The sequence below is a fragment of the Kineococcus gypseus genome (assembly GCF_050871305.1).
In the GTDB taxonomy this organism is placed as follows: Bacteria; Actinomycetota; Actinomycetes; order Actinomycetales; family Kineococcaceae; genus Kineococcus; species Kineococcus gypseus.
This window is the reverse complement of record NZ_JBJLRD010000032.1, coordinates 1-49,682: the sequence shown is the minus strand read 5'-3', so window position 1 is coordinate 49,682 and position 49,682 is coordinate 1. Positions and strand designations below refer to the sequence as shown.

47 protein-coding genes, 2 tRNA genes and 1 riboswitch are annotated in these 49,682 nt (G+C 76.8%); of the genes, 31 read left to right on the top strand and 18 right to left on the bottom strand.

The window, feature by feature from the left end; genetic code table 11:
• The first annotated feature begins 109 nt into the window (after window positions 1-109).
• Window positions 110-700, top strand: a complete 591-nt coding sequence (locus tag ACRYMN_RS13315) for a hypothetical protein (RefSeq protein ID WP_432495848.1) — start codon at window positions 110-112, stop codon at window positions 698-700.
• Here ACRYMN_RS13315 and ACRYMN_RS13310 read toward each other — a convergent pair.
• From ACRYMN_RS13310 to ACRYMN_RS13295, 4 genes are all read right to left on the bottom strand, one after another.
• A complete protein-coding gene (locus ACRYMN_RS13310; RefSeq protein ID WP_432495846.1) occupies window positions 673-1,185 on the bottom strand; it encodes a Rieske (2Fe-2S) protein in 513 nt (170 codons plus the stop codon). The two genes, ACRYMN_RS13315 and ACRYMN_RS13310, sit on opposite strands and share 28 nt — an antisense overlap.
• A 100-nt stretch (window positions 1,186-1,285) precedes the next feature.
• Window positions 1,286-2,263, bottom strand: coding sequence for a 3-hydroxyacyl-CoA dehydrogenase family protein (locus tag ACRYMN_RS13305; RefSeq protein ID WP_432495843.1), 978 nt, complete (start codon window positions 2,261-2,263; stop codon window positions 1,286-1,288).
• 43 nt (window positions 2,264-2,306) lie between these two features.
• Window positions 2,307-3,101 (bottom strand): triose-phosphate isomerase family protein, encoded by a 795-nt coding sequence (locus tag ACRYMN_RS13300; protein WP_432495841.1) that lies wholly within the window; start codon window positions 3,099-3,101, stop codon window positions 2,307-2,309.
• Between the two features lie 40 nt (window positions 3,102-3,141).
• On the bottom strand, window positions 3,142-3,645 hold the full coding sequence (locus tag ACRYMN_RS13295; protein WP_432495839.1) for a ribose-5-phosphate isomerase: 504 nt from the start codon (window positions 3,643-3,645) through the stop codon (window positions 3,142-3,144).
• Between the two features lie 166 nt (window positions 3,646-3,811).
• On the opposite strand from ACRYMN_RS13295, the gene ACRYMN_RS13290 reads away from it, so the two are divergent.
• From ACRYMN_RS13290 to ACRYMN_RS13265, 6 genes are all read left to right on the top strand, one after another.
• Window positions 3,812-4,903: a magnesium and cobalt transport protein CorA gene (locus tag ACRYMN_RS13290; protein WP_432495837.1), complete on the top strand. Its 1,092-nt coding sequence runs from the start codon at window positions 3,812-3,814 to the stop codon at window positions 4,901-4,903.
• Window positions 4,904-5,022: 119 nt separating this feature from the next.
• Window positions 5,023-6,021 (top strand): iron-siderophore ABC transporter substrate-binding protein, encoded by a 999-nt coding sequence (locus ACRYMN_RS13285; protein WP_432495858.1) that lies wholly within the window; start codon window positions 5,023-5,025, stop codon window positions 6,019-6,021.
• Between the two features lie 130 nt (window positions 6,022-6,151).
• Window positions 6,152-7,813 (top strand): sodium:solute symporter family protein, encoded by a 1,662-nt coding sequence (locus ACRYMN_RS13280; protein WP_432495835.1) that lies wholly within the window; start codon window positions 6,152-6,154, stop codon window positions 7,811-7,813.
• Between the two features lie 52 nt (window positions 7,814-7,865).
• Window positions 7,866-8,162, top strand: a complete 297-nt coding sequence (locus ACRYMN_RS13275) for a hypothetical protein (protein ID WP_432495833.1) — start codon at window positions 7,866-7,868, stop codon at window positions 8,160-8,162.
• Between the two features lie 133 nt (window positions 8,163-8,295).
• Window positions 8,296-9,879, top strand: coding sequence for a histidine kinase N-terminal 7TM domain-containing diguanylate cyclase (locus tag ACRYMN_RS13270; RefSeq protein WP_432495831.1), 1,584 nt, complete (start codon window positions 8,296-8,298; stop codon window positions 9,877-9,879).
• 103 nt (window positions 9,880-9,982) lie between these two features.
• Window positions 9,983-11,614 (top strand): histidine kinase N-terminal 7TM domain-containing diguanylate cyclase, encoded by a 1,632-nt coding sequence (locus ACRYMN_RS13265; RefSeq protein ID WP_432495828.1) that lies wholly within the window; start codon window positions 9,983-9,985, stop codon window positions 11,612-11,614.
• On the opposite strand, the gene ACRYMN_RS13260 is transcribed toward ACRYMN_RS13265, so the two are convergent.
• The 4 genes from ACRYMN_RS13260 to dnaK form a co-directional block, all read right to left on the bottom strand.
• Complete coding sequence (locus ACRYMN_RS13260; RefSeq protein ID WP_432495856.1) at window positions 11,594-11,983, bottom strand: heat shock protein transcriptional repressor HspR; 390 nt, start codon at window positions 11,981-11,983, stop codon at window positions 11,594-11,596. The genes ACRYMN_RS13265 and ACRYMN_RS13260 overlap by 21 nt on opposite strands.
• Window positions 11,984-12,198: 215 nt before the next feature.
• Complete coding sequence (locus ACRYMN_RS13255) at window positions 12,199-13,260, bottom strand: DnaJ C-terminal domain-containing protein (protein WP_432495825.1); 1,062 nt, start codon at window positions 13,258-13,260, stop codon at window positions 12,199-12,201.
• Window positions 13,261-13,381: 121 nt separating this feature from the next.
• Entirely contained in the window at window positions 13,382-13,996 is a 615-nt protein-coding gene (gene grpE, locus ACRYMN_RS13250) for a nucleotide exchange factor GrpE (RefSeq protein WP_432495823.1), read from the bottom strand.
• Complete coding sequence (gene dnaK / locus ACRYMN_RS13245; protein ID WP_432495820.1) at window positions 13,996-15,867, bottom strand: molecular chaperone DnaK; 1,872 nt, start codon at window positions 15,865-15,867, stop codon at window positions 13,996-13,998. Before dnaK ends, grpE begins: the two co-directional genes overlap by 1 nt.
• A gap of 219 nt (window positions 15,868-16,086) precedes the next feature.
• On the opposite strand from dnaK, the gene ACRYMN_RS13240 reads away from it, so the two are divergent.
• The 3 genes from ACRYMN_RS13240 to ACRYMN_RS13230 all read left to right on the top strand — a co-directional run bounded on the left by ACRYMN_RS13240 (window position 16,087) and on the right by ACRYMN_RS13230 (window position 17,365).
• Window positions 16,087-16,159, top strand: a tRNA-Gly gene (locus tag ACRYMN_RS13240).
• Between the two features lie 97 nt (window positions 16,160-16,256).
• The gene (locus ACRYMN_RS13235; protein WP_432495817.1) at window positions 16,257-17,093 is read left to right on the top strand and encodes a DUF3616 domain-containing protein; all 837 of its coding nucleotides are present in this window, start codon (window positions 16,257-16,259) and stop codon (window positions 17,091-17,093) included.
• Complete coding sequence (locus ACRYMN_RS13230) at window positions 17,036-17,365, top strand: DUF3616 domain-containing protein (RefSeq protein ID WP_432495815.1); 330 nt, start codon at window positions 17,036-17,038, stop codon at window positions 17,363-17,365. The genes ACRYMN_RS13235 and ACRYMN_RS13230 overlap by 58 nt, the downstream gene beginning before the upstream one ends.
• Before the next feature lie 76 nt (window positions 17,366-17,441).
• Here the strand turns inward: ACRYMN_RS13230 and ACRYMN_RS13225 are convergent, their stop codons facing one another.
• The 3 genes from ACRYMN_RS13225 to ACRYMN_RS13215 all read right to left on the bottom strand — a co-directional run bounded on the left by ACRYMN_RS13225 (window position 17,442) and on the right by ACRYMN_RS13215 (window position 20,537).
• The gene (locus ACRYMN_RS13225; RefSeq protein WP_432495813.1) at window positions 17,442-18,197 is read right to left on the bottom strand and encodes a CbiQ family ECF transporter T component; all 756 of its coding nucleotides are present in this window, start codon (window positions 18,195-18,197) and stop codon (window positions 17,442-17,444) included.
• A gap of 152 nt (window positions 18,198-18,349) precedes the next feature.
• Window positions 18,350-19,927, bottom strand: a complete 1,578-nt coding sequence (locus ACRYMN_RS13220; protein WP_432495810.1) for an ATP-binding cassette domain-containing protein — start codon at window positions 19,925-19,927, stop codon at window positions 18,350-18,352.
• Window positions 19,920-20,537 carry an ECF transporter S component gene (locus ACRYMN_RS13215; RefSeq protein ID WP_432495807.1) on the bottom strand — a complete coding sequence of 206 codons (618 nt, stop codon included), beginning with the start codon at window positions 20,535-20,537 and terminating at the stop codon, window positions 19,920-19,922. The genes ACRYMN_RS13220 and ACRYMN_RS13215 overlap by 8 nt, the downstream gene beginning before the upstream one ends.
• A 51-nt stretch (window positions 20,538-20,588) precedes the next feature.
• Window positions 20,589-20,692, bottom strand: a riboswitch (TPP riboswitch).
• 70 nt (window positions 20,693-20,762) lie between these two features.
• On the opposite strand from ACRYMN_RS13215, the gene ACRYMN_RS13210 reads away from it, so the two are divergent.
• Window positions 20,763-20,903, top strand: a complete 141-nt coding sequence (locus ACRYMN_RS13210) for a hypothetical protein (RefSeq protein ID WP_432495805.1) — start codon at window positions 20,763-20,765, stop codon at window positions 20,901-20,903.
• Window positions 20,904-20,918: 15 nt separating this feature from the next.
• Window positions 20,919-21,212, top strand: a complete 294-nt coding sequence (locus ACRYMN_RS13205) for a DUF4235 domain-containing protein (protein ID WP_432495802.1) — start codon at window positions 20,919-20,921, stop codon at window positions 21,210-21,212.
• Between the two features lie 70 nt (window positions 21,213-21,282).
• On the opposite strand, the gene ACRYMN_RS13200 is transcribed toward ACRYMN_RS13205, so the two are convergent.
• Window positions 21,283-22,272, bottom strand: coding sequence for an NAD-dependent epimerase/dehydratase family protein (locus tag ACRYMN_RS13200; protein ID WP_432495799.1), 990 nt, complete (start codon window positions 22,270-22,272; stop codon window positions 21,283-21,285).
• A gap of 244 nt (window positions 22,273-22,516) precedes the next feature.
• Here ACRYMN_RS13200 and ACRYMN_RS13195 point away from each other — a divergent pair, with 244 nt between their 5' ends.
• The 10 genes from ACRYMN_RS13195 to ACRYMN_RS13150 all read left to right on the top strand — a co-directional run bounded on the left by ACRYMN_RS13195 (window position 22,517) and on the right by ACRYMN_RS13150 (window position 35,168).
• The gene (locus ACRYMN_RS13195; protein WP_432495797.1) at window positions 22,517-24,112 is read left to right on the top strand and encodes an APC family permease; all 1,596 of its coding nucleotides are present in this window, start codon (window positions 22,517-22,519) and stop codon (window positions 24,110-24,112) included.
• Complete coding sequence (locus tag ACRYMN_RS13190; RefSeq protein WP_432495794.1) at window positions 24,109-24,942, top strand: urea amidolyase associated protein UAAP1; 834 nt, start codon at window positions 24,109-24,111, stop codon at window positions 24,940-24,942. Before ACRYMN_RS13195 ends, ACRYMN_RS13190 begins: the two co-directional genes overlap by 4 nt.
• A gap of 116 nt (window positions 24,943-25,058) precedes the next feature.
• Window positions 25,059-25,679 (top strand): urea amidolyase associated protein UAAP2, encoded by a 621-nt coding sequence (locus ACRYMN_RS13185; protein WP_432495853.1) that lies wholly within the window; start codon window positions 25,059-25,061, stop codon window positions 25,677-25,679.
• Between the two features lies 1 nt (window position 25,680).
• Complete coding sequence (uca, locus tag ACRYMN_RS13180; protein WP_432495792.1) at window positions 25,681-29,301, top strand: urea carboxylase; 3,621 nt, start codon at window positions 25,681-25,683, stop codon at window positions 29,299-29,301.
• A complete protein-coding gene (gene atzF, locus ACRYMN_RS13175; RefSeq protein WP_432495789.1) occupies window positions 29,298-31,001 on the top strand; it encodes an allophanate hydrolase in 1,704 nt (567 codons plus the stop codon). The genes uca and atzF overlap by 4 nt, the downstream gene beginning before the upstream one ends.
• The gene (locus ACRYMN_RS13170) at window positions 30,998-31,681 is read left to right on the top strand and encodes a TetR/AcrR family transcriptional regulator (protein ID WP_432495786.1); all 684 of its coding nucleotides are present in this window, start codon (window positions 30,998-31,000) and stop codon (window positions 31,679-31,681) included. Before atzF ends, ACRYMN_RS13170 begins: the two co-directional genes overlap by 4 nt.
• A gap of 62 nt (window positions 31,682-31,743) precedes the next feature.
• Window positions 31,744-33,444 carry a putative bifunctional diguanylate cyclase/phosphodiesterase gene (locus ACRYMN_RS13165; protein WP_432495784.1) on the top strand — a complete coding sequence of 567 codons (1,701 nt, stop codon included), beginning with the start codon at window positions 31,744-31,746 and terminating at the stop codon, window positions 33,442-33,444.
• A 58-nt stretch (window positions 33,445-33,502) separates the two neighbouring features.
• A complete protein-coding gene (locus ACRYMN_RS13160; protein ID WP_432495782.1) occupies window positions 33,503-34,102 on the top strand; it encodes a flavoprotein in 600 nt (199 codons plus the stop codon).
• A gap of 16 nt (window positions 34,103-34,118) precedes the next feature.
• Window positions 34,119-34,748 (top strand): nucleotidyltransferase domain-containing protein, encoded by a 630-nt coding sequence (locus ACRYMN_RS13155; protein WP_432495780.1) that lies wholly within the window; start codon window positions 34,119-34,121, stop codon window positions 34,746-34,748.
• A gap of 3 nt (window positions 34,749-34,751) precedes the next feature.
• Complete coding sequence (locus tag ACRYMN_RS13150) at window positions 34,752-35,168, top strand: hypothetical protein (RefSeq protein ID WP_432495778.1); 417 nt, start codon at window positions 34,752-34,754, stop codon at window positions 35,166-35,168.
• A 56-nt stretch (window positions 35,169-35,224) separates the two neighbouring features.
• On the opposite strand, the gene ACRYMN_RS13145 is transcribed toward ACRYMN_RS13150, so the two are convergent.
• Window positions 35,225-35,295, bottom strand: a tRNA-Gly gene (locus ACRYMN_RS13145).
• Window positions 35,296-35,408: 113 nt separating this feature from the next.
• Between ACRYMN_RS13145 and dcd the strand changes: the two genes are divergently transcribed.
• The 5 genes from dcd to ACRYMN_RS13120 all read left to right on the top strand — a co-directional run bounded on the left by dcd (window position 35,409) and on the right by ACRYMN_RS13120 (window position 40,221).
• The gene (gene dcd / locus ACRYMN_RS13140) at window positions 35,409-35,984 is read left to right on the top strand and encodes a dCTP deaminase (protein ID WP_432495776.1); all 576 of its coding nucleotides are present in this window, start codon (window positions 35,409-35,411) and stop codon (window positions 35,982-35,984) included.
• A gap of 104 nt (window positions 35,985-36,088) precedes the next feature.
• Window positions 36,089-37,408: an EAL and HDOD domain-containing protein gene (locus tag ACRYMN_RS13135; RefSeq protein WP_432495773.1), complete on the top strand. Its 1,320-nt coding sequence runs from the start codon at window positions 36,089-36,091 to the stop codon at window positions 37,406-37,408.
• Window positions 37,409-37,502: 94 nt separating this feature from the next.
• The gene (locus ACRYMN_RS13130) at window positions 37,503-38,087 is read left to right on the top strand and encodes an ankyrin repeat domain-containing protein (RefSeq protein ID WP_432495771.1); all 585 of its coding nucleotides are present in this window, start codon (window positions 37,503-37,505) and stop codon (window positions 38,085-38,087) included.
• Between the two features lie 99 nt (window positions 38,088-38,186).
• Window positions 38,187-39,551, top strand: coding sequence for a TrkH family potassium uptake protein (locus tag ACRYMN_RS13125; protein WP_432495769.1), 1,365 nt, complete (start codon window positions 38,187-38,189; stop codon window positions 39,549-39,551).
• Window positions 39,544-40,221 (top strand): potassium channel family protein, encoded by a 678-nt coding sequence (locus ACRYMN_RS13120; protein ID WP_432495767.1) that lies wholly within the window; start codon window positions 39,544-39,546, stop codon window positions 40,219-40,221. The genes ACRYMN_RS13125 and ACRYMN_RS13120 overlap by 8 nt, the downstream gene beginning before the upstream one ends.
• 18 nt (window positions 40,222-40,239) lie before the next feature.
• On the opposite strand, the gene ACRYMN_RS13115 is transcribed toward ACRYMN_RS13120, so the two are convergent.
• Both ACRYMN_RS13115 and ACRYMN_RS13110 read right to left on the bottom strand, forming a co-directional pair.
• Window positions 40,240-40,467: a hypothetical protein gene (locus tag ACRYMN_RS13115; protein ID WP_432495764.1), complete on the bottom strand. Its 228-nt coding sequence runs from the start codon at window positions 40,465-40,467 to the stop codon at window positions 40,240-40,242.
• A 574-nt stretch (window positions 40,468-41,041) separates the two neighbouring features.
• Window positions 41,042-42,058 (bottom strand): SDR family oxidoreductase, encoded by a 1,017-nt coding sequence (locus ACRYMN_RS13110; protein ID WP_432495850.1) that lies wholly within the window; start codon window positions 42,056-42,058, stop codon window positions 41,042-41,044.
• A gap of 196 nt (window positions 42,059-42,254) precedes the next feature.
• On the opposite strand from ACRYMN_RS13110, the gene ACRYMN_RS13105 reads away from it, so the two are divergent.
• Window positions 42,255-42,500, top strand: coding sequence for a DUF2630 family protein (locus ACRYMN_RS13105; protein ID WP_432495762.1), 246 nt, complete (start codon window positions 42,255-42,257; stop codon window positions 42,498-42,500).
• On the opposite strand, the gene ACRYMN_RS13100 is transcribed toward ACRYMN_RS13105, so the two are convergent.
• Entirely contained in the window at window positions 42,472-44,442 is a 1,971-nt protein-coding gene (locus tag ACRYMN_RS13100) for a thioredoxin-like domain-containing protein (RefSeq protein WP_432495759.1), read from the bottom strand. The genes ACRYMN_RS13105 and ACRYMN_RS13100 overlap by 29 nt on opposite strands.
• Before the next feature lie 249 nt (window positions 44,443-44,691).
• Between ACRYMN_RS13100 and ACRYMN_RS13095 the strand changes: the two genes are divergently transcribed.
• Both ACRYMN_RS13095 and ACRYMN_RS13090 read left to right on the top strand, forming a co-directional pair.
• Window positions 44,692-45,297, top strand: coding sequence for a ClpP family protease (locus ACRYMN_RS13095; RefSeq protein WP_432495757.1), 606 nt, complete (start codon window positions 44,692-44,694; stop codon window positions 45,295-45,297).
• Window positions 45,294-45,896 (top strand): ClpP family protease, encoded by a 603-nt coding sequence (locus tag ACRYMN_RS13090; protein ID WP_432495754.1) that lies wholly within the window; start codon window positions 45,294-45,296, stop codon window positions 45,894-45,896. The genes ACRYMN_RS13095 and ACRYMN_RS13090 overlap by 4 nt, the downstream gene beginning before the upstream one ends.
• An 88-nt stretch (window positions 45,897-45,984) precedes the next feature.
• Here the strand turns inward: ACRYMN_RS13090 and ACRYMN_RS13085 are convergent, their stop codons facing one another.
• Window positions 45,985-46,350, bottom strand: a complete 366-nt coding sequence (locus tag ACRYMN_RS13085; protein ID WP_432495752.1) for a helix-turn-helix domain-containing protein — start codon at window positions 46,348-46,350, stop codon at window positions 45,985-45,987.
• 121 nt (window positions 46,351-46,471) lie between these two features.
• Window positions 46,472-48,016, bottom strand: a complete 1,545-nt coding sequence (locus tag ACRYMN_RS13080) for a methyl-accepting chemotaxis protein (RefSeq protein ID WP_432495749.1) — start codon at window positions 48,014-48,016, stop codon at window positions 46,472-46,474.
• A 175-nt stretch (window positions 48,017-48,191) separates the two neighbouring features.
• On the opposite strand from ACRYMN_RS13080, the gene ACRYMN_RS13075 reads away from it, so the two are divergent.
• Window positions 48,192-49,682, top strand: a 1,491-nt coding sequence (locus ACRYMN_RS13075; protein ID WP_432495747.1) for a TPM domain-containing protein, incomplete at its 3' end; no start/stop codon positions are given.

Here is a 49,682-nt window from a genome sequence, read left to right as displayed (position 1 = left end):
CCCCCCCCCCCCCCCCCCCCCCCCCCCCCCCCCCCCCCCCCCCCCCCCCCCCCCCCCCCCCCCCCCCCCCCCCCCCCCCCCCCCCCCCCCCCCCCCCCCCCCCCGCCCGGTGGCCTCGGGCACCGCGTGGGCGCCCGGCAAGGGCGTGATCGGCCGGTGCGTGGCCGAGGGGCGGGTCGTGGCCGAGGACCTCGCCGCCGCCGACGCGGCCCTCGGCGACGTCGACGCCGCCGGCTGGCAGCGCCTGCCCGCCGACGTCCGCCAGGGGCTGACGCACGAGGAGCACCGGCGCCTGCGCGGCCGGTACGGCGTCGTGGTGGCCGTGCCCCTCGTCGACGACTCCGGTCCCGTCTCCGCGGTCACCGGCTGCCTGGCCCTGGACGGGCCGGCCGGTGCGCTGGCGCAGCTGGGCGGCCCGGCGGTCCTCGGCGTGCTGGAGGCCACCGGCCGGGCCGTGGCCCGCCTGGAGGCGCCGGCGACCGCGGCCGCGCGGGCCGCCGCCGCACCGCCGCCGGCGCCGCCCGAGCCGCCCGCGCCGCCCGCCTCCGCCCGCGGCGCCGCGCCCCGGGACGGCCGCGCCGTGCTGCACGCGCAGCTGCTGCGCCTGGGGGTGGCGCCGGCGCGCGCCGCGGCGCTGGTGGACGGGCGGACGCCCGGCGGCGGGCGCTGCGCTCAGGCGTCGGAGGCCAGCACGTCCTGACCGGAGACGACGACGGGGTAGGGGGTCAGCCCCTCGGTGGCCGGGCCCTCCAGCAGCGCGCCGGTGGCGCTCTCGAAGCGCGAGTAGTGGCACGGGCAGCTGAGCTCGGCGCCCTCGACGACCACGGCGCAGCCCTGGTGCGGGCAGCGCGCGCCGAAGGCCACGACCCGCCCGGCCTCCGGCTGGGCGACGACCACGGGCACGCCCGAGCCGTCCTCGAGCACCACGGCCGAGCCGACCGGCACGGCCGACAGCGTCGTCAGGGCCGTGCCCGTGCCCGACTCCCACGTGCCCGCGGCCGGGTCGGCGCCGTCGGCCGGTGCGGGCGCCGGGGCGCTGGGGGTGCCGGTGCCCGTCGGCGAGGGGGCCGCCGGCTGCTCCTCCTGCCCGGGGGCGCACCCGGCCAGCAGCGCACCGCCGGCCAGGCCCGCGCCCAGGGCGCCGCGCCGGCTGAGCGGGGTGCGGGGTCGGCGGGTGCGGTCCACGGTGGTCTCCCGTCCTCGGCGGTGGCGCGCGCAGCGGCGCCTGCCCCGTGGAACGGGGCAGGCGCCGCGCGGGTTCAGCGCCGGGTGGCGGCAGGGCGGCTCACTCGGCCAGCGGCGACGGCCCCAGCTCGGCGAGCAGCTCGCCCATCTTCTGGTACGCCTTGTTGCGGTAGTCGATGAGCGCGGCCAGCTTCTCCGGCTCCAGCTCCAGGAACCCGGAGCCGGTCTTGGTGCCGAACTTGCCCTGCTCGACCAGGTCGAGCAGGTTCTGCGGCGCGGACAGGCGCTCGCCGAAGTGGCCCTCGAGGACCTTGAAGCCCTTGGCGTACACGTCCAGGCCGGCCATGTCGGCGATGGCGAACGGGCCGAAGAACGGCAGGCGGAAGCCGAAGGTGGTCGAGACGATGGTGTCGACGTCCGCGGCGGTGGCCACGCCCTCCTCGACGACGGTCATGGCCTCCTTCAGCAGCACGTACTGCAGGCGGTTGAGCACGAAGCCGGGCACGTCCTTGACCTGCGCGCCCTTGCGGCCGGCGCGGGTGAGCAGCTCGTCGATCAGCGGCAGCACGGCGGGGTCGGTGGCCTCGCCGGTCACCAGCTCCACGCCCGGGATGAACGGGGCGGGGTTGGAGAAGTGCACGGTCAGGAACAGGGAGGCGTCCTGGAAGGCCTCGGCGAGCACCTTCACCGGGATGGTGGAGGTGTTGGTGCCCACGATGGTGCCCGGGGTCACGGCGCGCTCGACGCGCGAGAGCACGTCCTTCTTGACGGTCGGGTCCTCGAAGACGGCCTCCTCGACGAAGTGCACGTCGGCGACGGCCTCCTCGATGGAGGCGGCCGGGTGGAACTTCTCCTTGAGGACCTCGGTGCTGCCCGGGGCGAAGAGGCCCTGCGCCTCGAAGAGCTCGGACTCCTTCAGCAGGCGCTCGTAGTTGCGGTCGGTCGACTCCTTGTCGGCGTCGGCCAGCCACACGTCGTTGCCGGCCAGCGCCAGCGACTGGGCGATGCCGCCGCCCATGTAGCCGGTGCCGATCTGGGCGACGCGGGTGATCTTGTCGGTGCGGGGTGCGGTGGGCACGGGGGTCCTCCGGTGTCTGGGGTCGGTGTCGGCGCGGGCGGGCTCAGGCGAGCTCGTCGCCGGGCGCGCCGGGGAGGGGGTCCGCGGTGCCGCGGAGGTCGGCGATCTCCTGCACCACGGCGCGGAAGTTGGCCACGTCGTGCGCGAAGCGGCCCAGGAACAGGCCGTCCACGCCGTCGGCGACCTGCGTGAACAGCCCGGGCCCGGCGCTGCCGCCGTACAGGACCCGGGTCGTGCCCGAGCGGTGCGACAGGGCGTCGCGCAGGCGCGTGGTGACGCCCACGACGTGCTCGGGCGGGGCGGGCTCGGTCTGCCCGATCGCCCAGTTCGGCTCGTAGCCGACGGCGACCTCCGCGTCGGAGGGCACGTCCTCCAGCGCGGCGAGCACCTGCGTGATCGTGGTGCGCGCGGCGTCCTCGACGTCGATGCGCACGTTCTCGCCGATGCACACCAGGGGCACGAGCCCGTTGCGGGCCGCCGCGGCGGCCTTGCGGGCGGTGACGATGTCGTCCTCGGCGAACATGCGGCGGCGCTCGGCGTGGCCGATCTCGACGATGCGCACCCCCGCCTCGCGCAGCGCGGCGGGGGAGACCTCGCCCGTCAGGGCCCCGAAGTCCTCCCAGGAGGCGTCCTGGGCGCCGACCGCCACGGGCGTGCCGCGCAGCAGGTCCACGGCGGTGGTGATGCTCAGGAAGTCGGGGATGACGAACGCGTCCACGCCGCTCGCCGCGACCTCGGGGCCCAGGGCCGCGACGTCGGCGAGGTAGCTGCGCGTGCGGGCCAGCGAGAAGTACATCTTCAGGCTGACCCCGACGAGCGGGCGTGGACGGCTGGTCATGGGGCGTGGTCTCCGGGGGTAGCGGTGGAGCGGGTGACCGTCAGCTCAGGGCGCTGGCGTCCGCGTCGGCGTCGGTCTCGTACCCGCAGATCGCGTCCACCTTCGCCTTCGAGGCGCTGGCCGGGTCGAAGACGTAGCCGAGGAACTCCTTGGCCAGGCGCCGGGCCAGCTCCCGCCCGATCACGCGCTCACCCAGGGTGAGCACCTGCGCGTCGTTGCTGAGCACCAGGCGCTCGACCGAGAAGGAGTCGTGCGCGGTCGAGGCGCGGATGCCCTTGACCTTGTTCGCCGCGATGGCCACCCCCATGCCGGTGCCGCACACGAAGATGCCCCGGTCCGCCTCCCCGGCGGCGATCTTGCGCGCCCCGGCCACGGCCACGTGCGGGTAGGCGGTGTCCTCATCGGCCTTCACGCCGACGTCGATGACCTCCTTCACGCGCGGGTCCTTCAGTAGGTCCGCCTTGATGGCCTCCTTGTAGGACAAGCCGGCCTCGTCGGCGGCGACGACGACGCGCCACTGCGGGCTCGCGGTGCTCTCGCTCACGGTGCTCTCCTCAGGTGGGGGGATCGACGTTCACCGGGTTCAACACCGGTCCGGGCCGGGTGTTCCCGCAGCGCGCCCACCCGCCGGCCGCGCCGCACCCGTCGGCGCCCACCGCGCGCACGGGTGGTGCACTGGAGGCTCGCCACGTCGTCGCAGGAGGTCGCCCGTGCCGTCCCAGCCGCACGCCCAGCACCGCGCGAGCACCCCGGGTGCGCGCGCCGCCACCGGCTCGAGCGACGTGTCGGACCTGTCGGGGCTGCCGGTGGTGCGCTGCGAGCTGTACGTGCCCGGGGGCCCGCCGCAGCCGGTGGAGGAGCCCGCCGCCGCGCTGGCGGCGGCGCGCGCCGGCGGCGGCTTCCTGTGGATCGGGCTGCAGGGCACCGACGCGGGCCACGTGGCCCGCCTGCAGCGCCTCTTCGACCTGCCGGAGCTGGCCGTGGAGGACGCCGTCGACGCCCACCAGCGCCCCAAGCTGGAGCAGTACCCCGGGCTGACCTTCGCCGTGCTCAAGCCGGTGCGCTACGTCGACCACGAGGAGGTCGTCGACGTCAGCGAGGTCGCCGTCTTCCTCGGCGAGGACTTCCTGATCACCGTGCGCCACGGCGAGTCCCGCGCGGTCGCCGACGTGCGCGCCGAGGTCGACGACCTCGCGGGCGGGCCGGGCGCGGCCCGGACCCCCGGGCACGTGCTGCACCTGCTGCTCGACCGCGTCGTGGACGGTTACACCGAGGTGGTGCGCTCCATCGCCGTGGACGTGGAGGAGATCGAGGAGAAGGTCTTCGGCGGCGGCGAGCAGGACCACTCCGAGCGCATCTACAAGCTCAAGCGCGAGGTGCTGGAGTTCCGCCGGGCCGTGCTGCCGCTCATCGCGCCCGTGCAGGAGCTCGTGGAGGGGCGGCCCGCCCACGCCGCGCAGGACCGGCGCGAGCACTACCGCGACGTGCTCGACCACCTGCTGCGCGCCGCCGACGCGATCGACCGCGACGACCAGCTGCTCACGGCCGTGCTGCAGGCGCACCTGACCCAGGTCGGGGTGCGGCAGAACCGCGTCAGCACCCAGCAGAACGAGGACATGCGCCGCATCTCGGCCTGGGCGGCGATCGCGCTGGTGCCCACCGCGATCGCCGGCATCTACGGCATGAACTTCGACAACATGCCCGAGCTGCACACCCGCTACGGCTACTTCGTGGTGCTGGCCGTCATCGTGACGACGTGCACGGCGCTGTACCTGACGCTGCGCGCCAAGAAGTGGCTGTGAGCGACGGGCGGGCGCGCCCCCGGCGCCGCGCCCGGGACCGGTGCGCGGCACCGCCCCGCTCCGGTACGGTCCACCCGGTACGGTGAGCCTTCCCTCACCAGATCGGAGCACCCGTGTCCCTGCCGTCCCGCCGCTCGCTGCTCACCGGCGCCTCGCTCGCCGGGCTGTCGGCGCTCGCCGCGTGCTCCTCCGGCTCGGAGGGGGGCACCGGCGCCGCCACCGCGACCGGGACCGCCGGCGGCGCCGGCCCGCGCACGGTGGAGACGCTCTTCGGGGCGGTCGAGGTGCCCGCGGACGCCGAGCGCGTCGTGGCGCTGGGCTGGGGCGACGCCGAGACGTGCCTGGCGCTGGGCACCCAGGTCGTCGGCACCTCCGACTGGCTGGCCTTCGGCGGCGACGGCGTGGGCCCGTGGGCCGCGGACCTCGTCACGCAGAGCCCCGAGCAGCTCGGCACGCTGGAGCTGAGCTACGAGGCGGTCGCCGCCCTGCGGCCGGACCTGGTGCTCAACACCCGCAGCGACAACGACGCGGCGAAGAACGAGGACCTCTCGGCCATCGCCGCCACCGTCGGCCCCCCGCCGGGCACGACCATCCCCTACGGCACCTCCTGGCAGGACCAGGTGGCGCTCGTGGCCGCCGCGCTGGGCAAGGAGGCCGACGGCGAGCGGCTCGTCGCCGACCTGCGGGCCCGCTTCGAGGAGGTCGCCGCGGCCAACCCCGCCTTCGCCGGCAGGACGGTCACCGTGGGCACCTACTACGCCGGCGGCTGGGGCGCCTACGTCGAGGGCGACGGCCGGGTGGACTTCATGACCGCGCTGGGCTTCACGCAGAACCCGGCCGTGCAGGAGCTGGCCTCCGGCAGCTTCTCGGTCTCGCTCTCGGCCGAGCAGCTCGCCCTGCTCGACGCCGACCTCGTGGTCCTCTTCCCCATCGGCGCCTCAGCCGCGGAGATCACCGCCGACCCGGTGGTGCAGTCCCTGCCGGCCGCGCGCGAGGGGCGCGTGGTCGTCCTGGACGACCAGACGCTGGTGTCGGCCTTCTCCAGCGGCACCACCCTCGGCTTCGGCTACGCCCTGGACAACGCGGTGCCGCTCTTCGCGCAGGCCCTGGGCGCCTGAGCCGGGCGGCCCCCGTCCCCGCCCGTCGCGCGGGTGGGGACGGGGGGCCGCGCCGACGCGGGTAATGTGTTCGGGTAACTTCCGGCCCGCGCCATCCGCGGGCCGTCCCGAACCCCGCGGAAGGCCCCGCATGCGCACCGCAGCCGATCTCCGGCTCGACATGGGGGCGGTCGACTACGCCCTGCTCCTGTTCTACTTCGCCGTCGTCCTGGGCATCGGGCTCATCGCCCGGCGCCAGGTGCGCACCAGCCTGGACTTCCTGCTCTCCGGGCGCTCCATGCCCGCCTGGATGACCGGCCTGGCGTTCGTCTCCGCCAACCTCGGCGCCACCGAGATCCTCGGCATGGCCGCCAACGGCGCCCAGTACGGCATCGCCACGATGCACTACTACTGGATCGGCGCCGTGCCGGCCATGGTGTTCCTGGGCCTGGTGATGATGCCGTTCTACTACGGCTCGAAGGTCCGCAGCGTCCCGGAGTACATGCGCCGCCGCTTCGGCCCGGGCGCGCACGTGGCCAACGCCCTGGCGTTCTCCGTCTCCAGCTTGCTCATCGCCGGCATCAACCTGTACGCGATGTCGCTGGTCATCGAGGCCCTGCTCGGCTGGCCCTCGTGGTTCGCCATCCTCGTCTCGGCCGTGTTCGTCCTGGCGTACATCACCCTCGGCGGCCTCTCCAGCGCCATCTACACCGAGGTGCTGCAGTTCTTCGTCATCGCCGCGGGCCTGATCCCGCTGACCGTGGTGGGCCTGAGGGCCGTCGGCGGCTGGGACGGGCTCAAGGAGCGCATCGGCGCCGGCCCCGGCGAGGGCCACCTGCACACCTGGGTGGGCACCGGCATCGGCGACGTCACCAACCCCATCGGCGCCGACTGGCTCGGCCTGGTGCTCGGCCTGGGCTTCGTCGTCAGCTTCGGCTACTGGACGACCAACTTCGCCGAGGTGCAGCGCGCGCTGTCCGCGCGCAACATGTCCGCCGCCCGGCGCACCCCGCTCATCGCGGCGTTCCCGAAGCTGTTCATCCCGTTCGTCATCATCGTCCCCGGCATGATCGCCGTGGTGACCGTGCAGGGCCTGGGCTCCGCGGGCGGGCCCACGTACAACGACGCCATCCCCGCGCTCATCAACGAGTACCTGCCCTCGGGCGTGCTCGGCGTGGCCGTCACCGGCCTGCTGGCCGCCTTCATGGCCGGCATGGCCGCCAACGTCTCCAGCTTCAACACGGTCTTCACCTACGACCTGTGGCAGGACTACGTGAAGCCCGGCATGCCGGACGGGTACTACCTCAAGGTCGGGCGCATCGTCACCGTCGCGGGCGTGCTCATCGGCGTCTCCACCGCCTTCATCGCCGCCGGGTTCAGCAACATCATGAACTACATGCAGGCTCTCTTCTCGTTCTTCAACGCGCCCGTCTTCGCGGTCTTCCTCATGGGCCTGCTCTTCAAGCGCATCACGCCCGCAGCCGGCCTGTGGTCCTACCTGGTGGGCCTGGTGGTGCCCGTGACGATCTACGTGCTGTACACGGCCGGTGTCCTGGAGTTCAACTCCGACCTCGCCGAGACCATGTGGGGCTCGATCTGGAGCTTCGTCTCGGTCGTCGTGGTCGCCGTCCTCGTCTCCTCCTTCACCCGGGCCAAGCCCGAGGGGGAGCTGCGCGGCCTCGTGCAGGGCGTGGGCACCATCGACGTGCGCGGCGACCACGTGGCCGGCGACGCCGCCTGGTACCGCTCCCCCGCCCTGCTCGGCGCGGTCGCGCTGGTGCTGTGCGTCGTGCTCTACCTGCCGTTCCTGTGACCCCCGGCCCCCGCGGCCCCCGCACCCCCCGCACCACCCCCGAGGAGACGTCGTGAGCGAGGACCTGTCCGGCCTGAGCGAGGCCGACCGCCGCGCGGTGCGCTTCGCGCGCCGCTTCGACCTGCGCAACATCATCGGCACCGTGTTCGTCGTCTACGGCGCCGTGCTGCTCGTGCTCGGCGCCCTCAACGGCGAGCAGGACCGCGCGCAGGCGGCGGGCATCAGCATCAACCTGTGGACCGGCGGCCCCATGCTCGTCGTCGGTGCGCTCTTCTTCGCCTGGGCGCGGCGCGCGCCGCGGCCGGTGTCCGAGCTGGTGCCCGAGGAGGACCCGGCGCGCCCCGAGTGAGCGGGCGGCGGGCTGCGGCGGGCGGGCGGTACGGTCCCACCCGGACGGCGCAGCCCGCCTCCAGCGCCGGTGCCGGGACGCCGATGCCGTCCACGGCGGGGCACCGGGCCCCGCGTCGAGCGGGGAGGTGGCGGTGCAAGGCCTGCTCGTCGTCGCCTTCTGCGTCTCGGCCGCCCTGAGCGCCGTCACCGCCCTCATCGCCTGGCGCCACCGCCGCGCCACCCCGGCGGCCACCGCCCTGGCCGGCACCTGCGCCGCGCTGACCCTGTGGTCGGCCGGCAACGGCCCGGTGCACCTGGTCCTGCCGCAGGAGCTGCGCCACGCCGCCACCGTGCTGACCATCGCCGGCGTGCTGGGCAGCGTCGTGGGCCTGCACCTGCTGGCCCGCACCGTGGCCGACCCGCACCACCGCCCCGCGCGCCGTCGGGTCGCGGCGCTGGTGGTGCCCCCGGTGCTGGTGCTCGCCGCGGTGGCCACCGACCCCTGGCACCACCTGTTCTTCACCTCCACGAGCTTCGGCGGGGACCCGCCGCACTTCTCCGTGGTCTACGGGCCGCTGTTCTGGGCGCACACCGCCTGGTGCTACGCGGTGCTCCTGGTCTCCGCCGGCCACCTGGTGCGCGCGTGGTGGCGCGCCCACCCCGTGGTGCGCAGCCAGATCACCAGCCTGCTGCTGGCCGCCGCGGTCCCGCTGGTGGGCAACGTCATCAGCATCGCCAACCCGCAGCTGTTCGCCGGGCAGGACATCACACCGCTGTTCTTCACCGTCACCGCCCTGGTGGACGCGCACGCCGTGCTGCACAAGGGGTTCCTGCGGGTCGTGCCCGTGGCGCGCGAGGTCGTGCTCGACACCGTCTCCGACGCCGTCGTCGTCGTCGACGCCGGGGGCACGGTGGTCGACGTCAACCCCGCCGGCCGCGAGCTGCTGCGCCGGGCCGTGCCCGGGCTGACCGGCGACCCGGTCGGGCTGCCGGCCTCCTCGCTGCACGCGCGCGCCCTGGCCGACCCGCCCGGCGGGCACGGTCAGCACACCGTGGAGGTCCGCCCCGGGCTGCACCTCGACGTGCGCGTGACCCTCCTGCGCGACGAGCGAGGCCGCGACCTGGGCCGCGTCGTCGTCTGCCGCGACACCACCGAGGAGGTCGAGACCCGCCGGCACCTGGAGGACCAGCTCGCCCTCGTGGAGCGGCTGCGCGCGCAGCTGGCCGAGGACTCCGTGCGCGACCCGCTCACCGGCCTGCACAACCGCCGCTTCCTCGACGCCGCGCTGGCCGCCGAGCTGGGGGCGCAGCCGCCCGCGGGGCGCGCCCCGGGCGCCGGGCTGCTCCTGCTCGACGTGGACCGGTTCAAGGTGGTCAACGACACCCACGGGCACGCCGCCGGCGACGAGGTCCTCGTGGCCGTCGCCGGTGCGCTGGCCGACGGCGCGCGCCCCGGCGACGTGGTCGCCCGCAGCGGCGGGGAGGAGTTCGTCGTGCTGCTGCCCGGCGCGGGCGCGGAGGCGACCGCCGCGCGCGCGGAGGAGCTGCGCGCGGCCTGCGCCCGGCTGTGCGTGCCCGTCCCCCGCGGGGCGGGCGTGCGCCCCACCGTCTCCATCGGCACCGCGGTCCACCCCGCCGACGGCACCGACGCGCCCTCCTTGCTGGCCGCCGCCGACCGCGCCCTGTACGCGGCCAAGGCCGCCGGGCGCGACCGGGTGGTTGCGGCCGGCGGCTGAGCAGCGCGCCCACCCGCCCGGCGCAGCCCGGGCTCCAGCCGGCGCCCGCGCGCGCCGATGCGTGCGGGGACGGGGCGACGGGCGCCGCGGGGCGGAGGGGGCGGTGGTGCAGGACCTGCTGGCCGTGGCGTTCTGCCTGTCCGCCGCGCTGAACGCCGCCGCGGCCGCCATCGCCTGGCGCCACCGGCGCGGCACGCCCGCCGCCACCGCGCTGGCCGCGGTGTGCGCCGCCCTGGCGCTGTGGTCGGCCGGCAGCGCGCCCGTGCAGCTGCCCCTGCCGCTGGGCGTGCAGCGCGGGGCCACGTACGCCACGTTCGTCGGCGTCCTGGGCTGCGTGGTCGCCACCTACCTGCTGGCGCGCACCATCGCCGACCCGCACCACCGGCCCGCGCGCCCGCAGGTCGCCGGCCTCGTCGTCCCGCCGGTGCTCGTGCTGGCCGCGGTGGCCACCGACCCGTGGCACCACCTGTTCTTCACGTACACCGGTCAGGTGGGCGACCCGCCGCGCTTCACGTTCGTCTACGGGCCGCTGTTCTGGGCGCACACCACCTGGTGCTACGGGCTGCTGGCCGTCTCCGCCGGCCACCTGGTGCGGGCGTGGTGGCGCGCGCACGCCCTCGTGCGCGACCAGATCACCAGCGTGCTCGTGGCCGCCGCCGCCCCGCTGGTGGGCAACGTCGTCAACGTGAGCAGCTCCGACCTGTTCGCCGGTCAGGACACCACCCCGCTGTGCTTCACGGTCACCGCCCTGGTCGCCGCGCACGCGGTGCTGCGCCGCGGGCTGCTGCAGGTGGTGCCGGTGGCCCGCGAGGCGGTGCTGGACACCGTCACCGACGCCGTCGTCGTCGTCGACGCGGGGGGCACCGTGGTCGACCTCAACCCCGCGGCCCGGGCCATGCTGCGCCGCGGCCTGCCGCACCTGCCCGGGGACCCGGTCGGCCTGCCGGCGACGGACGTGCTGCACCCGAGCGCCCTGGCCGACCTGCCCGGCGGGCGCGCGCGGTACACCGCCGAGGTCCTGCCCGGGGTGCACCTCGACGTGCGGGTCGACGTCATGACCGACGAGCGCGGGCGCGCCCTGGGGCGCGTGGTCGTCAGCCGCGACATCACCGAGCAGGTCCGCACCCGCCGGCACCTGGAGGACCAGCTCGCCCTCGTCGAGCGGCTGCGCGCGCGCCTGGCCGAGGACTCCGTGCGCGACCCGCTCACCGGCCTGCACAACCGCCGCTTCCTCGACGCGCAGATGGCCACCGCGCTGGGGGCGTGCGCGCGCGAGGGCGCGAGCGCGGGCGTCCTGGTGGTGGACGTCGACCGGTTCAAGGCGGTCAACGACACCCACGGGCACGCCGCCGGCGACGAGGTCCTCGTGGCCGTCGCGGCGGCGCTGTCCTCCGCGGTGCGCCCCGGCGACGTGGTCGCCCGCAGCGGCGGGGAGGAGTTCGTCGTGCTGCTGCCCGGCGCGGGCGCGGAGGCGACCGCCGCGCGCGCGGAGGAGCTGCGCGCGGCCTGCTCGCGGCTGGAGGTGCGGGTCGCCGGCGCCCGCGTGCGCCCCACCGTCTCGATCGGCACCGCGGTGCACCCCGCCGACGGCGCCGACGCGCCCTCCTTGCTGGCCGCGGCCGACCGCGCCCTGTACGCGGCCAAGGCCGCCGGGCGCGACCGGGTGGTCGCGGCCGGCGGCCCGGTCGTGCGCTCGCGGGCGGCCCGAGGGGCCTCAGCGCGCGGCGCGCTCTGAGCGGTCGGGGCGCTCCGGGCGCCACACCACCAGGGCGGTGGAGCGCTGCGGGGACGGCGGGCGCTTGCCCACCGGGGTGGCGACGATGTCGCCGGCCACGCCCGCGGCGAAGATGCGCCGCGCCTGCTGGCGCACCAGCGCCACCTCCGCCTCCAGCTCCTCGATCCGCCGGCCCATCGCGGTCACCTGGTTCTCCAGGTCGAGGATGCGCTTGATGCCGGCGAGGTTCACGCCGTCCTCCTGCGAGAGGCGCTGCACCTCCCGCAGCTGCGCGATGTCGCGCGCGGAGTACCGCCGCCCGCGGCCGCGGGCCCGGCTGGGCGAGACGAGGCCCAGCCGGTCGTACTGGCGCAGCGTCTGCGGGTGCATGCCCGCCAGCTCCGCCGCCACCGAGATGACGAACACCGCCGCGTCGTCGTCGTACACGCCCCTCCTCCTCCCGGCTGCGGGCCACCGCCCGGTGACCACCCCCTGTGAGCACCGCTGCGACCACCCGCGGCGAGCGCCGCCCCGGCCCGCCGCCGGTCCCCGCGGGGACCGGCCGGGCCGGTGGCGCCGTCCCGCCGCCGGTGCCGCCGCTCGTGCTAGCTGCGCGCCCGCTCGGCCAGGCCCGCGCGCGGGTCCTCGCCGGCCGTGGCCCCCGCGAACGCCTCCACGGCCTCGCGCACCGCGCCGTCGACGCGCTGGGGCACCACGACCTCCACGGAGACCAGCAGGTCGCCCGCCTCGTCCTCGGTGCGCGAGCGCTTCACGCCGCGGCCCTTCAGCCGCAGGGTGCGCCCCGAGGGCGTGCCGGGGGCCACCTTCACCCGGACGGTGGAGCCGTCCAGGGTCGGCACCTCCACCGTCGCGCCCAGCACCGCCTCGTCGAAGGAGACCGGCAGCGTCATGCGCAGGTCGTCGCCCTCGCGCCGGAAGACCGGGTGCGGCTCGACGTGCACGGTGACGAGCAGGTCGCCGGCCGTGCCGCCGGGGCCGGGCATGCCCTGACCGCGCAGCCGCACCTTCTGCCCGTCGCGCACGCCCCGCGGCAGGCGGGCGTTGACGGTGCGCACCGGTCCGCCGCGCGGGTCGGGGACCCGCAGCGCGACCGTCGCGCCCTCCAGGGCGGCGCGGAAGGAGACCCGGGCCGAGGCCTCGAGGTCCTGCCCGCGCGCCGGCGGCGGCGGGCCGCCGAACGGGCCGCCGAAGGGCCCGCCGGCGCCACCGGCACCGGCCCCGGCACCGCCCTGGCCGAACAACCCGCCGAGCAGGTCCTCGAAACCCGCCCCGCCGCCCGCGCCGCCGGGGGTGCCGAAGCGCACCCCGCCGGGCGCGCGGCCCTGGCCGAACAACCCGCCGAGCAGGTCCTCGAAACCCGCCCCGGTGCCGGGGCCCCCGGCGCCGTGGGCCGAGAACCGCGCACCGCCCCCGACCATCGCGCGCACGCCGTCGTACTGCCGGCGCTGCTCGGGGTCGGACAGGACGGCGTACGCCTCCCCGACCTCCTTGAAGCGCTGCTCGGCGGTCGGGTCACCCGGGTTGGCGTCCGGGTGCAGCGTCCGCGCCAGCTTGCGGTAGGCCTTCTTGACCTCCGCGGCGTCGGCGTCGTGGGAGACGCCGAGGACCGCGTAGAAGTCCTTCTCCGCCCAGTCCTGCATGCTCACCGGCGCCCCCTCCTCCCTGTGCTCGTGGTCGTGGTGCTCGTGGTCGTGGTGCTCGTGGTCGTGCTCGTCGTGCTCGTGGTCGTGCTCGTGGTGCTCGCGCTCGCCGGGACCGCCGCCGGGGTCATCCCTGCGGGTCGGCCACCGCGACGCGGGCCGGGCGCAGCACCCGCTCGCCGAAGCGGTAGCCCGGCTGCAGCACCTGCACGCAGGTGGCCACCTCGTACTCGTCGGAGTGGCTGTGCATGAGCGCCTCGTGCACCGCCGGGTCGAACGGCTCGCCGTTCTCGCCGTAGCGCTCCAGGCCGAACCTGCCCAGCGTCGCCTCGAGCTTGTCGGCGATCGCCGCGAACGGCCCGGTGAGGTCGCCGTGCTGGCGGGCCAGGTGCACGTCGTCCAGCACCGGCAGCAGCGCCTCGGCGACGCTGGACAGCGCCGCGGCCCGCGCGACGTCGCGGTCGCGGTCGACGCGCTTGCGGTAGTTGACGTACTCCGCGTTCAGCCGCTGCAGCTCCTCCAGGCGCTCGGCCGCCAGCGCCTGCGCGGCCTCCAGCTCCGCGTCGGCGGCGCCGTCGTCCGGCCCGCCCACGCTCGGGGCGGCCGGCTGCGCCGGGGCGTCGCCGCCCGCGGCGGGCGCCGGCTGCGCCGGCGCCTGCTCGCGGGGCTGACCCGTCTGCGGGTCGATGCGACGGCGGTCGCGGACGACCGGGCCCTGCGCGGTCTCGGTCTCCTCCGACATCACTTGTCCTTCTCGTCGTCGACGACCTCGGCGTCCACGACGTCGTCGTCGGCGGCGGGCTTGGTGAAGTCCGGGCCGGTGGAGGCGCCGGCGTCACCGGCGGAGGAGGCGTCGCCCTGGGCCTGGGCGTACATCGCCGAGCCCAGCTTCTGGCTGGCCTGCGCCACGGCCTCCGTCTTGGCCTTGATCTCGGCCGCGTCGGTGCCGCCCAGGGCGCTCTTCAGCTCCGCGACGGCCTTCTCGGTCTCCTCGCGGCCCTCGGCGGGCAGCTTGTCCGCGTTGTCGGCGAGGAACTTCTCCGTCTGGTAGACGAGGCTCTCCGCCTGGTTGCGGGCCTCGGCCTCCTCGCGGCGCTGCTTGTCCTCGTTCGCGTGCGCCTCGGCGTCCTTGACCATGCGCTCGATGTCCTCCTTCGACAGCGCGCTGCCGCCGGAGATGGTCATCGACTGCTCCTTGCCGGTGCCGCGGTCCTTCGCCGAGACGTGCACGATGCCGTTGGCGTCGATGTCGAAGGTGACCTCGACCTGCGGCACGCCGCGCGGGGCGGGCGCGATGCCGGTGAGCTCGAACGTGCCCAGCGGCTTGTTGTCGCGGGCCAGCTCGCGCTCGCCCTGGAACACCTGGATGAGCACCGAGGGCTGGTTGTCGTCGGCGGTGGTGAACACCTCCGAGCGCTTGGTCGGGATGGCCGTGTTGCGCTCGATGAGCTTGGTCATGATCCCGCCCTTGGTCTCGATGCCCAGGGACAGCGGGGTGACGTCGATGAGCAGGACGTCCTTGCGCTCGCCCTTGAGGACGCCGGCCTGCAGGGCGGCGCCGATGGCGACGACCTCGTCGGGGTTCACGCCCTTGTTGGGCTCCTTGCCGCCGGTCAGCTCCTTGACGACGTTCGTCACGGCCGGCATGCGGGTGGAACCGCCCACGAGCACGACGTGGTCGATGTCGGCGAGCTTGACGTCGGCGTCGCGGATGACGGCGTGGAAGGGCGCCTTGGTGCGGTCGATGAGGTCCTGCGTCATCTGCTCGAACTGCGCGCGGGTCAGCTGCTCGTCCAGGTGGACGGGGCCGTTCTCCGTCATCGACAGGTACTGCAGGGAGATGCCCGTGCTCGTCGCCGTCGACAGCTCCTTCTTGGCCTGCTCGGCGGACTCGCGCAGGCGCTGCATGGCGATCTTGTCCTTGGACAGGTCGATGCCGTAGGCGCCCTGCACCTTCTTCAGCAGGTGGTCGACGACGCGCTGGTCCCAGTCGTCACCGCCGAGGTGGTTGTCGCCGGAGGTGGCGCGCACCTGGATGGTGGAGAAGCCGTCCTCGTCCTTGCCGACCTCCAGGAGGGACACGTCGAAGGTGCCGCCGCCGAGGTCGAAGACGAGGATGAGCTCGTCCTCCTTGCCCTTGTCCAGGCCGTAGGCGAGCGCGGCCGCGGTGGGCTCGTTGATGATGCGCAGGACGTTCAGGCCCGCGATCTCGCCGGCCTCCTTGGTGGCCTGGCGCTGGGCGTCGTTGAAGTACGCCGGCACGGTGATGACCGCGTCGGTGACGGCCTCGCCCAGGTAGGACTCAGCGTCGCGCTTGAGCTTCTGCAGCGTGCGCGCGCTGATCTCCTGCGGCGTGTACTTCTTGTCGTCGATCGCGACGTTCCAGTCGGTGCCGATGTGGCGCTTGACGGAGCGGATGGTCCGGTCCACGTTCGTGACGGCCTGGCGCTTGGCGATCTCGCCGACCAGGACCTCGCCGTTCTTGGCGAACGCCACGACGGACGGGGTCGTGCGCCCACCCTCGGCGTTGGCGATGACCGTCGGCTCGCCGCCCTCCAGGACGGAGACGACGGAGTTGGTGGTACCGAGGTCGATGCCGACCGCACGTGCCATGGTGGTGAGTCCCCTCTCGACTGTTGAGCCTTCCTCGCTCAAGTCTGCCCACCGCGGGGGATCTGTCAACCCGGCGGTCACGCGCCTTGAGCCCACCCCGCTCAACCACCGGCGGGCGCCTCGTGTTCCCCCGGCCCTGCCGCGTCCGTGGGCGGCCGCGGCGTGCGTTAAGGTCGACGAGCCCGCCGGGGCGGCCGAGGAGGTCGTACGGGCGGACGTGCGGACGTAGCGCAGTTGGTAGCGCATCACCTTGCCAAGGTGAGGGTCGCGGGTTCGAGTCCCGTCGTCCGCTCAGCAGCGCCCCGGGCCCGCGGCCCGGGGCGCTCCGTCGTCCGGGCCCGGTGCGCTCGGGCCTGCCCGCGCGGCGGCGCCCTCACTAGGGTCGGCGCGTGGACGCTCCCGCGCGGCAGGTGCCGCTGCACTTCTCCGAGGCCTCCCGCGCCGGCTCGACGCACACCAATCTCTCCGCCGTGCGCGCCGACGGCGAGCACCTGTGGGTGGCCGGCGACGAGACCGCCACCGTCGAGCGCCTGACCGCCCGCCGCGACGCCGCCGGGCGGGTCGTCTCCTACGGCGAGGAGGTCAGCGTGCGCCTGGGCGACCTCGTCGAGCTGCCCGCCGGCGACGAGGAGGAGGCCGACGTCGAGGGCCTGGCGCGCAACGGCCCGTGGCTGTGGGCCGTCGGCTCGCACAGCCTCAAGCGCAAGCGGATCCGCTCCGGGGACACCGACGCCAAGGCCCGCAAGCGGCTGGCGAAGGTGGTGCGCGAGGAGAACCGCTTCGTGCTGGCCCGCCTGCCCGTCGACCCCGCCACCGGCCTGCCCGCCCGCCGCGCGCGGGTCGGCGGGCGGGAGCTGACCGCCGCCGTCCTCGGCGGGCGCGGGGACTCGCTGGCCGAGCTGCTGGCCGACGACGACCTGCTCGCCCCGTTCCTGTCGATCCCCAGCAAGGACAACGGCGTCGACGTCGAGGGCCTGGCCGTGCACGCCGGCGAGGACGGCGAGGTGCGCCTGTACGTCGGCTTCCGCGGGCCGGTGCTGCGCGGCTGGGCCGTCGTGGCCGAGCTGCGCCCGGAGACCGACCCGGACGACCCGCACCGGCTGCGCCTGTCGCGCTTCGAGGGGGTGCGCGCTACCGCCTGCACCTGCTGGACCTCGACGGGCTGGGCGTGCGCGACCTGTGCCCGCACGGCGACGACCTGCTCGTGCTGGCCGGGCCGTCGATGAGCCTGTCCGGGCCGGTGCGCGTGCACCGCTGGGTGGGCGCGGGCAGCACCGAGGTGGCCGGGGTGGTGCGCGCCGGGGACCTGCCGGTGGTGCTGGAGCTGCCCCACGGTCGCGGCGAGGACCACGCCGAGGGCCTCGCCGTGCTGCCGCCCGGCGCGCACGGCACCGAGCACGGCGAGCAGCTGCTCGTCGTGCTCGACTCCCCCGCCGCGCTGCGCCTGACCACCGAGCACGCCGTGCTCGCCGACGTGTGGGACCTGCCGCCGGCCTGACGCGCTGCGCGCCGCCGGGCCCGGGCGGTGCCCGGCCCCGGCAGCTCCCCTCGGCGCAGCGCCGTCACGACCGGCGTCAGGCCGGCGCGCCGAGCAGCGTCACGAGCAGCGGCACGGCCAGCACCGCCGCCCCTGCCAGCAGGCAGGCGGTGTCCGCCCGCCGCCAGGGCGCCGGCAGCGCCCAGGTGCGTCGGCCCCGCCCGGCGGCGCCGCGCGCGTCCATCGCCGTGGAGACCCGCCCGGCCCGGCGCACGGCGTCCACGAGCAGGCCGAAGGCCGTCGAGGCCAGCCAGCGCCCGCGCGAGAGCGGCCCGCGCCCCGGGCCCAGCCCCCGCGCCCGCCGCGAGGCGGCCAGCTGGTCCCACGCGTCGGCCAGCACGGAGAGCTGGCCCAGGGCCGCGACCACGGCCACCACGACCCGCCCGGGCAGGTGCAGCCGCTGCGCGAGGTGGTCGCCGGCCTCGCCGGGCTCCAGCCACGCCAGCAGCAGCGCGCCGGGCAGCACGAGCACCGCCAGCCGCAGCGCCGCCGTCAGCGCCGCCGTCAGCGGGTCGCCCCCGCCGGGCTCGCCGAGCAGCCACGCCGACCAGCCCACCGACAGCGCCCCGACCGCCCCCGGCAGCAGCCGGCGCGGCAGCGCCCGCCAGCGCTCGACGACCAGCGGCAGGCACAGCAGCTGGGCGGCCAGCCCCGCCGCGCCCGCCGCCCAGCCGGTCACGGCGAACGAGGCCGGCACCGCCAGCAGCGACAGGGCCAGCAGCGGCAGCGGGCCCACGTGCCGCACGAGGGGTCCGGGCCCGGCGCTGCGGCGCTGCGCCGGGGTGGGCGGCACCCCGTCCCCGTCGTCCTCCACACCCCGCACAGGCGCCCCCACAGGGTTGTCCCCAAGGCTGTGCCCACAGCTGTGGACAGAGCTGGGGACAGCGGCGCCGGCGGGGGCGTCGGCCGGGGCGTCGGCCGGGGTGCGGGCGAGGTGGTCCGCGCTCACGAGGCCCTCCTCGCCACCGGCCCCAGCGGCCCCACCGGCCCCACCGGCCCCACCGGCCCGGTGGCGCGGCGCCCGGCGCGCAGGTGCACCGCCGCGTCCCCGGCGGGGTCCAGCGCGCGCACGAGGTGCCCGTCGTGGCTGGCGGCGACCACCGCGGCGCCGTCGCGGGCGGCCGCGAGCAGCAGCCCGGCCACCACCGACCAGGTGGCGCGGTCCTGGCCAACCGTGGGCTCGTCGGCCAGCAGCACCGCCGGCCCGGCGGCCAGCGCCCCGGCCAGCGCCAGGCGGCGCTGCTCGCCGCCGGAGAGGCGGAACGGGTCCACCTCGGCGCGGTGGGACAGGCCCAGCAGCTCCAGCAGGGCGTCGGCCGTGACGGTGGGCAGCCCCAGCGCCGCGGCGCTCGCGGCCGCCTCGGCGCGCGCGGTGGTGCGCACGAACGCGTGCTCGGGCGTCTGCGGCACCCACGCCGAGCGCGCGGCCAGCTCCCGCGAGCGCCACCGCCACGGCTGCGGGGGCAGCCCGGCGGCCAGGGCGCGCGCGGCGCGCAGCTCCCCGGCGCTGGGGCGCACCAGGCCCGCCAGCACCGCCAGCAGCGAGGACTTGCCCGAGCCGCTGGTGCCCACCAGGGGCGTGGTGCGCCCGGCGGGCACGTCCACGTCCACCCCCGTCAGGACCGCGGCCGGCGCGGAGGGGCGCAGCCCGCGGCGCCGGCGCACCAGGCCCAGGCCGCGGCCGGTGAGGGCGTCGCCGGCCAGGGGCCCGCCGGCGGGCAGGCGCGGGGTCAGCAGGCCGGCGGGCACGTCGGCCGGGCGCGGCGCGGGCGCACCGGGCAGCCACAGCTCCCCCTGACCGGCGCCGGCGGTCAGCACCCGCGCCGGCGGGCCGTCCGCCGCGAGGCGCCCGTCGCGGCCCAGCAGCACGACGCGGTCCACGTGCGGCGCCCACCCGGCCAGGTCGTGGTCGACGACGACGAGGGTGCGCCCGGCGGCGGCCCCCAGCACGGCGGCGCGCACCGCCGCGGCGGTGGGGGCGTCGAGCATCGAGGTGGGCTCGTCCAGCAGCAGCACCCCGGGCAGCAGCGCGAGCACCCCGGCCAGGGCCAGTCGCTGGCGCTCGCCGCCGGAGAGGGTGGCCACCTCCCGCTCGCGCCCGGCGGTGAAGCGGGCCGCGGCGTGGGCGCGCGCCACGCGCTCCCACACCTCCTCGCGCGCCAGGGCGAGGTTCTCCGGCCCGAAGGCGGTGTCGCGCCCGGCGGTGGCGGCCACCACCGCGTCGAGGGGGTCCTGCAGCAGCAGCCCGGCGGCGCCGGGGCGGGCCGCGGCGCCGCCGACGAGGACCTCGCCGGCGGCCACCGGCTCGCCGCCGGGCGCCTCCTCCAGCACGCCGGCCAGCGCGCGCAGCAGGGTGGACTTGCCCGAGCCGCTGGGCCCGGCCAGCAGCACCCGCTGCCCGGCGGGCACGTCGAGGTCGACGTCGCGCAGCACGGGCGCGGCGGCACCGGGCGGGGTGACGACCAGCCCGCGCACCCGCAGGGCCGCGGGCGCGGCGGGCGCCGGGCGGACCGCCTCAGCCACGCCGGCGGTGCTCGTGGCCCGCGGCGAACGCGGACAGCGCACCGGCGCGGGCCAGCGCGCGCACCAGCGCCCAGCCGCCCAGGCCGGCGACCAGCGCGCCGGAGAGCGCGAAGAAGCCCAGGTAGACGAGCTTCCAGTCGAAGCCCCAGTCGGCGTAGTAGACGCTCCACTCGTAGGCGACGACCTCCAGGGCCGCGGCCAGCACCCCGCCGAGGACGGCGACGCCCAGGCTCCAGCGCCGCCACAGGAAGACCGCCACGGCGATCTCCACGCCCAGGCCCTGCAGCACGCCCGAGATGAGCACGCCGCCGCCCCAGCGGTTGCCCAGCAGGGCCTCGACGGTGGCGGCGACCACCTCCGCGAGCAGGGCCGCGCCGGGGCGGCGCACCACGAGGGCCGCCACGACGGCGGGCAGCAGCCACACGCCGGCGACCAGGCCGGCCAGGGGGGCGAAGACGTTGAAGGCCGGGCTGAAGACGTTGTACGCCTGGTCCCAGCCCCAGAAGACGACGCCGAACGCGACGCCGAGCACGGCGGTGGTGACGACGTCCACGGTGCGCCAGCGGCCGGCGGGGCGGCGCGCGGACTTCTGCAGCGAGGTGGTGCTCACGGTGTCCTCCCGGGTCCCAGGAGGGGGACCCGGGGCGCACGCGGCCCCGGATCGAGGTGGTACCCGACTCCCTACGCCGGTGCTAACCGGATCAGGTCGAGGGTCTGCGGCTGCCCGCACTCTCAGCGCCCCGCGGCGCTCCCCTGTCGTTCGCGGCACACCCTACCCCCCGGCACGGGTCCCGCGCCGGGCCGGCGCCGGGCCGGCGTCGGGGAGGATGGGGGCGTGCTGCGACACCTGCGTGGACCCGACGGCGGCCCCTCCCGGGGGGTGCGGCTGATCACCGTCGTGCTCATCGTGGCGCTGCTCGGCGCGGCCGCCACGGCGCTGCTGCCGGCGCTGCGCTGGTTCCTCGACCTGCTCTAGGGCAGGGTGCTCGCCATGAGCTCGATCATCTGGAAGCTGGTGGGTCCCGGGGCAGGAGTGCTCTCCGCCGCGGTCGCGAGCCGCGTGACGCGGAAGGTCTGGGTGACGCTGACGAAGAGCCCGCCGCCGGACAACCCGGAGGACCCGGACGTGGCGTGGAGGGAGGCGGTGGCCTGGGCGCTGGCCTCCGGGGCGATCATCGGCGTGACGCGCCTGCTCGTGGAGCGCCAGGCGGCGGTGTGGTACCGCAAGAGCTTCGGCGAGCAGCCCCCCGGCCTGGGCGCCGGGCGCGACGGCCGCGACGTCTGACAGCGCGCCGCGAGGCCCGAGGTCCGAGGTCCTCGACGCCTGGAGCCCTCGGCGCCCGCCGCGGCCGCGCTCAGCCCCAGCGGGCGGCGAGGCGGTCGTGGCGGGCGTCGGCCCCGGGGTCGGCGCGGCGCAGCCGCGCGGTCGCGTCGTGGTGCTCGACGATCTCCCGGGCGCCGGCGGTGAAGGTGGTGGTGGCCGCGAAGCCGGGCACCAGGCGCTTGACCTTGGTGTTGTCGAAGACCACCGAGTGCGCCTTGTCGCCCAGCAGGCTCTCCCCGCGGGAGGGGTCGTCGCGGGCGATGGCGTCGGAGGGCACGTGCACGAGCAGCGGCTCGTCCACCCCGGCGGCGCGCGCCAGGGCGCGGTGCACCGCGTCCCAGGTGAGGACCTCGTCGGAGGTGATGTGCACCGCCTCGCCCGTCAGGGCCGGCTCGCCCAGCAGGGGCACGAAGCCGCGCGCGAAGTCGGCGTGGTGGGTGAGCACCCACAGCGAGGTGCCGTCGCCGTGCACCACGACGGGCGCGCCGCGGCGCATGCGCTCCACGGCGCTCCAGCCGCCGTCCAGGGGCACCGAGGTGCGGTCGTAGGTGTGGCTGGGGCGCACCACCGCGGCCGGGAAGCCGTCCTCGCGCAGGGCGCGGGCCAGCAGCTCCTCGCAGGCGATCTTGTTACGGGAGTACTGCCAGAACGGGTTCCACAGCGGCGTGGACTCGGTGATGGGCAGGTGCCCGACGGGCTTGCGGTAGGCGGAGGCGCTGGAGACGAACCAGTACTGCCCCACCCGCCCGCGGAAGGTCTCCACGTCGGCGGCGACGTGCTCGGGGGTGAAGGCGAGGAAGTCCACCGCCACGTCGAACTCGTGCCCGCGCAGCGCCTCGCGCACGGCGGCGACGTCGCGCACGTCGGCCGTGAGCCGGCGCACCCCCTCGGGCAGGGGCCGCTCGGCCGCCGAGCCGCCGCGGTTCAGGACGGTCAGGTCCACCCCGCGCTCGACGGCCAGGGCCGCGCACGCGGAGCTGATGACCCCCGTGCCCCCCAGGAACAGCACCCTCAGCGCCACGCGCCCACCCCCGGCGTCCTCGTCGACCCGCTGCGCGCCGACGGCGCCGGCGACCGCGGCCCAGCGTAGGGCGCGACCGCCCCCCGCGCCGGTCGGGCGCGGTCGGGGCGGCGGGCGGGGGCCGGGCGGGTGCCGGGCGGGGTGCCGCGAAGTTCACAGCCGGGAAACACGCGCGCAACACGGCCCCACCACGCTCGTCGAGTACCTGTCGATCGACAGGAACCCCGCGCAGAAGGGCCGACCGATGACCGTCCCCCCACCACGCGCCACCCGTGAGCAGCCGGCCCCGGCGGGGGCGGCCGCGACCGACCTGCGGACCTTCGGCTACGGCCAGCGGCTGCGCCGCGACGTCGGGCCGTTCGCCTCCTTCGCCGCGGGTTTCTCCTTCGTCTCCATCCTCACCACGGTGTTCCAGCTGTTCGGGCTGGGTTTCAGCTTCGGCGGCGCCGGGTTCTTCTGGACGTGGCCGACGGTCTTCGCCGGGCAGCTGCTCGTCGCGCTCTGCTTCGCGGAACTGGCGGCGCGCTACCCCATCTCCGGGGCGATCTTCCAGTGGTCCAGCCGGCTGGCGGGCACCGACTTCGGGTGGTTCACCGGCTGGGTCATGGTCGTCGGCCAGGTGCTCACGGTGGCCACCGCGGCGATCGCGCTGCAGGCGGTGCTGCCCTCGATCTGGTCGGGCTTCCAGCTCGTCGGCGGACCGGGGGCGGACTCCGCCCCCACCTCCGCCACCGGGGCGCAGAACGCGGTGGTGCTGGGGATCGCGCTGCTCGTGGTCACCACCACGATCAACGTCGTCGGGGTGCGGCTGATGGCGGTGGTCACCTCCATCGGGGTGGCGATCGAGATCGCCGGGGTGGTGGCCGCGGCCGCCGCGCTGCTGCTCCTGGCCGAGCGCGGCCCGGCCGTGGTGGTCACCACCACCGGCGCGGGCGAGGGCGACTACACCTACCTCTGGCTGGCCAGCTCGCTGATGGCGGCCTACGTCATGGTGGGTTTCGACTCCGCGGGCGAACTGGCCGAGGAGACGCGCGACCCGCGCGCCACGACGCCGCGCACCATCCTGCGCGCCCTGGTCCTCTCCGGCGTCGGCGGGATGCTGCTGCTGCTCGGCGGGCTCGTCGCCGCGCCCAGCCTGACCGACGGCAGCCTCGTCGAGCAGGGCCTGGCGGGCGTGCTGCTCTCGCGCCTGGGCGACGTGCCCGGGCGGATCCTGCTGGTCTCCGTCGTGGCCGCCGTCGTCGTCTGCACGCTGGCGGTGCAGACCGCCGGCTCGCGCATGCTGTACTCGATGGCCCGCGAGCGCTCGGTGCCCTTCTCCTCCGTCCTCGGCCGCGTCTCGCCGCGCACCGGCAGCCCCGTCGGCGCCTCCGTGGTCGTCGGCGTCGGCGCCGCCCTGGCGCTGGCGGTGAACTGGGGCCAGAGCGCGGTGTTCACCGCGCTGGCCAGCCTGTGCATCGCGATGATCTACCTGGCCTACCTGGGCGTGACGGTCCCGCTGCTGGTGCACCGCCTGCGCCGCGGTGGGCTCGCCGGCGGGGTGGACGAGAACGGGCGCCCGCTCTTCTCGCTGGGCCGCTGGGGCGTGCTCGTCAACGCCGTCGCCGTCGTCTACCAGGTGCTCATGGTGGTGAACCTGGCCTGGCCGCGCGCGGCGGTCTACGACCTGACCGGCGGCACCTGGTGGCTGCGGTTCAGCGCGCTGCTGTTCATCGCCGGCACGCTCGCCGTCGGCGCCGTGGTGCACCTGCGCACCCGCGCCCGCCACGGCGGGCCCATCGTCCTGGGGGCGCAGCCGGCCGGCGCGTCCCGCACCGCACCCGTGGAGGAACCCGCGTGAGCCGCGACACCTCGACCGTCCTGGCCGCCCGCGACGACGCCCGCGCCCGCGGCGGCACCACCAGCGAGTTCATGCCGCACCTGCCGGCCTCCACCTCCCCGCACGCCCCGGCCGACGTGGACCGGGCCGACCTCACCTGGGCCGAGACGATCGCCCCCGGCGGGTACGCCTCCAGGGTGCTGGCGCGCGGGACGCGCCTGCGCCTGAGCGACGTCACCGGCGACGCGTGCGCGCACGTGCTGCTGTTCTCCGCGCTCGCCCCGTGGGAGCGCCTGAACGTCGCCGACACGCAGAAGGTCCCCTGGCAGGCGTACCTCGGCGAGGGCCACCCGCTGCTCTCCGGCGACGGGCGGGTGCTGGCCACCGTGGTGGCCGACGGCTCCGGCCGGCACGACGCGTTCTGCGGCACCACCTCCGACGCGTGGAACGAGCGCAGGTACGGCGACGCCGCCCCGGAGGGGCCCAGCCCCTCGGGCCGCTCGCTGCTGACCCTGGCCGCCGCCAAGCAGGGCCTGGGACCGCGCGACCTGGCGCCGTCGGTGTCGTTCTTCCAGGGCGTGCGCGTCGAGCCGGACGGCGCCTTCCGCTGGCTCGGCTCGGCCGGGCCGGGCACCTCGGTGGACCTGCTGGCCGAGCTGCCGCTCGTCGTGCTGCTGGCGAACACCGCGCACCCGCTGGACCCGCGCGAGCGCTTCACCGTCGGGCCGCTGCGCGTGCACGCCTGGCGCTCGCGGCCCACCGGGCCGGGCGACGCGCGCTTCACCGCCACCCCGGAGCTGCACCGGGCGTACCTGAACACCCTCGACCACGCGGAGGCGCGGGGCCTGTGAGCACCACGACGAGCAGCACGACGAGCACCGCACCGGCCACCGCGCCGGGCGGCGCGGCGGGCGGGACGACGGGCGGGACGAACCGGCGCGGGCAGCCGCTGGACTGGGGTTCGCCGATGCTCCCCGGACGGGTGGTGCGCGACGACCGCGTCGCACCGCGCGCGCCGTGGTCGGCGGTCGTGCCCGCCGGGCACGTGCTGACGATCGTCGACGTCGGCGGAAACCAGTCCGCGGACTGCCTGGTCTTCGCCGACGCCGACCGCACCGAGCGCTACAGCGCCCCGGACACCCTGGCCTGGCAGGGCAGCGCGTACGTGCGCGAGGGCACGGTGCTGCGCAGCCAGCACGGCCGCGCGCTGATGACGGTGGTGGGCAACGAGGTCCCGCGGCAGGACACGATCGGCGGCGCCTGCGGCAAGGAGTCCAACACCCTGCGCTACGGGTACCACACCGCCCACCAGCACGGCTGCCGCGAGAACTTCCTCGCCGAGGGCGCCCGGCACGGCCTGGGCGCGCGCGACCTCGTCTCGAACCTCAACTGGTTCATGAACGTGCCCGTCGAGCCCGACGGCGCCCTGGGCATCGTCGACGGCGCCTCCGCGCCCGGCAAGCGGGTGGCGTTGCGCGCCGACGTCGACGTCCTCGTCGTCGTCAGCAACTGCCCGCAGGTCAACAACCCGTGCAACGACTTCGACCCGACCCCGCTGCGGATGCTCGTCACCGCCCCGGAGGAGTGAGATGACCTTCGACACCCTCCTCGTCGCGAACCGCGGCGAGATCGCCCGGCGGGTCGTGCGCTCCGCGCGCGCCCTGGGCCTGCGCACAGTGGCGGTGTTCTCCGACGCCGACCGCGCCGCGCCGCACGTGCGCGAGGCGGACACCGCGGTGCGCCTGGGCCCGGCCCCGGCGCGCGAGTCGTACCTGCGCACCGACGCCCTGCTGGAGGCGGCGGCGGCCACCGGCGCCGGCGCGGTCCACCCCGGCTACGGGTTCCTCTCGGAGAACGTGGACTTCGCCCGGGCGTGCGAGGCGGCCGGGCTGGCGTTCGTCGGGCCGACGCCGGAGCAGATCACCGCCTTCGGCAGCAAGCACACCGCCCGCGAGCTGGCCACCGCCGCCGGCGTGCCGCTGCTGGCGGGCACCGGGCTGCTGGCCTCGGTGGACGAGGCCGTCGCCGCGGCCGAGGCCGTCGGCTTCCCCGTCATGCTCAAGGCCACCGGCGGCGGCGGCGGCATCGGCATGCAGGCGTGCGCGGACGCCGACGAGCTGCGCGGCGCCTACGACCGGGTGGTGCGCCTGGCGGGGGCGAACTTCTCCTCCGCCGGGGTGTTCCTGGAGCGGCTGGTGCGCCCGGCGCGGCACGTGGAGGTGCAGGTCTTCGGCGACGGCACCGGGCGCGTGGCCGTCATCGGCGACCGCGACTGCTCCCTGCAGCGGCGCAACCAGAAGGTCGTCGAGGAGGCCCCGGCGCCCGCCCTGCCCGCCGCCGTGCGCGAGCGCATCGCGCGCACCGCCGCCGAGCTGGCCGCCTCGGTGTCCTACCGCTCGGCCGGCACGGTGGAGTTCGTCTACGACCCGGTGCGCGAGGAGGCCGCGTTCCTGGAGGTCAACACCCGCCTGCAGGTGGAGCACCCGGTCACGGAGATGGCCTACGGCGTGGACCTCGTCGACCTCATGCTGCGCCTGGCGCGCGACGGCGCCGGCGCCGTCGACGACGTCTTCGCCCGCCGCTGGGAGGCGACCGGGGTGGCCGTGGAGGCCCGCGTGTACGCCGAGGACCCGGGCAGGGGGAACGCCCCGAGCACCGGGCTGGTCACCCGCGCGCGGTTCCCGGAGCTGTCCGGGGTGCGCGTGGACGGCTGGGTCGAGACCGGCCTGGAGGTCACCCCGCACTACGACCCCATGCTGGCGAAGGTCGTCGCCCTCGCCCCGGGGCGCGACGCCGCGCTGGACCTGCTCGGCGAGGCCCTGGCGGGCAGCCGCGTGGACGGGGTCGTGACGAACCTGGGTCTGCTGCGCTCGCTGGCGGCGGACCTGCCGCTGCGCACCGCGACGCACTCGACCTCCACGCTGGAGGTCACCGAGGACCCCGACCCGCGCATCGACGTCCTCGAGCCGGGCGCCATGACGACCGTGCAGGACCTGCCCGGGCGGCTGGGCCACTGGCAGGTCGGGGTGCCGCCCTCGGGCCCCTTCGACCCGCTCTCGCTGCGCGAGGCGAACCTGGCGGTGGGCAACCCCGTCGGCGCGCCCGGCCTGGAGGTCACCGCCACCGGCCCGACGCTGCGCTTCTCCACCGACAGCGTCGTGTGCGTCACCGGAGCGCTCGCCGAGGTCACCGTGGACGGCGCGGCCGTGCCGATGTGGGAGCCGGTGGAGGTCCCGGCGGGGTCGGTGCTGGCGATCGGCACGGCCGCCGGGCCCGGGCTGCGCCTGGCCCTGGCGGTGCGCGGCGGCATCGACGTGCCCGAGTACCTCGGCAGCGCCTCGACGTTCACCCTCGGCGGGTTCGGCGGGCACGGCGGGCGCGCGCTGCAGGCCGGCGACGTGCTGCGCCCCGGCGCGCCCGAGGGCCCGGGCTTCACCCGCACCGGCGGGCCCACCCCGCCCGAGCGGCGCCCGCAGCACACCTCCGCGTGGCGCGTGGCCGTCACCGAGGGCCCGCACGCGGCGCCGGAGTTCTTCACCCGCGCGGACCTCGACGAGTTCTACGCCACCGACTACGAGGTGCACCTGAACTCCGCGCGCACGGGGGTGCGGCTGATCGGCCCGCGCCCGCGCTGGGCGCGCGCCGACGGCGGCGAGGCGGGCCTGCACCCCTCGAACATCCACGACACCCCCTACGCCGTCGGCGCGATCGACTTCACCGGCGACACCCCGATCGTGCTGGGCCCGGACGGGCCCAGCCTGGGCGGTTTCGTGTGCCCGGCGGTCGTCGCCAGCGGCGACCTGTGGAAGGTGGGGCAGCTGCGCCCGGGCGACACCGTGCGCTTCGTGCCGGTGCGCGAGGCGCAGGCGGCCGATCCCGCGCCGGCGCTGGCGGCGGCCGCGGCCGGCGGTGCCCCGGTGGGCGGCGACGGCGACGACGGCGTGCTGGCCCGGCTGCCGCAGCGGCCCGGGCGCCCGCAGGTCACCTACCGCCGCGACGGCGACGACAACGTCCTCGTCGAGTACGGCGAGCAGGTCCTGGACCTGGGGCTGCGCATGCGCGTGCACGCCCTCATGGCGGCGCTGGAGGAGCACCGCCCTCGCGGCGTGCTGGACGTCACCCCCGGCATCCGCTCGCTGCAGGTGCACACCGACGCCTCGGTGCTGCGCGCCGGTGCGCTGGTCGGGCTGCTGCGCGAGCTGGAGGAGGAGCTGCCGGCGACCGGTGAGCTCGTCGTGCCCTCGCGCCGGGTGCGCCTGCCGCTGTCGTGGGACGACCCGGCGACGAAGCTGGCCATCGAGCGCTACGTCGCCGGCGTGCGCGCCGACGCGCCGTGGACGCCGTCGAACATCGAGTTCATCCGCCGCGTCAACGGCCTGGGGTCGGTCGAGGACGTGCGGCGCACGGTGTTCGACGCGCAGTACCTGGTGCTGGGGCTCGGCGACGTCTACCTCGGCGCGCCGGTGGCGACGCCGCTGGACCCGCGCCACCGCCTGGTGACCACCAAGTACAACCCGGCGCGCACGTGGACGGCGGAGAACTCCGTCGGCATCGGCGGGGCGTACCTGTGCGTCTACGGCATGGAGGGGCCCGGCGGCTACCAGTTCGTCGGGCGGACCGTGCAGGTGTGGAACCGCTTCCGCCGCGGCGGGCTGTTCCGCGAGGCGCCCTGGGCGCTGCGGTTCTTCGACCGCATCGAGTGGTACCCCGTCTCGGCGGAGGAGCTGCTGGAGCTGCGCGCGGAGACCGACGCCGGCCGCGGGGAGTTCGAGACCGAGGAGGGTGAGTTCTCCCTCGCCGAGCACGAGCGGTTCCTGGAGCGCGAGGCGGGCTCGATCGAGGCGTTCCGCGCCACGCAGGCCGCGGCGTTCGCGGCGGAGAAGGAGCGCTGGCACGCCTCGGGCGAGTTCGACGTCAAGCCCGAGCCGCCCGCACCGGCGCCGGCGGGGCCGGTGCGGGTGCCCGAGGGCGCGCTGGCAGTCACGGCGCCGTTCGGTGCGACGGTGTGGCAGGTCTCGGTCGGTGCCGGCGCGACGGTCGGCGACGGCGAGCGCGTGATGGCCCTGGAGGCGATGAAGATGGAGACGGCGATGACGGCCCCCGCGGCCGGGGAGGTGGTCGAGGTGTACGTGCGCCCCGGTGAGGCGGTCAGCGCCGGCCAGGTGCTCTTCGCGGTGCGCGCCGAGGGCGCCGGGGAGCTGGTCGCGTGAGCGCGCCCGGGGGTCCCGCGGTCGAGCGGCGGGTCCGCGACGCCTACGCGCGCCTGGCCGAGGTGGACCGCCCCGAGGTGTGGATCGCGCTGCGCCCGCAGGAGGAGGTGCTGGCCGAGGCGCGCGGGGTGGACCCCGCGCTGCCGCTGGCCGGGGTGCTGGTGGCGGTGAAGGACAACATCGACGTCGCCGGGCTGCCCACGACCGCCGGTGCGCCGTCGTTCTCGTACGAGCCGGCCGCGGACGCCACGGCCGTGGCGCGCCTGCGCGCGGCCGGCGCGCTGGTGCTGGGCAAGACGAACCTCGACCAGTTCGCCACCGGCCTGGTCGGCACCCGCAGCCCGCACGGGGCGGTGCGCAACGCCTTCGCGCCCGAGCGCATCTCCGGCGGTTCCAGCTCCGGCTCCGCTGTGGCCGTCGCCCTGGGCGTGGTCGACGTCGCGCTGGGCACGGACACCGCCGGTTCCGGCCGGGTGCCCGCGGCGCTGCAGGGGATCGTCGGGGTCAAGCCCACCCGCGGCCTGGTGCCCACCACGGGGGTGGTGCCCGCCTGCCGCAGCCTGGACTGCGTGAGCGTCTTCGCCCGCGAGCTGGGCCTGGCCCGGCGCACCGCGGAACTGCTGGAGGGCCCCGACGGGCTGGACCCGCTGGCGCGCACCGGCGCGCAGCCGCCCGCGCCGGCCGCGGCGCCGCGCGTGGCGGTGCCCACCGCCGAGCACCTGACCGGCCTGGCCGACGGCTGGGCGCAGGCGTTCGCGGCCGTGGTCGCCCGGCTGCGCGCCAGCGGGGCCGAGGTCGTCGAGGTGGACGTCGCCCCGCTGCTGCAGGCCGCGTCGCTGCTGTACGGCGGCGCGTTCGTCGCCGAGCGCACCGCCGCGGTGGGCGAGCACGTCGCCGCCCACCCCGAGCTGGTGGGCACCGGCCTGGACCCCGTGGTCGCCGCGATCGTGCGCGGCGGGGAGGCGTTCAGCGCCGTGGACGTCTTCCGCGACCAGCAGCGCCTGGCGGAGCTGGGCGCGGCCGGGCGCGCCGCGCTGGCCGGCACCGACGCGCTGCTGACCCCGACGACCACCTGGCACCCCACCCTGGCGCAGGTGGCCGCCGACCCGGTGGGCGCCAACGCGCGCATGGGCCGCTACACGAACTTCGCGAACCTGCTGGACATGGCCTCGCTGGCGGTGCCGGCCGGTCCGGTGGGCGGGCTGCCCTTCGGCGTCATGCTCACCGGCCCGGCGTTCAGCGACCGGGTCCTGGCGCAGCTCGCGCGGCGGCTGGCCGAGCCGGAGGTGGAGCTGTTCGTCGTGGGCGCGCACCTGTCCGGCCAGCCGCTGAACCACGAGCTCGTCGCGGCCGGCGCCACGCGCGTGGGCCCGGCGCGCACCGCCGCGCAGTACCGGCTGTTCGCGCTGGACACCGTCCCGCCCAAGCCGGGGCTGGTGCGCAGCACCGACGGCGAGAGCATCTCCGGGGAGGTGTGGCGCCTGCCGGCGGCCGGTTTCGGCGCCTTCGCCGCGGCGGTGCCGCAGCCGCTGAGCATCGGCGCGGCCGTGCTGGAGGACGGGCGCACCGTGCGCAGCTTCCTCGCCGAGCCCCTCGGCGTGCGCGGCGCGGAGGACGTCACCGCCCACGGGTCCTGGCCGGCGGCCCTGGCGGCGCGGGCCGCGCGCACCGAGCAGGCGGTGGCAGCATCGGCGCGGTGAGCGGCAACCGCGTCGGACGGCCCCGCGCCCGGGGCACCCAGGACCCCTCGCGCACGCCGCGGCAGGAGGTGCTCGACGCCGCCGCCGCCCTGTTCAACGAGCACGGGTACGCGGGCACCTCCACGCGCGCCATCGCCGACCGCGTCGGCATCCGGCAGGCCTCGCTCTACCACCACTTCGCGGGCAAGGACGAGATCCTGCTGGAGCTGCTGGACGCCTCGGTGCGCCCCACCCTGGACCTGGCCGGCGCGGTGCGCGCCGTCGCCGAGGGCCCGGCCGCGGCGCTGCACGCGCTGGCCGTCGTGGACGTGGGCACCCTGCGCACCGGGCCCCTGGGCGTGGGCACGCTCTACCTGACCCCGGAGGTGCGCCGGAACCCCGCCCTGGCGCCGTTCCGCGAGCACCGCGAGCAGCTGCGGGCCGTCTACGCCGAGCTGGCCGGGGCCGCCGCGCCGCCCGGGCACCCGGTGGCCGCCGAGGTGCTGGGCGCGGCCTGCCTGCACCTGGTGGAGATGGTCACCGAGCTGCCCGAGCGGCCCGGGCTGGGCGAGGAGGTCGCCCGCACCTGCCTGGGCGCGGTCGGCCTGGGCGCGCGCGCCGCCGAGGAGGGCGCGCGCGCCGGCCGGCGGGCGCTGGCCGCGCTGGCGTCCGGGCGCGGCGCCCTCAGCGCACGACCCTGAGGCCACCCGCGCCGCCGGGCGTTCTGCTGCGCCGACCCGGCCGCGGCTGACACGATCGAGCCGTGGTGGTGCCCCCCGACGCCGTCCGCGCGCTGGCCGGAGCCCTCCTGCACCACCCGGAGGACGCGCTGGTGGTCCTGGTGGCGCTGCGCGACGGCGACGGGCGGGTCGTGGACTTCCGCTACGAGCTGGCGAACGCCACCGCCGAGCGCAACGCGGGCCGGCCCCTGGCGGGCCGGCGCATGCTCGAGACCTGGTCGGAGGAGGACACCTCACTGTTCGAGCCAATGGTGCGGCTGCTGCGGGACGGCGGGGAGCTGAGCTTCGAGTACGAGGCGGCCCACGCCGGCGCCGACCCGGCCATCGCCGGCCGCACGTACTCCACCTACCTGCGGGCCGTGGGCACCGAGCGCGTCGTGCAGCAGTTCCGCGACGTCACCGCGCTGCGGCGGGCGCAGGACCTGCTGCACGTGCAGGCGCTGCACGACCCGCTCACCGGGCTGGCCAACCGCCGCCTCCTGCTCGACCGCCTGGAGCGGGCGCTGGCCCGGCTGGGGCGGCACCCCTCGACGCTGGCGGTGCTGTACTGCGACGTCGACCGCTTCAAGCTCATCAACGACACCTTCGGGCACGGGGTGGGCGACCAGCTCTTGCAGCACGTCGGCTCGGCCCTGCGCGCCGCGCTGCGCCCGGCGGACACGATCGCCCGCATCGGCGGCGACGAGTTCGTCGTCCTGTGCGAGGACCTGGAGCCGGGTTCGACCGGGCTGGACCTGGCCGAGCGCCTGCGCCTGGCCGTGCCGGAGCGCTGCCGCACCGCCGGCGGTGACGTCCACGTCGGGGTGTCGGTCGGGGTCACCACCGTCACCGAGCCGGTGGCCGTCGACCGCGCGCTGAGCGAGGCCGACGCCGCCCTGTTCGCCGCCAAGCAGGACGGGCGGCGGCAGTCGCGCTCGTTCACCGACGCCATGCGCGAGCAGGCCCTGCACCGCTACCGCACCGAGGCGGGCCTGGCGGTGGCCCTGGAGCGCGGCGAGTTCACGCTGCACCACCAGCCGAAGGTCGACCTCGCCTCGGGGCTCGTCAGCGGCGCGGAGGCGCTGCTGCGCTGGCAGCACCCCACGGACGGCCTGCTGCTGCCGGTCGCCTTCCTGGACGTCCTGGAGGAGAGCAGCGCCATCGTCGACGTGGGCGCCTGGGTGCTGCGCGAGGCGTGCGCGGAGGCCGTCCGCTGGCCGGAGCTGGGCAGCACCGCGGTCGTGCAGGTCAACCTCGCGGCCCGCCAGATCGCCTCCCGCGGCCTCGTCGAGCAGGTGCGCGCCGCCCTGCGCGGCAGCGGCCTGCCCGCGCACCGGCTGGAGCTGGAGATCACCGAGGGGCAGGTGCTGACCGACCTCGCCGGTGCCGTGCGGACCCTGGAGGAGCTGCGCGCCCTCGGCGTGCGCCTCGCGCTCGACGACTTCGGCAGCGGCTACTCCTCGCTGGCGTGGCTGCAGCGGCTGCCCGTCACCTCCCTGAAGCTGGACCGCGCCTTCCTGGCGGACCTGGGCGGCTCGCGCGACAACTCCGCGATCGTGGGCTCCGTCGTCGACCTCGGGCACGCGCTCGGCCTGCGGGTCGTCGGCGAGGGCGTCGAGGACCAGGCGCAGCTGGACGCCCTGCGCACGCTCGGCGTGGACGAGGCGCAGGGCTTCCACCTGGGCCGTCCCGTCCCGGCCGCCCGGTTCCGCCAGGGGCTGCGCCGGCGGGTGCGCCCCGGGTAGGCGCGGCCCGCGCGGGTGGTCGGGGTCGTGGCACCCGCCCGGGCCTACGGTGCTGGGCGTGCAGCTCCCCGCCTCCCCCGCCCCCGCCCGCGTGCTGGGCCTGGCGTGCTCCGCCGCCGGCGGGGTGGAGGACGTGCGCGAGCGCCTGGTCGAGCCCTTGCTCGCGGCGGGCTGGAGCGTCGTGGTGACCGCCACGCCCGCCGCGGCGGCGTGGCTGGCCGACCTGGGCGAGGACCGGCGCATCGCCGCGGCCACCGGCTACCCGCTGCGCAGCACCCCGCGCCTGCCGCGCGAGCCGCGCCCGCACCCGGACCCCCACTGCTGGGTGGTGGCGCCGGCCACGGCGGGCACGGTGGCCAAGCTGGCGCTGGGCATCGCCGACAACCAGGCCGTCACCCCCGTGTGCGAGGCGATCGGCGCGCGGGCGGTGCCGGTGGTGGTGCACCCGCGCGTGCGCGCCGGGCACCTCGGGCACCCGGCGTGGCCCGGGCACCTGGCGGCGCTGCGCTCGGCAGGGGTGCGCGTGGTGGAGGGCGAGCCGGACGGGGACGTCGCCTGGGACGCGGTGCTGCGCGAGGTCGAGGCGGTGGCACTCGGCGAGTGGACCGCAGGGCGCCCCGATCACCTCTCAAAAAATGTGCGATCTGATACTTTTTGACAATGCAGGTGTTCTGGTGGACCTGAGCGATCCGATGAGCGCCGTCATCCCCAGCCTCGAGGGGCAGGTGCTACGCGTCCTGGCCGGCACCTCCCACCCCCTGACGGCGTCGACCGTCGCCCGGCTGGTCTCCCGCGGGAGCGTCCCCGGGGTGCGCGTCGCGCTGCGCAGGCTCACCGAGGTGGGCACCGTGCTGCAGGACCAGGTCGGGCGGCAGTACGAGTACCGCGCCAACCGGGCGCACGCCGCCTGGCCGGCGATCCAGTCCGCCGTCGACTTCGCCGACGGCTTCAGCGCCAGCCTCGACGCCGAGATCGCTCGCCGGGTCACCGGGACGGCGGGGACCGGTGGGGTGACGTGCGCGGTCTTCGGCTCCACGGCACGGGGGACGGCGCGCGAGGACAGCGACGTCGACCTGGTGCTCGTCGTGCCGGACGACGCGCCCCCCGCGCTGGGCGAGGAGCTGAGCCGCCGCTTGACCGAGGACATCGCCTCGTTCACGGGCAACGCGGTCAACGTCCTGCTGCTCAGCACCGGCCAGCGCGACGAGATGGTGGCGCGCGACGACGGGCTGGTGAGGTCCTGGCACGCGGAGGCCCGGACCGTCCACGGCCCCGACCTGCTCCCCGCCCTCCGGAGGCGCTGACCCGTGCCCAAGCCCCTGCGCACCTGGTCCATGAGCCGCACCGACTGCCTCCAGCGGGCTGCCACCGCGCGTGAGCACCTCGCCGTCGCGCGCGAGCGCCTGGAGGTGGCGAACGCGGAACCCGGACCTTCGGAGATGGCGCAGGTGGCCGCGTCGAACGCCGTCCTGGCTGCCATCGCCGCAGCGGACGCCGTCTGCGGCAGCACGCTCGGCGAGTGCTCCGGGGAGCAGGACCACCGGACCGCGACCGCCCTGCTCAGACGGGTTCAGGGGGCCGACGAGCTGGTGGCGAAGCTGCAGCGGTTGCTGGCCGACAAGACGGCCCTGCAGTACGGCGGGTACTGCACCGACGCCGTGGCGAGAGCATCGGTGTCCCGGGCGGAGGCGCTGGTCCGAGCCCTCGACCAGCACGGGCTGTGAGCGGGGCCGGAGGACGACGAAGGCCCCGGTCCACCGGACCGGGGCCTCGCGCTGGGAGCGGGTGACGGGAATCGAACCCGCGCTATCAGCTTGGGAAGCTGAAGTTCTACCATTGAACTACACCCGCACGCCCCGGGGGGCTGCCGGGACGACACCACTGTAACGGACGCCGCGCGGTGGTCCAGCCCCTGCGCCCGCGAGCGCCCGGGCGGCGCCGGGCCGGGCGGTAGCGTGGGCGCCGTGCTGCTCTCCGACCGCGACATCCGCCGCGAGCTGGACGCCGGGCGCGTGGTGCTCGACCCGTACGAGCCGTCGATGGTGCAGCCCTCCAGCGTGGACGTGCGCATCGACCGCTTCTTCCGGCTCTTCGACAACCACAAGTACTCGGTGATCGACCCCGCCCAGGAGCAGCCGGAGCTGACGCGGCTGGTGGAGGTGGCGCCGGACGAGGCGTTCATCCTGCACCCGGGCGAGTTCGTGCTGGCCTCCACGTACGAGGTCGTCACGCTGCCCGACGACGTCTCCGCACGCCTGGAGGGCAAGTCCAGCCTGGGCCGGCTGGGGCTGCTGACGCACTCCACGGCCGGCTTCATCGACGCGGGCTTCTCCGGGCACGTGACGCTGGAGCTGTCCAACGTGGCGACGCTGCCGATCACGCTGTGGCCGGGCATGAAGATCGGGCAGCTGTGCTTCTTCCGGCTGTCCTCCCCCGCGGAGAACCCCTACGGCTCCAGCGCCTCCGGCTCGCGCTACCAGCACCAGCGCGGGCCCACGCCCAGCCGCTCGGCGGCCGGCTTCCACCGCACCCGCGTCTGAGGAGCCGGCGCCGGCGCGGCCGCGGGGGCCGGCGCGCACCCGTTCGGCCCAGCGCCGCGCGCCCCGCGCTACAGGTGGCGGCCCGGGCAGCCGTAGGAGATCGGGTGAGCAGCTCGCCGACCGGGACGGGGCGGCGCCCCGTGACGGCGCCGCGACCCCGCACCGACCCCTGCGCGGACCCGGGCGCGGACCCGGGCGCCGCGGCGGGCCTGGCCACCGTGCGGGTGGGCCGGCAGGGCATCTACGACGCCCAGCGCGCGCTGGTGGCCCACGAGCTGCTCTTCCGCGCCCACGGCGGCACCGGCTCGGGGCTGGAGGGCGCCGGCGCCGCCGAGCAGGACCACGCGACCTCGCAGGTCATCAGCGCCACCTTCGGCGACTTCGGCGTGGAGCAGATCGCCGGGGACAAGCCGCTGTTCCTCAACCTCACCCGCGGCTTCTTCACCGGTGAGCTGCCGGTGCCGTGCGCGCCGCACCAGGTGGTGCTGGAGCTGCTGGAGGACGTCGAGGTCGACGAGGAGGTCCTCGCGGGCCTGGACCGGCTGCGCGCGCGCGGCTACCGGGTGGCGGTGGACGACTTCGACGGCGAGGAGGCCCGCCTGCCGGCGGTGGAGCGCGCCGACTTCGTCAAGATCGACCTGGCGGCCACCGGCGAGCGCTTCGAGCGGGTCCTGGCGCTGGTGCGCTCGGTCAACCCCGAGGCGCTGGTGGTCGTCGAGCGCGTCGAGGACGACGCGGCGATCGCGCGCTGCGCGGCGGCCGGCTGCGACCTCTTCCAGGGCTACGGCCTGCAGCGGCCGGTGGTGCTGGAGTCGCTGAGCCTGACGCCCTCGCAGCTGGTGTGCCTGCGCCTGGTGCGGGCGCTGACCAGCAACGACACCCCCATCGGGGAGATCGAGCGGCTCGTCTCCTCCGACCCCGGGCTGAGCCTGCGGGTGCTGCGCACGGTCTCCTCGGCCGCCTACGGCACCCAGCAGGAGATCACCTCGCTGAGGCAGGCGATCGTGCTGCTGGGCCGGCGCCAGCTGTGCTCGTGGGTGGTCCTCATGTTGCTGGGCGGCGTGACGAGCGTGGACACCGAGACGCTGACGACGGTGCTGGCGCGCGCCGGGGCGTGCGCGCGCCTGGCGGCGGAGGAGTCGGACGTGGCGTACACCGTGGGCCTGCTGTCGGGGGTGTGCACCGTCCTGGGCATGGGCGAGGGCGAGCTGGTGGAGACCACCGGGGTGGGCCCGTCGGTGCGCGCGGCGCTGCTGCAGCACCGCGGCCCGGCCGGGCGGGCGCTGCGCGCGGTGCTGGCGCACGAGGCGGACGAGCCGCTGGCCGCCGACGCCGGGTGCACCCCGTACGAGGTCTCGCGCGCCTGGCTGGCCGGGCTGAGCACGGCCGTGCGCACCGTGGACGCGGTCCGCGAGGAGGGCTGAGCCCCCGCCCGGGCGGCCCGGGCGGCCCGGGCGGCCCGGGCGGACCGGCGCGCGAGGGGGTGCGTCGCCCGCCCGCCGGTCCTACCCTGACGCCGTGTCGGGGCGCGAGGGGAGCGACGGCGGCTGGGCCGAGCCCGAGGGGCCCCGCGACGCCGGCGAGGAGCGCGCCCTGCAGCTGGCGCACCGCGTCTTCGAGGCCGCGCGCCTCGGCCGCACCCGTGAGCTGTGCGGTTACCTCGACGCGGGCGTGCCGGTGGACGCCACCGACTCCGACGGCGACTGCCTGCTCATGCTGGCCGCCCACCACGGCCACGCCGCCACGCTGCGCGCGCTGCTGGAGCGCGGCGCCCACCCGGACAAGGTCGACGCCCGCGGGCGCACCCCCCTGGTGGCGGCCGTGTACGCCGGTCGCCGGGACCTGGTCGCGGCGCTGGTGACCGCCGACGCCGACCCCTACCTCGGCTCGCCGTGCGCGCTGGAGGTGGCGCGCTTCTTCGGGCGCGCGGAGGTCACCGAGCTGCTGGAGGTGCCCGCCGACGAGGTCGGGCCGGCCGGCGAGGAGGTCGGCGGGGAGGTCGGCGGGGAGGTCGGCGGGGAGGTCGGCGGGGAGGCCGGCGGGCTGGGCGGGCCCGGCGGGGCGGGCGGGCCCGGCGGGGCGGGCGGGCCCGGCGCACCGTGAGCCCGCCCGGGTGCGGGGGGCGCGTGCCGCGGCGGGCGCTGCCCTAGCCTGGCAGCCACCGGGCCGCACCCAGGCCCCGTACCGCGGGAGGCTGCGCAGGTGGTGGACCCGACCGGTGCGGTCCCCGGCAGCCGCCGGAAGCTGCTGCTGCACCCCGCGCAGGCCGTGGCGGTCGCGTTCGCGGCCGTCGTGGCGCTGGGCACCGCCCTGCTGTGGCTGCCGGTCTCGCGCCGCGGCCCCGGCGCCGCCGAGTTCGTCGACGCCCTCTTCACCGCCGTCAGCGCGCTGTGCGTGACCGGCCACGTCGTGGTCGACACCCGCGAGCACTGGTCGGCGTTCGGGCTGGTGGTCATCCTCGTGCTCGCCCAGGTCGGCGGCTTCGGGATCATGACGTCGGCCTCGCTGCTGGGGGTGTTCGCCTCCCGGCGGCTGGGGCTGCGCTCGCGGATGCTGACGGCCACGGAGTCGCGCGGGCTGGAGCTGGGCGACGTGCGCGCGGTGCTCCTGGGCGTCGTGCGGGTCTCGCTGCTGGTGGAGCTGGTCACGGCGGTCGCGCTGACCTCGCGCCTGCTCACCCGCTACGGCGCCTCCCCGGGCGAGGCGCTGTGGGAGGGCGGCTTCCTGGCGGTGTCCTCCTTCAACAACGCCGGTTTCGCCCTGCGCTCGGACAGCATGACCGACTTCGCCTCCGACCCGTGGATGTGCGTGCCCGTGATGGTGGCCGCCACCCTGGGCGGGCTGGGCTTCCCGGTGCTGCTGGAGCTGCGCCGGCAGTTCCGCCGGCCGCGGCAGTGGTCGCTGCACACGAAGCTGACGGTGGTCACCACGGCGGTGCTGCTGGTGTTCGGGTGGGTGTTCCTCACCCTCAACGAGTGGCGCAACCCGGCCACGCTGGGGGCGCTGGAGTGGTGGGCGCGCCCGCTGGCCGGGCTGTTCCAGACCACCGCCACCCGCAGCTCCGGCTTCAACACCGTGGACATCACGCAGATGAACGGCGGCTCGTGGCTCGTCATGGACGTGCTGATGTTCATCGGCGGCGGCTCGGCGAGCACCGCCGGCGGCATCAAGGTGACGACGTTCGCGCTGCTGCTGGTGGTCGTCTTCGCCGAGTTCCGCGGCGAGCGCAGCGTCACGGTCTTCGCCCGCACCGTCCCGGACCGCGTGTACCGGCAGGCGCTGGTGGTGGCGCTGGTCTCGCTGTCGGTCGTGGTGCTGGCCACGCTGGTCATCGTGGAGCTGACCCGGGCGCCGGTGGACCAGGTGCTCTTCGAGGTGGTCTCCTCCTTCGCCACCGTGGGGCTGTCCTGCGGGCTGCTGGTGCAGCTGCCGGACTCCTGCCAGGTGATCCTGGCGGTGCTGATGTTCCTGGGCCGGCTGGGTCCCATCACGCTGGGCGCCGCGCTCGCGCTGCGCGAGCGCGGCCGCTTGTACGAGTACCCCGAAGGGAGGCCGATCATTGGCTAGGAGGTCCGCGCTCTCGCGCCCGCGGTCGGTGGTGGTCATCGGCCTGGGGCGCTTCGGGCGCTCCCTGGCGCTGGAGCTCATGGAGGACGGCCAGGTCGACGTGCTGGGCATCGACAACGACCCCAAGCTCGTCGACGAGATGGCCGGGCACCTCACGCACGCGGTGGTGGCCGACTCCACCCGCGAGGAGGCGCTGCGCCAGCTGTCGGTGCACGAGTTCGACCGGGCCGTCGTCGGCATCGGCACGAACCTCGAGGCGAGCATCCTCACCGTCTCCACGCTGCTGCAGTTCGGCATCCGCAACGTGTGGGCCAAGGCGATCAGCGAGTCCCACGCGCGCATCCTCACCCAGCTCGGCGCGCACAAGGTGATCCGCCCCGAGCACGAGATGGGCATGCGGGTCGCGCACCTGGTGCGCGGGCGGATGCTGGACTACATCGAGTTCGAGGACGGCTTCGCCATGGCCAAGACGACGGCGCCGGCGCCGCTGGTGGGCCAGACGCTGGCCGGGGCGAAGCTGCGCAGCACCTACCGCGTCACGGTGGTGGCGCACCACCGCCCCGGCGAGGGCTTCACCTACGCCACCGCCGACACGGTGCTCTCCGCGAACGACGTCATCATCGTCTCGGGGCAGATCCGCGACGTGGAGGCCTTCAGCGCGCTGGCGTGAGCCGGCGGGCCCGCCGGCTCAGCGGTCCTCGCCGGCGTCGGCGACGTCCTCCTCCGGGCGCGGGGGTACGTCCTGGTCGGCCTCCAGCTCCGGCACGGGCACGTCCTCGTCCGGGCCGCGCCGGTCGACACCGACGAAGCGGCGCCGCTCGGGCTCACCGCGCTCGGCGCGGGTGAGGTCCACGAGGCGTCGGCGGTCCGGGCCGCGGCGGCGGTGCCCGGCGGGGTCGGTGTCCTCTGCGCTCACCGCCCCACCTCACCACGCTGCGCGCGCGCCTGCCACCTCCTCGTCACCGCGCCCGTCGGCGCCCCCGTCGGCGCTCCCGGGCGCGGCGCGCGCCCGCGCCGGTGCGGCAGGACGGTCGCCCGTGGCAGAGCTGGTGCTCTCCTCCGGGACGATGGACTGCGGGAAGTCTACCCTCGCCCTGCAGGTCGACCACGACCACCGGGTGCAGGGCCGGTGCGGGCTGCTGTTCACCCGCTTCGACCGCGCCGGCGAGGCCGTCACCTCCAGCCGGATCGGCCTGGCGCGCCCCGCGCTGGAGGTGGCCGAGGACACCGACCTGTGGCGGGAGGTCTCGCGCCGGCACGCCGAGCGGCCCGTGGACCAGGTGGTCGGCGACGAGGCGCAGTTCTGCCCCCCGAGCAGGTCGAGCAGCTCGCCCGCGTCGTCGGCGACCTCGCCCACCCCGAGGGCACCCTGGACGTCGGGCCGGTGGGCACCGTCGCCCACGAGGTGCTGTGCCGGCGCCACCACGTGCGCCGCCAGACCGCCGCGAACGGGACGGGCGCGGCGGGCGCCGCCGGTGCGGGGGCGCGCCTCAGCGCCGCGAGCGCACCAGCAGGGCCGCGCTGAGGACGGCGGCGCCGGCGGCCGCGCGGCCCAGGGCGCGCCGGTGCAGCAGCGCCCACACCTGCGGGCTGCGCGCCAGCGAGCGCTCGTCGAAGGGCCCGTGCGCGCCGTGGTCGCCGGGCACCGGCGCGTCGAGGTAGTCGCCGACCATCGCCTCGCGCGGCGCGTCGCTCTGCTGGCCGTCCACGCCCGTGCGGGCCAGGTACCGGTCCAGCAGCGGCGCCACGAGGCGGTTGCCGAGGATGGTGCCCGCGGTGGACTCCCCCACCCACGTGGTGCGCCGCGGGTGGTCCACGACGTGGCCGACGACGCGCGCGCACAGCTCCGGCTGGTAGATCGGCGCCACCGGCTGCGGGTGCATGGGCAGCGTCGAGCGCACCCACCCGAACTGCGTGGTGTTCATCCCCGGCATGTGCACCTGCGAGACCGTCACGGAGCTGCCCTCGTGCAGCAGCTCGGTGACCACGCTCTCGGTGAACCCGCGGATCGCGTGCTTGGCGCCGCAGTACGCCGACTGCAGCGGGATGCCGCGGTGCGCCAGCGCGGAGCCGACCTGCACGACGCGGCCGCGGTCGCGCGGGCGCATGCGCGCCAGCGCGGCGCGGGTGCCGTTGACGTAGCCGAAGTAGGTGGTGGCCGTGGCGCGGGCGTAGTCGTCGGGGTCGACGTCCCAGAACGGCGCGAAGACGCTGGCCATGGCGTTGTTGACCCACACCTCGACCGGGCCCAGCTCGGCCTCGACGCGGTCGGCGGCCGCCTCGACGGCGCGGTGGTCGCCCACGTCGCACACCACGCCCAGGCCGCGCCGGCCGGCGGCGGCGACGTCGGCCACGGCCCCGGCCAGCCCGTCGCGACCGCGCGCCAGGACCGCCACGTCCCAGCCGCGCCCGGCCAGCTCGCGCACGACCGCCCGGCCCAGCCCGGCCGAGCCGCCGGTGACGACCGCCACCCCGCGCTGCGACGGGGCGGCCCCCAGCGAGCGCAGCGCCTCGTCCGTCGTGCCCTCGGTGCCCACCGGTCCTCCTCGCGCAGCGGGCGCGGTGGCCCCGCGCCGGGTCCCCCCACCCTGGCCCACCGCGCCCGGACCCGCGCGCCGGTCGGCCCCACCGGTGCGCCCCCACCGGCCCGCGCCCGCCGGCCCGCGGGGTGCGCGCGGGACGGTGCGCGGCGAGGATGCCCGCATGGACGAGCACGACATCCACCAGCGCATCACCTCCCTCGTCGAGCGCGAGCACGCCCTGCGCGCGGCGCTCGCCGCGGGGGAGCTGTCCGCCCAGGAGGAGCACGCGGAGCTGCAGAGCGCCGAGCAGGAGCTGGACCGGCTGTGGGACCTGCTGCGCCAGCGCCAGGCGCGGCGCGAGGCGGGCCAGGACCCCGAGCAGGCCCAGGAGCGCCCCGTCAGCGAGGTGGAGAGCTACCGGCAGTAGGCCCGCCGGCCGCGCCGGCCGCGCCGAGGTCGACGTCCAGGCGCAGCAGCGCGGCGGCGGCCGGGTCGGTGCGCACCGGCACCCGCAGCGCGCGCCGGTGCAGGTGGCAGGCCGCGCCCGGCCCGCCGTCCGCGTCGCAGGTGGCCACGCGCACCTCCAGGTGCAGCACCCCCCCGCCGCCCGGTGCGCCGTCCAGCTCCAGCTCGCGGAGCAGGCCCGGCGCCGCCCCGGCACCGGTGCGCAGCAGGGACGCCGGCGCGGCGGCCACGTCCAGCACGGCCGCCGGGCCGCCCGAGGCGTCGAGCTCCTGGCCGTCCGGCGGGCGCACCGACACCTCCAGGCGCACCCGCCCCGGCGGCAGCGCCACCTCCGCCCGCTGCACGGCGCCGGGCTCGCGCAGCACCCGCGGCAGCGGCAGGCGCACCAGGCGGTGCGCGGCGGACTCGACCACGACGAGCGCGGGCCCGTCCGGCCCCGCGCCCGGCAGCACGAGCACGTCGGCGGGCTCGGCCAGGCCCTCGGCGAGGGTGGAGACCAGCCCGGTGGACGGGTCCAGGCGGCGCAGCGCCCCGTTGTAGGTGTCGGCCACCAGCACCGAGCCGTCCGGGGCCACCGCCACCCCCAGGGGGTGCTGCAGCAGCGCGCGCCGCTCCGGCGGGCCCTGCGCACCGGGGCCGTCGCGCAGGCCGAAGTCGAACAGGCCCGTCCCCACCGCGGTGGTGACCGCGTGCCCGGGGCGGGCGACGGGCTCCACGTTGGCCATCCGCTCGTCGCGCACCATCGGCACCGCGCGGTCCACCGGCCCGGTGCGGCACAGCGCCCGCAGCGCGGACGTCTCGGCGTCGACGAACCACGCCACCTCGCCGGTGCCGGTGCGCTGCACGGCCAGGCCCGAGGGCTGCGCCAGCCACGCCGACTCCGCCGGCCCGTCGCGCAGCCCCTCGGCGGTGGTGCCGGCCACGACGCGCACCACGGCGCGCGCGGGGTCGGCGGCCGGCTCGAACGCCCACAGCTGGTGGCTGCCGGCCATCGCCACGAGCACCTGCCCGTCGAACCACGCCACGTCCCACGGCGAGGACAGCTCCTGCTGCAGCGCCGGGCCGCCGCCGGAGCGCCGGCGCAGCTGGCGCCCGGTGCCGGCCACGGTGCGCACGTGCCCGTCGGCCAGGCGCACCCCGCGCAGGGCGTGCGCGCCGCGGTCGGCGACGACGACGTCGTAGCCCACCTCCGCGGCCACCCCCGGCGGCAGCAGCGCCAGGCCCTGCGGCTCGGTGAACCCGCCCAGCGCGCGCAGCGGGGTGGCGAGGTCGGCGGCCAGCTCGACCAGGCGCGCGTGGCCGCTGTCGGCCACCAGCACCGTGCCGCCGGGCAGGGCCAGCGCGCGCGAGGGGAAGCGGAGCACCCCGGGCGCGGGTTCGGGGACCGCGGCCGGGCCGGGGGCGGGGGCGGGCGCCGCGGCGGGCACGCCGCTCGGCCCGGCGGCGTCGCGCTCGCGCAGCAGGTCCGCGACGACGCCGGCGACCTCCTCGCCGTGCCCCTCGCCGGAGAACGTCGCCGCGACGTACCCGTCGGGGGTGAGGACGACGAGGGTGGGCCAGGCGCGCACCGCGAACGCCGACCAGGTGCGCAGCTCCGCGTCGTCGAGGACGGGGTGGTCCAGGCCCAGGCGGGCGACGGCGGTCTCCACCGCACCCGGCGCCGCCTCGTGCGGGAACTTCGGCGAGTGCACCCCCACCACGGCCAGCTCCCCGCCGAACCGCTCGCCCAGCGCGCGCAGCTCGGGCAGCACGTGCACGCAGTTCACGCAGGAGCCCGTGAAGAAGTCCAGCAGCACCACGCGCCCGCGCAGGTCGGGAGCGCCCCCGCCGGTGCCCAGCCAGCGCCGGCCGGACAGCCGGGGGGCGCGCACGCGGGCGCGGCGCGGCGGGACGGGCGCGGGCACCGGCCCAGTGTGGTCGCCGCGCGCGCACCCCGCACCCCGCACCCCGCACCCCGCACCCCGCACCCCGCACCGCGGCAGGGCCCCGCGGGGTTCCTCCCCGTGGGGTTCCTCCCCGTGGGGTTCCTCCCCGTGGGGTTTCTCCCCGCGGGAGATGTCCCCCGGGGAGAAACCCCTCCCGCCGGCCGGGCGGCGGGCCGAGGGTGGTGGCACGGGGGCGACCCCCGGCCACCGGCACCCAGGAGGAGAGCGATGACCACCACCCCCGTCGCGACGGGAGCGTTCGACGACCAGCTCGCGCAACGGCTGCTGTTCCAGCGCATCGTCGTCCTCGGCCAGGAGGTCGACGACGAGGTGGCGAACCGGGTGTGCGCGCAGCTGCTGCTGCTGTCCGCCGACGACCCGCGCAGCGACGTCGCGCTGTACGTGAACTCCCCCGGCGGTTCCATCAGCGCCGGGCTGGCCATCTACGACACGATGCGACTGATCCCCAACGACGTGGCCACCCTCGTGATGGGCATGGCCGCGAGCATGGGGCAGTTCCTGCTGTGCGCGGGCACGGCCGGCAAGCGGTTCGCGCTGCCGCACGCGCGGGTGATGATGCACCAGCCCTCCGGCGGGATCGGCGGCACCGCGGCCGACATCGCCATCCAGGCCGAGAACCTCGCGCACACCAAGGCCACCATGCAGCGCCTGATCGCCGAGCACACCGGGCAGGACGTGGCGACGATCGAACGCGACTCCCAGCGCGACCGCTGGTTCACCGCCGAGCAGGCGCGCGAGTACGGCATGGTCGACCGCGTCGTGCAGCGGGTGGACGACGTGCGCCTGGGCGCGGGGCGGAAGGTGGGGCTGTGAGCACCCTCGTCCCGTACGTCACCGAGACCACCCCGCGCGGGGAGCGCACCTCGGACGTCTTCAGCCGGCTGCTGTCCGAGCGCATCGTGTTCGTCGGCGGGGAGATCGACGACGCGGTCGCCAACGTCGTCATCGCGCAGCTGCTGCACCTGGCCTCGGAGGACCCGGCCGCGGACGTGAGCGTGTACGTGAACTCCCCCGGCGGCTCGGCCACCGCGCTCATGGCGGTTTACGACACGATGCAGTTCGTGCAGCCGGACGTCGCCACGTTCTGCGTGGGGCAGGCCGCCTCCGCCGCGGCGGTGCTCCTGGCCGCCGGCGCGCCGGGCAAGCGCTCGGTGCTGGAGCACTCGCGGGTGCTGCTGCACCAGCCCTCCGGCGGCGGGCGCGGCACGGCCGCGGACCTGGAGATCCAGGCGCGCGAGGTGCTGCGGCTGCGCTCGGAGATCGAGCAGGTCCTCTCCCGGCACACCGGCCACTCCGTCGAGCGCCTGCGCGCGGACCTCGACCGCGACCTGGTGCTGCCCGCCGCGGAGGCGGTGCGCTACGGCGTGGCCGACCGGGTCATCTCCCCGGCGGCCCTGCCCGCCCACGCCTGACCCCGCCCCCGACCCGACCGCCGCCCCCGCCCCGACCGCCGCCCCCTCGCGGGGGCGGCGACGGCGGCGGAGACGACGGCGGCGGGGGTCAGGCGACGAGCGAGAGGTGCACCGTCGCCGGGGCGGAGGAGACGACGGGGGCGGGCGCGGTGGCGCCGGCCGCGGGGGCGGAGGTCAGCTCCAGCGGCTCGCCGGCGGCGCGGCGCAGCAGCTCGGCCAGCGGCAGCCGCAGGGCGGCGCAGATGGCGGCCACGACCTCCGAGGACGGTTCCTTGCCGCCGCGCTCGACCTGCGACAGGTGCGGCAGGGACACCCCGGAGGCGGCCGCCACGTCGGCCAGGGTGCGCCCCTGCGCGGTGCGCTCCTCGCGCAGCACCGAGCCGACCAGCTCGCGCAGCAGCGGCGCGCGCACGCGCGGGCGCAGCGGGACCGGTGTCGGGGCGGCACTGCTCACGGCGACCTCCAGCGTCGGGGTCCTGCTGACGCTAGCGCCTCGGGCGCGGGCGCGGCGGGGCCGTCCGCTGTGGGCGGACGGCCCTGCCAGGGCGCCCGGACGGGGCCGCCCGGGCCGCGGCTCAGCCGTGCGACTCGAAGGCGGTGGCCATGCGCACCTGCTCGTCCAGGACCGCGCCGATGCGCGCCTGCACCGCGTCGAGCTCGCGGACGATCGCCGCGGTGCTCTCGATGCCGGTGCTCACCTGCTCGCTGGAGGCCTGGATCCCGGCGATCTGCTGCGCCACGCGCTGCGTGGCGTCGGCGGTCTCGCGGGCCAGGTCCTTGACCTCGCTGGCCACGACGGCGAAGCCGCGGCCCAGCTCGCCGGCGCGGGCGGCCTCGATGGTGGCGTTCAGCGCCAGCAGGTTCGTCTGGTCCGCGATCCCGGAGATGATCTTGATGACCTCGCCGACGGCCTGGGACGCCTGCACCAGCGCCTGCACCTCACCGGTCAGCGCCGAGGCCTGCCCGGCGGCGGAGTCGCCCACGCGCCCGGCGTCCAGGACCGCGTCGCGCAGCCGCGAGACGGTGTCGAGCAGCTCGCGGGAGTTGCGCGCGTCGGCCTCGGAGCGGTGCAGGACGTCCAGGCGCTGGGAGACCAGCTGGGCCACGTTGCGCAGCGCCTCGCGGCGCGAGTCGGACAGCTCCACGTACTCGGTGACGAAGAAGTCCATGGTGCCCACGACCTGGCCGCCGACCAGGATCGGGAAGCACACGCCGGACTTGACGCCGGCGCGCTGCGCCGCGGGGCGGCGCACGCAGTCGGTGACCTCGGCCAGGTCGCGCACGAACACCAGGTCGCGGGTGCGCCAGGCGCGCCCGGACAGCCCGACGCCCTCGGCGAAGGAGGCGGCCAGCGTCACGCGGCGGAACTCCTCGCCGGCCGTGCCGGACTCCACGGAGAACTTCAGGGTGCGGTCGGTCTCGTCCAGCGCCCAGAACGAGCCGTACGCCCAGCCGAACGCCCGGCGCACGGTGTCCAGGGCGATGCGCAGCGCCTGCTCGGGGGTGCGCCCGTCGTTCAGGGCGGTGACGACGGTGGTGACGGCCTCGCGGTCGGCCAGGGTCTCGGCCAGCGCGGCGCGGGCGCGCACGGACGAGCGGGCGCTGGTCATGACGCGGGAGATGGCCAGCCACTTCTCGCGGCGCTGGCCGAAGAACGGCAGCGGGGCGGAGTGGTAGTACTCCACCAGCGCGGTGACCTTCCCGTCGTCGACGAAGGGGAAGAGCGCGCCCTCGACGGCGCCGCCGGCCTGCGCGTCGCTCCAGCGCCGGCAGTCCACGCCGCGCGAGTCCGGGGTGACGTGCACGTGGGTGCGCTCGGCGATCGCCTTGCCGCCCCAGCCGTCGCCGGGGCCGACGGCCACGCCGCGCGAGGGCGCCAGCGCGGCCGTGCCGCGGCCGAACTCCTCGGCGACCGTGAACCTGCCGTCCGGGCCCGGCCGCCACACGGCGCCGTAGTCCAGGTCGAAGGTCTCGACGATGGTGCGCACGGTCGCGCGGTGCACCTCCGCCTCGGTGGTGGCGCCCTCGAAGGCCGCCAGCACCGCCTCGAGGGCCTCCACGTCGCGGGGCGCGGCGTCGTCGCCGGCCGGCGCGGGCTGGTGCTTGCTGCGTCCGAACACGTCCCCTCCGGGGGATGTCGAGCGGGCGCCGTCGGGCGCGCCGCTGCGCGGGTGCGTCCCTCCACCATCGGCACGCCGCGCCCGCACCTTGACCCCGCGCACCGGGCGCGCACCGGTGCCCGCCCCCGACCCCGCGCCCCGGGCGCCGGCGGGGGCGCTGCGCCAGACTGGGCCGGTGCCCCGACCCCGCGCACCGCACCGCCGGCGCGACCCCCGCCGCCCGCTGGCCGCGGCCCTGCTGGGCCTGGGCCTGCTGGGCGCCGCCACCGCGACGGGCGCGCCGGCGCACGCCGAACCGCCGTCCCGGCTGGCCGGCCAGGTCACCGACCGCGTCGGCGCCCTGGGCGGGCAGGCCCGCGTGGACGCGGCCCTGCGGGAGCTGCGCGCCGGGCACGGCGTGCAGCTGTGGGTGGTGCTCACCGACTCCTTCGACGGCGCCGACCCGCAGCGGTGGGCCGACACCACGGCGCAGCTCAGCGGCCTGGGCGTCGACGACGTGCTGCTCGCGGTGGCCACGCAGGAGCGCGCCTACGCCTACTCCGTCGACGCCTCCAGCCGGCTGAGCGACGCCGACCTGGACGAGGTGGCGCGCGCGACCGAGGAGCGGCTGGCCCGGGACGACTGGCCCGGCGCCGTGGTCACCGGCGCCGGGGCGATCGGCGACGCCCTGGGCGGCGGGTTCCCGTGGGGGGTGGCCGCCGCGGGCGGGCTCGTGGCCGTCGGCGGCGGCGCCGGGGTGCTGTGGGCGCTGCGCCGCGGCCGCTCCGGCGCGGCGCGGGGCCCGGCGGGCGGGCCCGCGGGCCCGGCGGCGGGCGAGTTCGCCGGCACGAGCACCGCGGACCTGCAGCGGCTGGCGGACGCGCTGCTGGTGCGCGCCGACGACGCGGTGCGCTCCAGCGCCGAGGAGCTCGGCTTCGCGGCCGCGGAGTTCGGCGAGCAGCGCACCGCCGCGTTCGCGCAGGTGCTGCAGCGGGCGCGGGAGGCGCTGACGGCGGCCTTCAGCGCCCGGCAGTCCCTCGACGACGCCGAGCCCGAGAGCGAGCAGCGCCGCCGCGAGGTGCTCACCGGGATCGTGGCGGACTGCCGCCGGGTGGACGAAACCCTCGACGCGGCCTCCGACGAGGTCGACGCGCTGCGCGACCTGGTGCGCCGCGCACCGGAGGTGCTGGCCGGCGTGGAGGAGCGCCTGCCCGCGCTGCGCGCGCGCGTGGAGCCGGCGCGGGCGCGGCTTCAGGCGCTGCGCGCGGAGTTCGGCGCGCAGGCGCTGGCGGCGGTGCAGGACGCGCCGGAGCAGGCGGGCGAGCGGCTGGAGCTGGCGCAGCGCTCGGTGGCCGCCGCGCGCGCAGCGCTGGGCGACCCGGCCCGCGCCGGTGAGGTGGCCGACGCGGTGCGCACCGCGCAGGGCGCGCCCGCGCAGGCCGAGCAGCTGCTGGACTCGGTGGAGCGCACCGGCACCGACCTGCGCCGGGCGGTGCAGGAGCTGCCGGTGGCGCTGGCGCGGCTGCGGGCGGCGGCGGACGCGCCGGTGCCCCGGGGCACCGGGCCCGAGCTGGCCGGCGCGGCCGCCGCCGCGGGGGCCGGGGGGGGCGGCGCGGCGGCGCCGGCCGGCGCGGCCCCGCGCCGCGCGCGGCACCCCGTCGTGGTGGCCCAGCGGGGCCTTGAAGCG

Bases quoted from the DNA above. Each gene is read 5' to 3' on its own strand.
- uca (WP_432495792.1), top strand. From the start codon at position 25,681: ATGACCTTCGACACCCTCCTCGTCGCGAACCGCGGCGAGATCGCCCGG.
- ACRYMN_RS13205 (WP_432495802.1), top strand. From the start codon at position 20,919: ATGAGCTCGATCATCTGGAAGCTGGTGGGTCCCGGGGCAGGAGTGCTC.
- ACRYMN_RS13260 (WP_432495856.1), bottom strand. From the start codon at position 11,983: ATGCACCCGCAGACGCTGCGCCAGTACGACCGGCTGGGCCTCGTCTCG.
- ACRYMN_RS13185 (WP_432495853.1), top strand. From the start codon at position 25,059: ATGCTCCCCGGACGGGTGGTGCGCGACGACCGCGTCGCACCGCGCGCG.
- ACRYMN_RS13280 (WP_432495835.1), top strand. From the start codon at position 6,152: ATGCGCACCGCAGCCGATCTCCGGCTCGACATGGGGGCGGTCGACTAC.
- ACRYMN_RS13195 (WP_432495797.1), top strand. From the start codon at position 22,517: ATGACCGTCCCCCCACCACGCGCCACCCGTGAGCAGCCGGCCCCGGCG.
- dnaK (WP_432495820.1), bottom strand. From the start codon at position 15,867: ATGGCACGTGCGGTCGGCATCGACCTCGGTACCACCAACTCCGTCGTC.
- ACRYMN_RS13095 (WP_432495757.1), top strand. From the start codon at position 44,692: ATGACCACCACCCCCGTCGCGACGGGAGCGTTCGACGACCAGCTCGCG.
- ACRYMN_RS13300 (WP_432495841.1), bottom strand. From the start codon at position 3,101: ATGACCAGCCGTCCACGCCCGCTCGTCGGGGTCAGCCTGAAGATGTAC.
- ACRYMN_RS13105 (WP_432495762.1), top strand. From the start codon at position 42,255: ATGGACGAGCACGACATCCACCAGCGCATCACCTCCCTCGTCGAGCGC.
- grpE (WP_432495823.1), bottom strand. From the start codon at position 13,996: ATGTCGGAGGAGACCGAGACCGCGCAGGGCCCGGTCGTCCGCGACCGC.